This window comes from Tahibacter sp., from assembly GCF_032229445.1.
Taxonomy (GTDB): domain Bacteria; phylum Pseudomonadota; class Gammaproteobacteria; order Xanthomonadales; family Rhodanobacteraceae; genus Tahibacter.
In genome coordinates this window covers 1-51,381 of the sequence record NZ_JAVTWC010000078.1, presented here as the reverse complement: position 1 = coordinate 51,381, position 51,381 = coordinate 1, and the positions used below count along the sequence as shown (strand labels likewise).

Annotated in this window: 47 protein-coding genes; 22 read left to right on the top strand and 25 right to left on the bottom strand. The window is 65.9% G+C overall.

All coding sequences use genetic code 11. The annotated features are described in order from the left end of the window. The 3 genes from RUU78_RS13825 to RUU78_RS13815 all read right to left on the bottom strand — a co-directional run. On the bottom strand, positions 1–250 hold a 250-nt coding region (locus RUU78_RS13825), incomplete at its 3' end, for a hypothetical protein (RefSeq protein WP_313917537.1). Positions 251–277: 27 nt separating this feature from the next. Further along, positions 278–610, bottom strand: a complete 333-nt coding sequence (locus tag RUU78_RS13820) for a hypothetical protein (RefSeq protein ID WP_313917536.1) — start codon at positions 608–610, stop codon at positions 278–280. A gap of 529 nt (positions 611–1,139) precedes the next feature. Continuing rightward, the gene (locus RUU78_RS13815) at positions 1,140–1,421 is read right to left on the bottom strand and encodes a hypothetical protein (protein ID WP_313917534.1); all 282 of its coding nucleotides are present in this window, start codon (positions 1,419–1,421) and stop codon (positions 1,140–1,142) included. 386 nt (positions 1,422–1,807) lie between these two features. Here RUU78_RS13815 and RUU78_RS13810 point away from each other — a divergent pair, with 386 nt between their 5' ends. After that, complete coding sequence (locus RUU78_RS13810) at positions 1,808–2,011, top strand: hypothetical protein (protein ID WP_313917531.1); 204 nt, start codon at positions 1,808–1,810, stop codon at positions 2,009–2,011. Positions 2,012–2,047: 36 nt separating this feature from the next. Here the strand turns inward: RUU78_RS13810 and RUU78_RS13805 are convergent, their stop codons facing one another. From RUU78_RS13805 to crcB, 4 genes are all read right to left on the bottom strand, one after another. Further along, complete coding sequence (locus tag RUU78_RS13805; protein ID WP_313917529.1) at positions 2,048–2,212, bottom strand: hypothetical protein; 165 nt, start codon at positions 2,210–2,212, stop codon at positions 2,048–2,050. Between the two features lie 337 nt (positions 2,213–2,549). Further along, positions 2,550–3,338: an NYN domain-containing protein gene (locus RUU78_RS13800; protein WP_313917528.1), complete on the bottom strand. Its 789-nt coding sequence runs from the start codon at positions 3,336–3,338 to the stop codon at positions 2,550–2,552. 945 nt (positions 3,339–4,283) lie between these two features. Then, positions 4,284–6,524, bottom strand: a complete 2,241-nt coding sequence (gene parC / locus RUU78_RS13795) for a DNA topoisomerase IV subunit A (protein WP_313917526.1) — start codon at positions 6,522–6,524, stop codon at positions 4,284–4,286. Positions 6,525–6,637: 113 nt separating this feature from the next. Further along, entirely contained in the window at positions 6,638–7,024 is a 387-nt protein-coding gene (crcB, locus tag RUU78_RS13790; protein ID WP_313917524.1) for a fluoride efflux transporter CrcB, read from the bottom strand. A gap of 175 nt (positions 7,025–7,199) precedes the next feature. Between crcB and RUU78_RS13785 the strand changes: the two genes are divergently transcribed. Both RUU78_RS13785 and RUU78_RS13780 read left to right on the top strand, forming a co-directional pair. After that, positions 7,200–7,913 carry a UPF0149 family protein gene (locus RUU78_RS13785; protein ID WP_313917522.1) on the top strand — a complete coding sequence of 238 codons (714 nt, stop codon included), beginning with the start codon at positions 7,200–7,202 and terminating at the stop codon, positions 7,911–7,913. Between the two features lie 35 nt (positions 7,914–7,948). Continuing rightward, positions 7,949–9,196, top strand: a complete 1,248-nt coding sequence (locus tag RUU78_RS13780) for a multidrug effflux MFS transporter (protein WP_313917520.1) — start codon at positions 7,949–7,951, stop codon at positions 9,194–9,196. 15 nt (positions 9,197–9,211) lie between these two features. Here RUU78_RS13780 and RUU78_RS13775 read toward each other — a convergent pair whose 3' ends face one another. The 3 genes from RUU78_RS13775 to RUU78_RS13765 form a co-directional block, all read right to left on the bottom strand. Continuing rightward, positions 9,212–9,448, bottom strand: coding sequence for a hypothetical protein (locus tag RUU78_RS13775; protein ID WP_313917518.1), 237 nt, complete (start codon positions 9,446–9,448; stop codon positions 9,212–9,214). 131 nt (positions 9,449–9,579) lie between these two features. Further along, entirely contained in the window at positions 9,580–10,134 is a 555-nt protein-coding gene (locus RUU78_RS13770) for a hypothetical protein (RefSeq protein ID WP_313917517.1), read from the bottom strand. A 158-nt stretch (positions 10,135–10,292) separates the two neighbouring features. Next, positions 10,293–10,796 (bottom strand): hypothetical protein, encoded by a 504-nt coding sequence (locus RUU78_RS13765; protein ID WP_313917515.1) that lies wholly within the window; start codon positions 10,794–10,796, stop codon positions 10,293–10,295. Between the two features lie 414 nt (positions 10,797–11,210). Here RUU78_RS13765 and RUU78_RS13760 point away from each other — a divergent pair, with 414 nt between their 5' ends. Continuing rightward, positions 11,211–11,615 carry a hypothetical protein gene (locus RUU78_RS13760; RefSeq protein ID WP_313917514.1) on the top strand — a complete coding sequence of 135 codons (405 nt, stop codon included), beginning with the start codon at positions 11,211–11,213 and terminating at the stop codon, positions 11,613–11,615. 16 nt (positions 11,616–11,631) lie between these two features. Further along, positions 11,632–12,795, top strand: a complete 1,164-nt coding sequence (locus RUU78_RS13755; RefSeq protein ID WP_313917512.1) for a PHB depolymerase family esterase — start codon at positions 11,632–11,634, stop codon at positions 12,793–12,795. Between the two features lie 154 nt (positions 12,796–12,949). Here the strand turns inward: RUU78_RS13755 and RUU78_RS13750 are convergent, their stop codons facing one another. Beyond that, on the bottom strand, positions 12,950–14,746 hold the full coding sequence (locus RUU78_RS13750; protein ID WP_313917539.1) for a M2 family metallopeptidase: 1,797 nt from the start codon (positions 14,744–14,746) through the stop codon (positions 12,950–12,952). A 181-nt stretch (positions 14,747–14,927) separates the two neighbouring features. Here RUU78_RS13750 and RUU78_RS13745 point away from each other — a divergent pair, with 181 nt between their 5' ends. From RUU78_RS13745 to RUU78_RS13735, 3 genes are all read left to right on the top strand, one after another. After that, the gene (locus RUU78_RS13745; RefSeq protein WP_313917510.1) at positions 14,928–15,134 is read left to right on the top strand and encodes a hypothetical protein; all 207 of its coding nucleotides are present in this window, start codon (positions 14,928–14,930) and stop codon (positions 15,132–15,134) included. 77 nt (positions 15,135–15,211) lie between these two features. Then, positions 15,212–15,796, top strand: coding sequence for a rhomboid family intramembrane serine protease (locus RUU78_RS13740; RefSeq protein ID WP_313917508.1), 585 nt, complete (start codon positions 15,212–15,214; stop codon positions 15,794–15,796). A 404-nt stretch (positions 15,797–16,200) separates the two neighbouring features. After that, positions 16,201–16,695: a response regulator gene (locus tag RUU78_RS13735; protein WP_313917506.1), complete on the top strand. Its 495-nt coding sequence runs from the start codon at positions 16,201–16,203 to the stop codon at positions 16,693–16,695. Positions 16,696–16,892: 197 nt separating this feature from the next. On the opposite strand, the gene RUU78_RS13730 is transcribed toward RUU78_RS13735, so the two are convergent. Then, positions 16,893–19,052: a M3 family metallopeptidase gene (locus RUU78_RS13730; RefSeq protein WP_313917504.1), complete on the bottom strand. Its 2,160-nt coding sequence runs from the start codon at positions 19,050–19,052 to the stop codon at positions 16,893–16,895. A 179-nt stretch (positions 19,053–19,231) separates the two neighbouring features. Here RUU78_RS13730 and RUU78_RS13725 point away from each other — a divergent pair, with 179 nt between their 5' ends. Further along, a complete protein-coding gene (locus tag RUU78_RS13725; RefSeq protein ID WP_313917502.1) occupies positions 19,232–21,748 on the top strand; it encodes a choice-of-anchor B family protein in 2,517 nt (838 codons plus the stop codon). Positions 21,749–21,799: 51 nt separating this feature from the next. On the opposite strand, the gene RUU78_RS13720 is transcribed toward RUU78_RS13725, so the two are convergent. From RUU78_RS13720 to RUU78_RS13700, 5 genes are all read right to left on the bottom strand, one after another. After that, on the bottom strand, positions 21,800–22,879 hold the full coding sequence (locus RUU78_RS13720) for a heparan-alpha-glucosaminide N-acetyltransferase domain-containing protein (protein WP_313917500.1): 1,080 nt from the start codon (positions 22,877–22,879) through the stop codon (positions 21,800–21,802). 165 nt (positions 22,880–23,044) lie between these two features. Then, positions 23,045–24,460 carry a DEAD/DEAH box helicase gene (locus tag RUU78_RS13715; RefSeq protein WP_313917498.1) on the bottom strand — a complete coding sequence of 472 codons (1,416 nt, stop codon included), beginning with the start codon at positions 24,458–24,460 and terminating at the stop codon, positions 23,045–23,047. Positions 24,461–24,751: 291 nt separating this feature from the next. Beyond that, on the bottom strand, positions 24,752–25,549 hold the full coding sequence (locus RUU78_RS13710) for a LytTR family DNA-binding domain-containing protein (protein ID WP_313917496.1): 798 nt from the start codon (positions 25,547–25,549) through the stop codon (positions 24,752–24,754). After that, on the bottom strand, positions 25,546–26,595 hold the full coding sequence (locus RUU78_RS13705; RefSeq protein ID WP_313917494.1) for a histidine kinase: 1,050 nt from the start codon (positions 26,593–26,595) through the stop codon (positions 25,546–25,548). Before RUU78_RS13705 ends, RUU78_RS13710 begins: the two co-directional genes overlap by 4 nt. A 42-nt stretch (positions 26,596–26,637) precedes the next feature. After that, positions 26,638–27,177 carry an ester cyclase gene (locus RUU78_RS13700; protein WP_313917492.1) on the bottom strand — a complete coding sequence of 180 codons (540 nt, stop codon included), beginning with the start codon at positions 27,175–27,177 and terminating at the stop codon, positions 26,638–26,640. A gap of 704 nt (positions 27,178–27,881) precedes the next feature. On the opposite strand from RUU78_RS13700, the gene hisS reads away from it, so the two are divergent. Further along, positions 27,882–29,261 carry a histidine--tRNA ligase gene (gene hisS, locus RUU78_RS13695; protein ID WP_313917489.1) on the top strand — a complete coding sequence of 460 codons (1,380 nt, stop codon included), beginning with the start codon at positions 27,882–27,884 and terminating at the stop codon, positions 29,259–29,261. 133 nt (positions 29,262–29,394) lie between these two features. Then, positions 29,395–31,293, top strand: a complete 1,899-nt coding sequence (locus RUU78_RS13690; protein ID WP_313917488.1) for an aromatic amino acid lyase — start codon at positions 29,395–29,397, stop codon at positions 31,291–31,293. A gap of 86 nt (positions 31,294–31,379) precedes the next feature. Here the strand turns inward: RUU78_RS13690 and RUU78_RS13685 are convergent, their stop codons facing one another. Both RUU78_RS13685 and RUU78_RS13680 read right to left on the bottom strand, forming a co-directional pair. Further along, complete coding sequence (locus tag RUU78_RS13685; protein ID WP_313917486.1) at positions 31,380–33,767, bottom strand: M14 family zinc carboxypeptidase; 2,388 nt, start codon at positions 33,765–33,767, stop codon at positions 31,380–31,382. A 237-nt stretch (positions 33,768–34,004) separates the two neighbouring features. Beyond that, entirely contained in the window at positions 34,005–35,825 is a 1,821-nt protein-coding gene (locus RUU78_RS13680) for a 7TM diverse intracellular signaling domain-containing protein (protein ID WP_313917484.1), read from the bottom strand. A gap of 503 nt (positions 35,826–36,328) precedes the next feature. Here RUU78_RS13680 and RUU78_RS13675 point away from each other — a divergent pair. The 10 genes from RUU78_RS13675 (at position 36,329) to RUU78_RS13630 (ending at position 44,698) form a co-directional block, all read left to right on the top strand. Then, positions 36,329–36,739, top strand: coding sequence for a YerC/YecD family TrpR-related protein (locus tag RUU78_RS13675; protein ID WP_313917482.1), 411 nt, complete (start codon positions 36,329–36,331; stop codon positions 36,737–36,739). Then, a complete protein-coding gene (gene hisG, locus RUU78_RS13670) occupies positions 36,736–37,635 on the top strand; it encodes an ATP phosphoribosyltransferase (protein WP_313917480.1) in 900 nt (299 codons plus the stop codon). The genes RUU78_RS13675 and hisG overlap by 4 nt, the downstream gene beginning before the upstream one ends. Continuing rightward, entirely contained in the window at positions 37,632–38,939 is a 1,308-nt protein-coding gene (gene hisD / locus RUU78_RS13665) for a histidinol dehydrogenase (RefSeq protein ID WP_313917478.1), read from the top strand. The genes hisG and hisD overlap by 4 nt, the downstream gene beginning before the upstream one ends. Continuing rightward, positions 38,936–40,003 (top strand): histidinol-phosphate transaminase, encoded by a 1,068-nt coding sequence (hisC, locus tag RUU78_RS13660; protein ID WP_313917477.1) that lies wholly within the window; start codon positions 38,936–38,938, stop codon positions 40,001–40,003. The genes hisD and hisC overlap by 4 nt, the downstream gene beginning before the upstream one ends. Next, entirely contained in the window at positions 40,003–41,103 is a 1,101-nt protein-coding gene (gene hisB, locus RUU78_RS13655; RefSeq protein ID WP_313917475.1) for a bifunctional histidinol-phosphatase/imidazoleglycerol-phosphate dehydratase HisB, read from the top strand. The genes hisC and hisB overlap by 1 nt, the downstream gene beginning before the upstream one ends. Further along, positions 41,100–41,696 carry an imidazole glycerol phosphate synthase subunit HisH gene (hisH, locus tag RUU78_RS13650; protein ID WP_313917473.1) on the top strand — a complete coding sequence of 199 codons (597 nt, stop codon included), beginning with the start codon at positions 41,100–41,102 and terminating at the stop codon, positions 41,694–41,696. Before hisB ends, hisH begins: the two co-directional genes overlap by 4 nt. Then, positions 41,693–42,421, top strand: a complete 729-nt coding sequence (gene hisA, locus RUU78_RS13645; protein WP_313917471.1) for a 1-(5-phosphoribosyl)-5-[(5-phosphoribosylamino)methylideneamino]imidazole-4-carboxamide isomerase — start codon at positions 41,693–41,695, stop codon at positions 42,419–42,421. Before hisH ends, hisA begins: the two co-directional genes overlap by 4 nt. Beyond that, positions 42,415–43,185: an imidazole glycerol phosphate synthase subunit HisF gene (gene hisF / locus RUU78_RS13640; RefSeq protein ID WP_313917469.1), complete on the top strand. Its 771-nt coding sequence runs from the start codon at positions 42,415–42,417 to the stop codon at positions 43,183–43,185. Before hisA ends, hisF begins: the two co-directional genes overlap by 7 nt. Then, positions 43,182–43,790, top strand: a complete 609-nt coding sequence (gene hisIE / locus RUU78_RS13635; RefSeq protein WP_313917467.1) for a bifunctional phosphoribosyl-AMP cyclohydrolase/phosphoribosyl-ATP diphosphatase HisIE — start codon at positions 43,182–43,184, stop codon at positions 43,788–43,790. The genes hisF and hisIE overlap by 4 nt, the downstream gene beginning before the upstream one ends. A 251-nt stretch (positions 43,791–44,041) precedes the next feature. Next, positions 44,042–44,698, top strand: a complete 657-nt coding sequence (locus RUU78_RS13630) for a diphthine--ammonia ligase (protein WP_313917465.1) — start codon at positions 44,042–44,044, stop codon at positions 44,696–44,698. On the opposite strand, the gene RUU78_RS13625 is transcribed toward RUU78_RS13630, so the two are convergent. The 5 genes from RUU78_RS13625 to RUU78_RS13605 form a co-directional block, all read right to left on the bottom strand. Then, positions 44,668–45,807 carry a C13 family peptidase gene (locus tag RUU78_RS13625; RefSeq protein ID WP_313917463.1) on the bottom strand — a complete coding sequence of 380 codons (1,140 nt, stop codon included), beginning with the start codon at positions 45,805–45,807 and terminating at the stop codon, positions 44,668–44,670. The two genes, RUU78_RS13630 and RUU78_RS13625, sit on opposite strands and share 31 nt — an antisense overlap. Beyond that, positions 45,804–46,493: an acireductone synthase gene (gene mtnC / locus RUU78_RS13620; RefSeq protein ID WP_313917461.1), complete on the bottom strand. Its 690-nt coding sequence runs from the start codon at positions 46,491–46,493 to the stop codon at positions 45,804–45,806. The genes RUU78_RS13625 and mtnC overlap by 4 nt, the downstream gene beginning before the upstream one ends. Positions 46,494–46,657: 164 nt before the next feature. Next, a complete protein-coding gene (locus RUU78_RS13615; protein ID WP_313917459.1) occupies positions 46,658–47,203 on the bottom strand; it encodes an acireductone dioxygenase in 546 nt (181 codons plus the stop codon). Continuing rightward, positions 47,200–47,841 carry a methylthioribulose 1-phosphate dehydratase gene (locus RUU78_RS13610; protein ID WP_313917457.1) on the bottom strand — a complete coding sequence of 214 codons (642 nt, stop codon included), beginning with the start codon at positions 47,839–47,841 and terminating at the stop codon, positions 47,200–47,202. Before RUU78_RS13610 ends, RUU78_RS13615 begins: the two co-directional genes overlap by 4 nt. A 555-nt stretch (positions 47,842–48,396) precedes the next feature. After that, a complete protein-coding gene (locus RUU78_RS13605) occupies positions 48,397–49,875 on the bottom strand; it encodes an amino acid permease (protein WP_313917456.1) in 1,479 nt (492 codons plus the stop codon). A gap of 146 nt (positions 49,876–50,021) precedes the next feature. On the opposite strand from RUU78_RS13605, the gene RUU78_RS13600 reads away from it, so the two are divergent. After that, a complete protein-coding gene (locus RUU78_RS13600) occupies positions 50,022–50,609 on the top strand; it encodes an NUDIX hydrolase (RefSeq protein ID WP_313917454.1) in 588 nt (195 codons plus the stop codon). A gap of 86 nt (positions 50,610–50,695) precedes the next feature. Here the strand turns inward: RUU78_RS13600 and yeiP are convergent, their stop codons facing one another. Then, positions 50,696–51,259, bottom strand: coding sequence for an elongation factor P-like protein YeiP (gene yeiP / locus RUU78_RS13595; protein ID WP_313917452.1), 564 nt, complete (start codon positions 51,257–51,259; stop codon positions 50,696–50,698). Between the last annotated feature and the right edge of the window lie 122 nt (positions 51,260–51,381).

Below are 51,381 nucleotides of genomic sequence, written 5' to 3'. Positions count from 1 at the left end.
AAGTAGCGATCAGAATATCGCTTCTTGGCCTCCGGCCGTGCGGGGCAGCTTCAGTCGCAGCGATGCGGAACACGTGACCCGGCTGCAGTCCCCGGAGGTCAGGCAGATCGGCCAATGGCACGACGGCATCGCGGCGCAGGTAGGCCACACGCGGCGCGGTCGGCGTGCCGTTGATGACGCCGAACACGAGCGCATCGCGCATGTCCGGCTGGGCGCTGGGGCAGGTGCTTTGCGGAATCGTCTTGGCCATGGCGCGAACTCCGTCCTGGCCCTGGTATCACTCGCCGAACGAGCGCGGCATCTGCGAGCGTTCGATGAAGCCGACGAGGATGCCGCCCTTGACGCGCGAGATCGCCGGTTGCGCGTCGATGCCTGGAAGGCGGTTGACCGCCTTGGTCACTTGTCCGGCAATGTCGAGTGCCTGTGCCGGCTCCATGTTTTTCATGATGCGGCCGACGATTTCCCAACGTAACGAGAGGCTCGGACCGCCGGACGGGACGTTGAACTGGGTCGCGGCGCGCGTGATGGCGCCATCGATGGACTTGGCGAGATCGGCAGCGGAAACGACATCGGCGGAAACACGCGTCGTCGCCTTCTTTGCGGTTGCCATGAAAACCTCCGGGCCATGCGGGCCATGGGTTGTCGAACCGAAAGCGGAACTGAACTGCGGTAAGTTGCCGTGTGGAGAAGTGCATCTATGGCAACGTGCGCAGACGCTACGCCTGCCCCGAATGGCTGTCAACACGACGCCGGCGGCTGCCGCTGAGAACCCGGCCGCCGCCCGCCGTGATTGCATGGGCTTCATCGGATTCCTGCTGGATGCGATCTTCGATGCACTGCAGCAGGCCATCGACGGCGCGCTTGTGGGTATGGCCGGATCAGAAACGCCGGTAGAAACGCCGGTAGAAACGCCGGTAGAACCGCCGGTAGAAACGCCAGAGATAGCACGTGGGACACCCGAACGCGTCATGGCGTTGCTGGCCGAACATCCCACCTGCACCCTCGCGGAGGCGACGATGCAGAAGAACGGGGGTGAGGTTTCAGCGGTAGACATCTACCCGGTACCGCGGCACCGTCGTTTCGCGCGCAACCCACTTGAAACGCCGGAGCGGCGCAACGCCGCCCCGGCAGCGAAGGACTTACAGACCCTTGCTGAAATGGGCTTCCAGCATCCCGCGCACATCGCGCGAAAGCAGCAGCGCCACCGCTTCGACCATCCCGAAATGCGAACGTGCATCCGCGTCATCCAGCTGCGGCATGGCCAGCGTGCCGCAGAGTTCCTGGATAGCCGTAATGCGATCCATGATTTCTTCCTGCAACGCCTCACGCTGCGCCGGTGTATCGAGCACATACGCAAACAGCACCGGCTGGCAGGCTGGCAATTCGCGGGGCAGGGGATAGAACGAACTGTGGCGGGTCATGGCGCGCGCCTCCCGGACACGGGAACAACGCCGCCAATGCGGACAAGGCAACAAAGACAAGGCTCAATGCCGCCAACTGCAGACCGATTTTCCATGACAACTCCCTTTGCGTGGAGTCGCCACCCGGAACGGCGAAAAGGGTGGCGAACGGTGTGCGGGTTGGCGGGCCGGCTTACGGACCGGCGAGCCTTGCGGCTCCCCGCACACCGCCGCCAGAAATCAGCAGGCTACGCCGCATGGATTCCGGGCACAAAAAAAGCGCCGGCTTCGCTGCGGCGCTGTGTGCGCCGTAAGAGTTCGGGCCGCCAAGCCCGGTTGCCGAATTGGCGGCAACGGGCGGATTGTTTACTTGGCAGCAGGCGGCGTCAAGGGCGCGGATTTGTACCGTGGTGGGTGAACAGAATGCGTTGTGGAATATGCTCGTCGCGCTCACGACGGGCGTGAGTGGCAGTTGCGAGATCCCGTTAGGTAGCGAAAGGTTCACGCCAAGGCTGGCGACCTTGGCTGACGCGACCACGAGCCAGATTCCGCTCGATGTCACCAAGGAAGCAGCCATCTACGTCAGGGAGCCGAAAGCGGTGTCAGGTTAGCGTGCTGGCGCTATTCAGGAAGTTAACCTGACCCCGCTACTGCGCCGCGATGGTGTTTCGAAACGCCGCCATGTCGCGGGTTTGAAGTTCAAAAGAGATCGACTTCATCTTGGCTTTGATCGTGGCGTTTCCGCGAGCGTGGAAACGCTCCCAAGCCTCGCGGATTCGGCACAAGTTGGTCGCGAGCCGGTACATGGTCATGCGCAGCACCTGCGCCAGCTCAGGGAATGTAATCCCGTCGTCCCCTTCCCTCTGTCTCAGCTGCGCGAAGTTGTTCAGGAATTTTTCTGCGACGTCGGACGCAAGGATGATCTACTCAATGTGCGGGCGCGCGTAGTAAGCGTCGTGGTTCGGAGCGCTTATTGGTGGCGTCGCTCCTCATGGGATCGTTTCACAGGCGAACAAGGCTGCGTGATCATCGAAAGCACGTCGAGCACGTGCGCGGCGGCGGGTTTCGGGCGACGAGTTGGCCTGGTGAGGGTTGGCGGACAGCAGGCACGAAAGCCGGGGTTTCCTCACGTCCGGAACAGCGAGACGCCTATCCTTCAGTGGGCGCACCTTGAGGCGCGGCCTGCGCACTGAGCCGCACATACCACACCCCCTTGTCCTCGCTGAGCGCGAGCAAGTCGTAGGTCTTCACCATGCTCAGAAGGCCTGAGTGACCGTAGGTTTGCGGCGAGAACGAAGGTTCGGTGCGGCGGAGGTAGTTGCCCAACGCGCTGAGGCTGACCTTGCCTTCGGAGGTGTCCGCCGTCAGCAACGCGACGGCTTCGACCACCGATCGCGGGCGCCGCTTGACGGCTGGCTTGGCCTCGGCGGGTTTCGGTGCGGGCGCCTCGTGCTTCGCGACCTTCTCCGCGGGCTCTGGTTCGGCGGCGGGCTGCTCCAGGGGAGCCCACTCAAAAAACTGGTCGCTGGCGTTCCGGAGCGCGTCGGGCGTCTTGCTTTCGCCAACAATGTGGACCGTCGCGCCGCGCTCGCGCAGCTTGCGGCATAGGTAGGCAAAGTCGGAATCGCTGCTGACCAGGCAGAACGTGTCGGCACGATCGTCGAACAGAACCTCCATCGCCTCCAGGGCCAGCGCCAGATCGGAGGTGTTCTTGCCGGCGGCGTAGTGATACTGGAGGCAAGGAGTAAAGGCTTGGCGGACCAGCGCATCCCGCCATTTGGGCACGCCCAAAGTGGTCGCGTTGCCGTAGCCCCGCCGCACCACGACCCGCCCAAACTGAGCGGCAACCCTCAGCGCGTGGTCGAGGATGTCCGGCGGGACGTTGTCGCAGTCCACTAAGACGGCGATGCGGGCATCTGCGGAGGCACCAATAGCCATAGGTGTTCCTTTGAAGGTTTTCGTCGATGGAGCCTACGCCTCCGGCGCGCAAGCGACGGAGACGAAGCAGGCGCTGCGCCGGCAAATTGCGGACAGCACGCAAGAATAAAGCAACGATGGGACTAAGCGCCGTTCTTCATATGCGATCAATCGTTCTCGCCGCCCAGCTGATAAATCCGTTGCTGCGGATTCACCACAGCCACGAGCATCGCCGACACCGCCAGTACCCCTAGAACGAGGTATTCACCCCACTCGAACCAGCTGATGTATCGGGTATCGAAGGTTCGCCGAAAACCGGGTCAGGCTAGCTTGGTTGCTTTACAACAATAACGCCGAAAGCGGCGTCAGCTTAGCTTACGAGCGCTACCCAGGACGTTAGCCCACATTGAACAGTTAGGCACCATCCGCTTCAATTGCGCGCTCAAGTACAACATAGTGTGTAAGGCCAAACCCGACTTCAACAAGTAGACGCATCAATCTGGTTGAAGCGTTCATGGAGAAACCAAGAACGTTTTCCTCAAGCCGTACGGGATACTCTAGCCCGAGCGTACTGTGCGTAACTCCCGGGAAAGCGGATAGCTCACTCAGTACATCTCGATGCATCTCAATAAACGCGATAGCAGGCCTTGCTGATCGTGAAATGAGTACTTGTCTCCATTGCCAATTCTGAACTCAAGCCCGCTGGTTGGGTAAGAAGTTCCGATACACGAGTAGCGCTTCTTCTCGCCTTTCCTCCAAACATAGCTTGGTTCCAACGGACACTTGGCTAAGAACGCTCCAACATCGAAACTTTCTCCGAGCGCAAAGAAACGAAACTCATCCATCTCAGTGTCGCCTGTCATTGGGCCGAGTCAGTGATGCCGAACGCCGCGTGAAACTGCTGCTGGCTGGTAGAAAAAAACAGGATCAGGTTATCTTAGTTTCTTTGTCCAAGAAGCTAGTCCCTCACCCCGTCGTCTCAATCCGCTCCACGCGCTGCAGTCCGCGCGGCAGCAGGCCGCCGCGGCCGGCGCGGTTGCCGCCGTATTCGACGAGGTCGGCCCAGCGCAGGGTGAGTTTGCGCGCGCCGGCGTAGAGGGTGATTTCGCCCTTGCCTTCGGTCACGACGGTGATACCGACGACGCGTTCGCCTTCGTTGAGCTTGGTCTTCGGGATCTCGATGAGTTTGTTGCCTTTGCCGCCGTTTTCGAGTTCGGGCAGTTCGGCGACGGAGAACATCAGCAGGTGGCCCGCGCTCGTCGCGACGACGATGCGGTCGCGTGAGGCGTCCGCGACGTAGGCGGGCGCGAGCACGCGGGCGTTGTCGTCGATGTTGAGGATCTGCTTGCCGGCTTTCTTGTTGCCGAGCAGGTTGGCGAAGCGGGTGACGAAGCCGTAGCCGAAGTCCGATGCGAGCACGAGGCGCGTGTCGGCGTCGCTCATGGCGATGGCTTCGAAGCGCGCGCCTTGCGGCGGCGCGAAGCGGCCGGTCAATGGGTCGCCGTTGCCGCGCGCCGAGGGCAGCGTATGCGCTGGCGTGGAGTAGCTGCGGCCGGTGGAGTCGATGATCGCGACCTGCTGCGTGGTGCGGCCGCGCGCGAAGGCCTGCAGCGCGTCGCCTTCGCGGTAGTTCATGCCGGCCGGGTCGACGTCGTGACCCTTGGCGGCGCGAATCCAGCCCTTCTGCGACAGCACGACCGTGGTCGGTTCGCTGGCCACGAGCGCGGCTTCGTCCAGGGCCTGGGCGACCTGGCGTTCGATGATCGGCGAGCGGCGTTCGTCGCCGTGCTTCTTCACGTCGTCCTTGAGCTCGTCCTTGATCAGGGTCTTCAGGCGCTGCTTGGAATTCAGGATCACGTTGATGCGCGCGCGCTCCTCTTCGAGCTGGTCGCGCTCGCTGTTGATCTTCATTTCCTCGAGCCGCGCGAGCTGACGCAGTTTGGTCTCGAGGATGTAGTCGGTCTGTTCCTCACTGAGCTTGAAGCGCGCGATCAGTACCGGCTTGGGCTCTTCCTCGGTGCGGATGATGCGGATCACCTCGTCGAGATTGAGGTAGGCGATGCGCAGGCCTTCGAGCATATGCAGGCGGCGTTCGACCTTGGCCAGGCGGTGGTTCAGCCGGCGCGTGACCGTGTCGGTGCGGAAGCGCAGCCATTCGTTGAGGATCTGCTTGAGATTCTTGACCTGTGGACGTCCGTCCAGGCCGATGATGTTGAGGTTGACGCGATAGCTTTTTTCCATGTCCGTGGTCGCGAACAGGTGCTGCATCATCTCGTCGGCGTCGATGCGGCTGGAGCGCGGGATCAGCACGAGGCGGATCGGGTTCTCGTGGTTGGATTCGTCGCGCAGGTCTTCGAGCATCGGCAGTTTCTTCGCGCGCATCTGAGCGGCGATCTGCTCGAGGATCCGGGACGGCGACACCTGGTAGGGCAGCGCCGTGATGACGACGTTGCCTTCTTCCTTCACGTAGACGGCGCGTGCACGCACGCTGCCGGTGCCGTTCTCGTACATGGCCTGCAGTTCGGCCTTCGGCGTGATGATCTCCGCGCGCGTCGGGTAGTCCGGGCCGAGCACGTGCTCGCAGAGGTCGCGCACGGTCGCGTCGGGATCGTCGAGCAGGCGGATGCAGGCGCTCGCGATCTCGCGCAGGTTGTGCGGCGGGATGTCGGTGGCCATGCCCACGGCGATGCCCATCGAGCCGTTCAGCAGCACGTGCGGCACGCGCGCCGGCAGCCAGGACGGTTCTTCCAGCGTGCCGTCGAAGTTGGGCGTGAAATCGACCGTGCCCAGGCCGATCTCGCTGAGCAGCAGCGAGGCCATCGGCGTGAGCTTGGATTCGGTATAGCGCATGGCCGCGAACGACTTCGGGTCGTCGGCGGAACCGAAGTTGCCCTGGCCGTCGATCAGCGGATAGCGGTAGGAAAAGGACTGCGCCATCAGCACCAGCGCTTCGTAGCAGGCCGAGTCGCCGTGGGGATGGAACTTGCCGATCACGTCGCCGATGGTGCGGGCGGATTTCTTCGGCTTGGAGGTGGCGTCGAGGCCGAGCTCGCTCATCGCGTAGACGATGCGTCGCTGCACCGGCTTGAGCCCGTCGCCGACGAAGGGCAGGGCGCGGTCCAGCACCACGTACATGGAGTAGTCAAGGTACGCGCGCTCGGCGTATTCCTTGAGCGGTATGCGTTCGAAATTACTTTGCAGGCTCATCGTTCAGACCAGTCCAGGCGCGCGGACCGGTCGTTCTGACCAATCGCTCGGCGCAAAGACCGCCATTGTGCCGGATTCAGGCCCGCGCTTCGAATCAGGCGGGCAACGTCGAGTCAGGCGCGCAACAGGGACCGCACCAGGAACAGGCCGACCAGCGTCGCGATGATGGAACCGGTCACATGGGCGGTGATGAGCGCGCCGGCCCAGCCGTAGTCGCCGCGGTCGAGCAGCACCGCCGCCTCGCCTGAAAATGTGGAAAAAGTGGTCAGGCCGCCGAGAAAGCCCGTGCCGGCGAACAGCCGCAGCGTCGGCGAGAAGTCGGCGTGCGCGTCCACGATGCCGATGAGAACGCCCATGAGCAGCCCTCCCACGAGGTTGGCGGCGAGCGTGCCCAGCGGTAGGTTCGCGAACAGCGGATTGAGCCAGACCCCGAGTGCCCAGCGCAACCAGGCGCCCACGGCGGCGCCGATCCCGATGGCCGCGGCCGATATCCATGACATGTGCGCAACTCCGCGGCCGTGAATGCGCAAATTCTAGCGGGACTGGCAAGCGTGACGATGGTCATGGCCGCCAATCGGCAATTGTTCCGCGCAGGCCGGCCGCGCTTGGTGCATCATGACCAGCCCGGCGCCGCGTGGAATGCGGCGCCCCAGCGCCCGCATTCCAGGATTGACCATGACCCAGCGCGATGCCCTGACCCAGCCTTTGAACGACGAGGAAATCCAGACCCTGTCGCGCTTCCTCGACGAGCGCGCAGTGGAGCGCGACGGCATGAGTTTCGAGATGCTCGACGGTTATCTCACCGCCGTATTGTCCGGTCCGGAAATGGTCGCGCCGTCGGAATGGTTGCCGCAGGTCTGGGCTGGCGAGGAAGCCGTCGGCGACGAGGCGGCGGTGTTCGACGACCAGTCCGAGGCCGAGCGCATCCTCGAACTCGTCATGCGCCACTACAACCGCATCGCCGGCGTGCTCGCCCAGGGCGGCGCCGAATTCGAGCCCTGGATCGGCGAATTCGAGCTCGAGGACGGCGGTGTCGCGGCCTATGGCCAGGAGTGGGCGCTGGGTTATCTGCGCGGCGTGGGCCTGCGCGAGGAAGCCTGGGACGCGCTGCTCGGCGATCCGGAATGGGAAGACGACCTCGAGGCGATCGATCTGCTCGCGCGCGGTCCCGACGACGAGGAAACCGGTTCGGAGGTCGCGACCCAGGAACAGCGCGACGAGCTCATCGACGACATGGTCGGCTTCGCGCTCGATGCGCACGATTTCTGGCTCGAGCAGCGTCTCAAGCCCGCCACGGTGCGGCGCGGCGGTCCGAAGGTCGGCCGCAACGACGACTGTTCCTGCGGCAGCGGCAAGAAATACAAGCAGTGTTGCGGCAAGGGGCAGTGAAGCCCATCGCGTAGGCGCGGGAGAACACGCAGCGCATGAGCGTAGTACCCAAACGCGGACTGACCGTGCTGCTGGCCGGCCTGGCCATGTTCGGTCCGTTCGCGATCGACACCATGTTCCCGGCGTTTCCGGCGATTGCCGCGGAGTTCGGCGCCGACGACTTCGCGATGCAGCAGACCTTGTCGATCTATCTGATCGCCCTGGCCGTGATGTCGCTGGTGCATGGCCCGCTGTCGGACGCGCTCGGACGCCGGCCCGTCGTCATTGGCGGTGTCGCGGTGTTCACGCTGGCCTCGATCGGCTGCGCGCTGACCTGGTCGACCGAAAGCCTGTGGATGTTCCGCGCGGTGCAGGGCATGTGCGCCGGTGCGGGCTGGATCGTGGCGCGCGCGATCATGCGCGACCTCTACGAAGGCCCGGTCGTACAGCGCCTGATGTCGAACGTGTCCATGTTGTTCACGGTCGCGCCGGCGCTCGCGCCGATGATCGGCGGCTGGGTGCTGCTGATGGGCCATTGGCGCTGGATCTTCTGGTTCCTCGCGCTGTGGGGCGCGTTGCTGCTGGTCGCGTCGATCTGGCGCCTGCCCGAATCGCACCCGCCCGAACGGCGCATCCCGCTGCGCGCCGGCGCGCTCGTCGGCGGCTACGCGGAAATGTTCATGGACCGGCAGTTCTGGCCGCTGGCCATTGCCGGGACGATGAACTTCAGCGCGCTGTTTCTCTACATCTCGGCGGCGCCGGCTTTCGTCGTCGGCCTGCTGAAGCTCGGGCCGCAGCAGTTCGGCTGGCTGTTCGTTCCGGCGGTCTGCGGCATGTTCCTGGGTTCGCTGCTGTCCAGCCGGCTGGCCGGACGCTACAGCGTGCCGCGCACGATAGGGCTCGGCTACACCATCATGCTGATCGCGTCGGGTATCAATGTCGTGGTCGCGCTGATCCTGCCGCAGCCGCAGATACCCTGGTCGGTACTGCCGATCGGGCTGCACGCCATCGGCATCTCGCTGTCGTTTCCCAGCCTGGTGGTGCTGCTGCTCGACCGCTTCCCGCGCCATCGCGGCGGCGCGTCGTCCTTGCAGGCGTTCGTCAGCCTCGTCTTCAACGCGGTGCTGGCGGGCCTGATCGTGGTCTTCGTTTCCGGCAGCGCGCTGCATCTGGCGCTGAGTGCGGCCGGGCTGACCGCCATAGGCTTCATCGCCTGGCGCATCTTCCGCACGCGCGTCCATGTGGAAGAGGCGCTGGCGGGTGCCGCGGCGGCGGATGCCAGGGAAGTGTCGTCTATCGAATGAGCGGCGCCGTAGCTCTCAGGCCGCCGGCGCGCTGCCGAGTATCTGCTTGAGCACGTTGAGCACTTCTTCCTTGCCGCCCATCAGCGTGAGGTGGCAGTCACGCGCGATGTCGGTGCCGATGTTGACGTTGTAGCCCTGGCCGAGATCGTTGCCGTCCTCGTCGATGCGCGGATAGGTTTCCACTTTGCCGATGTACATGATGCGGTTGGCGTCGACGAAGCGACCATCGGGCAGTTTGATCCAGCGTTGCATGGCGCGGTCTCGGCGGTGGGCTTGCGCGAACATAGCACGGCCGTCCGCGGCGGCGGCAGACGCAAGAGCAGACGCGAAACGGCTCAGCGCCGCCGCGGGCTTGCGGTCGGCGTCGCATGCCGCGGTATCCATCAGCGCGCGACTTCGCGCGCGACGAGATCCAGTACCTGCGGATCGATGATCAGGCTCAGGTGCGAGGCATCGACCTCGAGGTAGCGACAGGGGCCCGGAGCATCGGCCGACGCCTCCCAGGCGACGACGCCGTCGCTGCGGCTGAAGATCGATGTCACGGGGGCGCGTGCGCCATCACGCAGCATGTCTTTCATGGTCCGCGTCTGCAGCGGCGTGCCGCCGAGCCAGTCGTAGAGGCGTGACAGGTGGCTGGAATCCGGATCTGCCGTGAGCGGCGATCCCAGCGTCACGATGCGCCCCACCTGGCGCGGCAACCGCCCTGCGACCACGCGCGCCATGAGTCCACCCAGCGACCAGCCGACGATGCGCACGCGCTGGCGGGTACGACGGGCCAGCGCGCGTACACGCAAAGACAGGCGCCGCATGACGTCGGCGCGCGGGCCACGGTTGATGCCGAGGTTCCAAGTATGTACGTCGAAGCCGGATGCTGTCAGGTAATCGCGCAGCACGACAGTTGCCGCATCGGAGGTGCCAAACCCCGGGACGACGAGCACCGGCTCTCCGTCCGCTCGCCGATGTGGCCGGCGCCTTTTCAGGACCGCCTTTCCGAGATCGAGGAATACGCGAATTTCCCCCGCGGCCTTCCATAGCGACGGGGGAGTGATCCTGGCAGTGGGCGAGACAGTCCGTGTCATATCGTCATCTTCAGAACTTAGCTGACTCGGCGACCGTCGAGGCGATGCCACGCGTCACGGACTGCCGGTTCGGCACGATCCCACGCGAGGCCGCTGGTGCCGGCGCGTTCCGGCCAGCGCGAAGCCAGTTCCGGCGAGACCTCGTCCCAACTGCGATCCGCGTATTGGGAGCGCGACTCCCAGCCGTAACGGTAGGCCGGCTCGTAGTGGGCGTAGGGCGCGCCCGATGTGACATAAGGACGCGTCGCGTAGGTGCTTTCCCAGTACGTCGCTTCCGCGGTCGGATCGATCGCTTCGGCCACGCCCTTGCCGGCGAGACCGCCGACCACCGCGCCGACGGCGGCACCGACGGCGGTACCGATCGGTCCGGCGACCGTGCCTATGGCCGCGCCGGCCGCGACACCGCCAGCAACCGCACCGACACCGGTGCCGACCGGATGGGCGCCGGTGGCGCCGCTGAGCGGATCAAGGTTCAGGTCGGTCGATACGGGCTGGGTCGAAACGGGCTTGTTGGTTGCCATGGTGCTACTCCTTGGTTGAGGGACATCGGAGTGAGCAGTGGCAACCGGCGTGCCAGCGCAGCGCGCTGCTGGCACATCGTCGGAAAAGCCCAGCAAACAAGCGGTTTTCCGGTGGCCGGTCACGAAGAGGCGAGAGCAGCCAGCCGAGCAGAACGCACGCTGCCGTGTCACGGGATCGCGCAATGCATGAGCGGGCCGTACAGCGATCGCGGCAGCGATCATGAAAGATATTTAATTAATACTTTAATATAAAAAGATAATCGTGTCGTGTCGACATGACTATCACGCCGCCGGATCGCCTTGCCGGCCACGCGCGTGATTCGGGTGAGCCCGATAGCGCATCGGCCCCAATCTGAACCATGCATCATCCATATGGATGGTATGGTCCATCCATACAGATGAGGAAAGCGTTTCATGGATGCCAAGCCGCGCCTCCCCGAAACCGAGAAGATCACGATAAACCTGGGTCTGATCGACCTCGGGCAGATCGACCTGCTCGTACAGGAAGGCTTCTTCAACAACCGCTCCGATTTCATCCGTACGGCGATTCGCGCGCAGTTGCTGGCTCATGCCGACACGGTGCGGCAAACCGCGGTCCGCAAAATGTTCGTCATGGGCGTGCAGGACATCACCGCGGCCGACCTGGTGGCGGCGCAGCACGCGGATACGCGCCTGCGGATCCGTGGCCTGGGTCTGGTGCGCATCGCCGATGACGTCACGCCCGCGCTCGCCGCGGAAACGATCGAGTCCATCGAAGTGCTCGGCGCATTGCACGCGAGCGCTGCCATCAAAGAACGACTCGCCTCGCGTATCAAGTAATTAAAGGAATCAACGAATGACGGTTTTCTCCGAAGCCATGCGCGAAGCATTGCGGCTCACCCGTGCGGGCGCGCTGCGTGACGCGACGCGCGTCATCCGGGACTCACTGCGTGGTCCGCAAGCGCCGACGACGACCCACGAGGGCACGTTCGTGCCCGCATCGCGGGATGCGCACGCCGCGCGCAGCGCTTCAGGCGCCAGCCGGCCGCTGGCACTCGATCCGCCGCCGGTGTCGCGAAGCACCACGCCGGAACCGGGAGCCGCGGAGGCCGTCGCGCCCCGGCCGGTGTCGCCGGGCCGCTTCGTGTCGGGCGCGTATTCCAACGCGGCAGGCACGCGCGCCTACCAGTTATGGGTGCCGGGAATGGATACCGGCGTGGCCGCATCCGCACGACCGCTGATCGTCATGCTGCACGGCTGTACGCAGGACGCCGACGATTTCGCGCGCGGCACCCGCATGAACGAATACGCCGACCGCCATGGCTGCTACGTGCTGTATCCAATCCAGGACGGTGTCGCCAATCCGCAGCGCTGCTGGCGCTGGTTCGAAACCGCGAACCAGGCCCGCGGTCGCGGCGAGCCGTCGATACTGGCCGGGATGACGACGCAGCTTGCCGGCGAATACGGTGTCGATCCGGCGCGGATCTACGTGGCTGGCCTGTCCGCCGGCGCGGCGATGGCGATGGTGCTTGGAGAGACGTACCCCGACGTTTTTGCCGCGCTCGCCATCCATTCCGGACTGCCGCTCGGCGCTGCGCGCGACGTGCCGTCGGCTTTCGCGGCAATGGCGGGCCGATCGAAACCGCACGCACGCACCAACGCGGCTCAGCACAGCACGCGTCCCGTGCCGGGAATCGTGATTCATGGCGACGCCGATCGCATGGTGGCGCCGGGCAACGGCGATGCCGTCGTCCGCCAGCTGCGCGAGCGCTATGAGCACAGCGCCGGCAGCGCGCTCGTGCTCAGGTCCACGACCGAACCGACCCATGCGAGATCCGGCTTCCACACCGCCGACGGGCGGCTCGTCATCGAGCAGTGGAGCGTGCGCAACGGCGGTCACGCCTGGGCGGGCGGCGCCAGCGCAGGCTCCTATACCGACCCGGCCGGCCCCGATGCGAGCGCGCGCATCGTGGAATTCTTCCTGACCCATTCGCTGACGCCTGCGCGCGGTGGGCATTAGCCGCGTACAGGTAGGCTGCGCAAGCCCTCCGGCCCGTTGGGCGTTGAAGCCGATGAGAACCTTTCGGTTCTGAGCCACCGGCTCCAACCCCCTTCAAGGGGAGGGCTCAACGCTTTCGGCTTCGCGTAGCGTCATGGCATTTTGTTAGGCGTTCTTAGTTCCAGCCGCAGTCCTGACCCTTGTTCTGCTGCTTGAGCCAGGCATGCAGCGGCGCGAAGTAGTCGAGGATGGCCGAAGCGTCCATCTCGCCCTTGCCGGTCAGCTCCTTCAAGGTGTCCTGCCAGCGCTGGCTGGAACCCTTCTCGAGCATGGCCCAGAATTTCGCGCCGGCGGCCTTGTTGCCGTAGATCGAGCACTCGTGCAGCGCGCCCTTATAGCCGCCGGCCTTGCACAGCTCGCGCTGGAACTGGAACTGCAGGATGTGGGCGAGGAAATAGCGCATGTACGGCGTGTTGCCGGGCACGTGGTACTTCGCGCCCGGATCGAAATCGGTCTCGCTGCGCGCGACGATCGGCGCGACGCCCTGGTATTTCTTCTTCAGTGCCCACCATGCCGCGTTGTAGCCGTCTGGCTTGATCGAACCGTCGAACACACCCCAGCGCCATTCGTCGATGAGCTTGCCGAACGGCAGGAACGCGATCTTCTCGAGCGCCTGCTTCATCTGCGCGTTGAGCATCGCTTCCTTGCTCGGCTTGTTCGCGCCGGCCAGGCCGATCTGCGCGAGATAGCCCGGCGTCAGGCTGAGCTGGATGGTGTCGCCGATGGCTTCGTGGAAGCCGTCGTGCGCGCCGGTCTGGAACAGCGGGGGCAGCTTGTTATAGGCCAGGTAGTAGTAGATGTGGCCGAGCTCGTGGTAGATCGTGCGGAAGTCTTCCTCGTTCGCGTTGATGCACATCTTGATGCGCACGTCGCCGTCGAGATTCAGGTCCCAGGCGCTGGCATGGCAGACCACGTCGCGATCGGCCGGGCGCGTGAACTGGGATTTCTCGTAGAACGATTTCGGCAGCGCCGGGAAGCCGATCGAGCTGTAGAAGTCCTCGGCGCGCCTGACCATGGCTTCCGGTGTATAGGCCTTTTCCTTCAGCGCCGCGTCGACGTCGAGATTCGACACGCCCGGATACGGCTGCAGCAGCGGATACAGCGCCGACCAGTCCTGTGCCCACATGTTGCCGGTGATGTGCGCCGGAATCGTGCCGTCCTTGGCCAGCTTGCCGGGATACTGCTGCTCGAGCTTGTGGCGTGCATAGCACTGCAGGTCCTTGTACAGCGGCTCGACCTGACCCCAGAGGCGGTCGGTTTCCTTGCGCAGGTCCGCCGCGCTCATGTCATAGCCCGAGCGCCACATCTCCCCGGCATTGGCGTAGCCCATCTCGCCGGCGCCTTCGTTGACGAGTTCGGCGAAGCGCACGTAGTCCTTGCGCATGCCGCGCGCGAGGTTGTGCCAGGCGGTCCAGGCGTCGAGGTCGGCATCCCAGTCGCGATTCTCGGCCAGCACCTTGCTGAGCTGGTCCAGGTTGCGGCAGGTTTCCGGCTTGGTTTCGTCGGTGCAGGACTTGCCCGAACCGTAGGCGGCGTTGAGGCGCGAGGCGATCTGGGTCAGCTCGGTCAGCTTGGCCGGGTCCTTCGGCGCCGGCATCGCCGTCTGCAGCTTGATGAGGTCGATACCGCGTTGGGTCGCCGGGGCTATGCCCTTGACGCCGATGAATTGTTTGGATTTGTCCACATTGACAGAAAGGCGGCCCAGCGCTCGCTCGTTGGCCTTGGCTACCAGCACTTCGGTGTCGCCGTTGATGTAGGTTTCGGCGACCCACTGGGCCGCGGTCGCCTCGACGTAGTTGTCGCGGATTTCCTGATTGACTCCGGCGACGAAACGATCGGCGGACGCGGCGTCGGCGGCCTGCGCCGATACGGTCGAGTGCGCGCCTGCTCCTACACAAAGAGTCAGCGCCAGCGCAAGTGCGGAACGAACTGGTTTCACGGCTACGTCTCCCGAAAACTGCAGCCAACGCGGCCGCTCAAGTGACTGGTCAGGCTAGTGTCCGCTCCGCGCGAAAGCAACCGCGGTGCTTGAAATGCCGGCATACGGATAACATCTGCGTCCTGACCGCATGACTTCCGCAGGACGACCCGCAATGAGCACAGGACAAGGTTCCGCCGGCAACGTGATCGCCGCGGTATGCAGTTTCTTCATTCCCGGTCTGGGGCAGCTGGTGCAGGGGCGTGTACTCATGGCTCTCGTGCATTTCGTGCTCGCCGCCGTGCTGTGGCTGATCTTCCTCGGCTGGATCATTCATCTGTGGTCGATCATCGATGCGGCGCTGTTCAAGCCGCGCGGCTGATGACGCGCCACCGGGGCCGGTTCCGACCGACCCGGTTTCCGTAGCATGAGCGGCCAGTCCGCCGGAGTCGATTCCGCATGATCGTGACGTTCATCCTCATCGGCCTGACCGTGGCCGTGTCGCTGCTTGCGTTCAGCAATCCCCGTCTCAAGCAGCAGCTGGTGCTGTGGCCGCCCGCGGTACGCCGCAACCACGAGTACTGGCGTCTGGTGAGCTACGGCCTGGTGCATGCGGACGGCATGCACTTATTTTTCAACATGTTCACTTTGTACATGTTCGGGCAGTTCATGGAGGTGTACCTGAACTCCCGGATGGGTCCGCTCGGACTGCCGGTGCTGTATCTCGGCGGCTTGGTCGTGTCGATACTGCCGAGCTATCTCAAGCACCAGAACGATCCCAGCTACTACAGCCTCGGCGCGTCCGGCGCCGTGTCGGCGGTCCTGTTCGCATTCGTGCTGCTGCGTCCGGGCGCGACCATCTATCTGCTCGTGATACCGGTGCCGGCGCTGATCTTCGGAATCGCCTACCTGGCCTACACCTGGTACATGGACCGCCAGTCCACCGACAACATCAACCACAGCGCGCACCTGTGGGGCGCGGGTTTCGGTCTGCTGTTCATGGCGCTGCTGGAACCGGGCCTGGTCACCGGTCTGTTGCGCTGATCGCATCAGGCGGCTGCCGATGCCGCGAGTGAAAGATCGGTGTTGGAGGGCGTGCCGGTGCGTGAATCCCGGTGACATCGGGGGCGGATGCGCTGATCTGTGTTCATGTTCGTGTTCGAGGCCGGCAGCGCGTCGATGGACGCCAGGGCTGGACGTTTGCCGTTCCTGGGCGTCTGCCGTCAGTCGGGCGGCCCTTACCCGGAGGCGGTTCGCCGATATCGGCGGGACCGCCACGATCAGCACATCCTGTTCACCGACGGCTTCGATCCCAGGCCTGCGCGTTCGCGCGGCCCGATGCGCGCGGACGCACCGCAGGCGGCATTTCCCCGCATCCGTTTGACCGGCCCGCCGCTAAGCCGGACACTTCCCCGCGGGGAAAGGAGTTTCAGGGAGACGACGTGGGCGTGTTCGCGTTTTTGCAACGGATTTTCGGCAGTAAGCCGGCGGCGTCGGAACGACGCGACAAGCCGCGCATCAATGCACGTGAAGGCACCCGTGTGCTCATCGTGGACGATTCGCCAACCATCGTGGCGTTGCTGCGCAAGGTGCTGCAGCAGAACGGCTACGCGACGCTGGAAGCCGGCGACGCGGAGGAAGGCATCCGGCTGGCCCAGGTCGAGCTGCCCGACCTGATTTTTCTCGACATCGTCCTTCCCGGCATGAACGGCTTCGCCGCACTGCGCCAGTTGCGCCGCGATTCGCGCACCAAGGAAATCCCGATCATCATGATCAGCGGCAATGAACAGGCCACCGAGCAGTTCTATGCCCAGCGCATCGGTGCCGACGATTTCATGAAAAAACCCTTTTCGCGCGCAGAGGTATTCATGCGCATCGAGCGCCTGCTCAATGCCGAGAAGGTGCCGTTCCGGGTTTCGCAGGCCGCGCGCCGCGACGTTTGAGGCAAGAAAGAGGTGAGAGGAGTGAGAAACGAGGGGCAGCCTTTGAGCGTGCGCTTGACTCGTTCCTCACTGCTCCACGCTGCCTCCCGACCTACCTGCAGCCGTTTGACGGCTGAAGCGGCGAGAGGCGTGAGAAACGAGAGGGAGCATCAGGTGCCCGCGTCCCTCTCGTTCCTCACTGCTCCACACGGGTTTTCTTACTGTGCGGTCAGGCCGCGACGTTCCAGCAACGGCTTGACGTCCGGATCACGGCCGCGGAAGTCCTTGAACAGCTGCATGGCGTCCTGGCTGCCGCCGCGCGAGAGCAGGGTCTTGCGGAAGTGGTCGCCGTTCTTGCGCGTCAGGCCGCCGTTTTCGTTGAACCACTCGACGCTGTCCGCATCCAGCACTTCGCTCCAGATGTAGGCGTAGTAGCCGGCCGCATAGCCACCCATGATGTGCGAGAAGTAGGCACTGCGGTAGCGCGGTGGCACCGGCGCGAAATCGACACCGGCCTTCTTCAGCGCGGCGGCCTCGAAATCGAGCACGCCCGATGCTTCCGGTGCCTGTTCCGGCTTGATCTGGTGCCAGGACTGGTCGAGCAGCGCGGCGCCGAGGTACTCCGTGGTCTCGAAGCCCTGGTTGAACTTGTCCGCGGCGATGACCTTGTCGACCAGCGCCTGTGGAATCGGCTCGCCGGTCTTGTAGTGCTTGGCGTAGTTCTTCAGCACTTCCGGCCAGATCGCCCACATTTCATTGACTTGCGAGGGGTACTCGACGAAGTCGCGCGGTACGTTGGTGCCGGAGAAGCGAGGGTATTTCACGTTGGAGAACATGCCGTGCAGCGCATGGCCGAACTCGTGGAACGCGGTGTTGACTTCGTCGAAGGTCAGCAGGGTCGGCTCGCCCTTGGGCGGCTTGGGGATATTCAGGTGATTCGCCACGACCGGATGCGCGCCGAACAGGCCGCTCTGCGAGACGTATTCGTTCATCCACGCACCGCCGCGCTTGTTGTCGCGCGCGTACCAGTCGACCAGGAAGATCGCGAGCGGCTTGCCGTCGGCGTCGGTCACGTCGAACACGCGTACATCGGGGTTGTAGACCGGCAGGTCGGTGCGTTCCTTGAAGCTCAGGCCGTAGAGCTTGTTCGCGGCGAAGAACACGCCGTTCTTGAGCACGTTGTCGAACTCGAAGTACGGGCGCAGCTGGCCTTCGTCGAAGCTGAACTTCTCCGAGCGCACCTTTTCGGCATAGAACGACCAGTCCCACGGCGCAAGCTGGAAGCCGCCCTTTTCCTTGTCGATCATGGCCTGCAGGTCGGCAGCTTCCTTCTTCGCGTTGGCGACGGCGGCCGGGGCGAGCTGGGCGAGGCGGTCGTTGACGGCCTTGACCGTCTTCGCGGTCTCGTCTTCCAGCGTGTAGGCGGCGTGGTTCTCGTAGCCCAGCAGCGCGGCGCGCTTGGCGCGGATCTTGGCCACCTGCGCGACGATGGCGCGGTTGTCGAATTCACCGCCGTGGCTGGCGCGGCCGACCGAGGCCTTCTGCAGCCGTTCGCGCAGGGCGCGGTTCTGCAGCTGGGCCAGGGCCGGCTGGCCGCTGGTGTTCTGCAGCGCGATCACGTACTTGCCCTCGAGCTTGCGCTGCTTGGCGGCTTCCGCTGCGGCGGCGATGGCTTCGTCGGACATGCCCTTGAGTTCGTCCTTGCTGTCGACGATCAAGGCCGAGGCGTTGTTCTCCTTCAGCATGTTCTGGCTGAAATTGGTCTGCAGCGTGGCCAGTTCGGCATTCATCGCCTTGAGCGTCGCCTTGTCGGCGTCATTGAGCTTGGCGCCGGCGCGGACGAAGTCGGTGTAGTAGCGCTCGATCAGGCGCGTGTCTTCGCCGTCGAGGCCCAGCTTGTCGCGCTTGGCGTGGAGCGACTCGATGCGCGCAAACAGCTTGGGGTTCAGCGCGATCGCGTCCTGGTGCGCGGACAGCTTGGGCGCCATCTCGCTCTGGATCTTTTCCAGCTCGTCGTTGGTGTTGGCGCCGCTGAGGCTGAAGAAGACGGTCGTGGCGCGGTTGAGCAGCTGGCCCGACTTTTCCATCGCGACGATGGTGTTGTCGAAGGTTGCCTCGGCGGAGGCATTGGCGATCGCGTCGATCTCGGCGCGGTGCTCAACCATGCCGGCTTCCATGGCCGGGGCGAAGTGCTCGTTCTTGATCTTGTCGAAGGCCGGGTACTGGAAGGCGAGCGTGCTGGGTTTGGCAAAGGGATTGTTGGCCATGTCGGCGGCTTTCGCGGTGGTCGGAGCGGCGGGTTCCGCCTTGTCGGCGGCGTACAGCGGAGCCGCCAGTCCCAGGGCGACGGCCAGGGCAACGGCAAGACGGGTCTTCATGAAAACGCACTCCGGACAGGAAATCGGGCGCCGATCCTAAACCGGATCGGCCCCCGCCGCCCCTGACGGAAGTCCCATGCAGGTTGCCCGTGCTGCGGTTCCGTAATATCCATCCAGACGCATGGCGTGCTGGGCAGGGCCGACTAGAATCGGGCGATTAGGGAACAGGGGAGTGGATCATGGGCGTTGGATCGGCACGGTGTGCCGCGCTGTTGCTTTTCTTGTTGGCGGGCCTGCCGCTCGCCGTGGCGGCGCAGGACGGTGCGCTGAACGCCCGCATGCAGGCTGTGCTCGCGGCGCGGCCGGCGCAGCCCCGGCCGCTGGCGCCGATGCACGCGACCCCCTGCGTCAACGGCCTGGCCGGCGGCACGTACCCGTGTTCCAACGTCGACCTGCTTTCATTCACACCGCTGGCGAGCTTTGCCGCCGGCAGCACGAACAGCCTCTGGGGCTGGACCGATCCCACCACGCAGATCGAATACGCGCTGGTCGGTGCCGACAACGGCCTGGCCCTGTTCGAGCTGTCCGATCCGACCCATCCCAGATACCTCGGCAAGCTGCCGACACACACCGGCAGTTCGATCTGGCGCGACGTGCGCGTCTACGCCGACCACGCCTTTGTCGTCAGCGACAACAACGGCGCGCATGGACTGCAGGTCTTCGACCTGACCCGGCTGCGCGGCGTGACCACGCCGCAGACCTTCACCGACGACGCGTTCCGTGGCGACTTCGGCCGCGGCCACACCATCGCGATCAACGAGGCGACCGGCTTCGCCTATGTCGCCGGCAGCGATACCTGCCCGGCGCCGACCGCGACCGGCGCGCTGCGCGTCTACGACATCCACACGCCGGACAACCCCGTCTTCGTCGGCTGCGTGCCGACCGGCGGCTACACCCATGAAAGCCAGTGCTTCAGCTACACCGGCCCGGACACCGCGCATCAGGGCAAGGAAATCTGCCTCAACGCGAACGGCCCGACCAAGCGGCTGGCCATCGTTGACGTCACCAGCAAGGCCGCGCCGGCCACGTTGTCGTCGCTGACCTATACCGGCGCGGCCTATCCGCACCAGGCCTGGTTCAGCGCCGACCAGCGCTATGCACTGCTCAATGACGAACTCGATGAAAGCCAGTCCGGCCACAATGCGCGCACGCTGGTGTTCGACCTGCTCGACCTCGATGCGCCCGTGCTGGTCGGTCACCATGAGCATGCGCTCGGCGTGATCGACCACAACCTCTACGTGCACGGCCAGTATGTCTACGAGTCCAACTACGAGGCCGGCCTGCGCATCCTGCGCCTGGACAACCTGTCGCAGGCGCAGATGACCGAGGTCGCCTATTTCGACGGATTCCCGGCCAGCAACAACGCCGAGTTCAACGGCAACTGGAACAACTACCGCTTTCCCGGCAGCGGCAACGTGATCATGACCGGCATCGACGAAGGCTTCTTCGTCGTCGAGCCGCGCCTGTGCAGCGCGCCGGCCGCGCCGACCGCGTTGAGTGCGACCGGATCGGGCAGCCAGCAGGTCAGTCTCGGTTGGACCGGATCCGGCGCGAGCGGCGCGATCTGGAATGTCGAGCGCGCGCAGGGCGGCTGCGGCGGTGCGTTCTCCACCGTCGCGAGCAGCCTGGTGACGCCGACCTTCACCGACACCGGCGTGTCCGGCCAGGTGACCTATGGCTACCGCGTCGTGGAAACAACGGCCAACGGACAATGCGCCTCGCTGGCCTCGGCCTGTGTCGAAACCCAGACCACCGGCGCCTGTACCGCGCCGCCGCTGTTCAACGGCGTGGCCAGCATCGGCCATCCGAACACGCCGTCCTGCCGTCTCGACCTGGGCTGGAACGCGGCCACGCCGGCCTGCGGCGGACCGGCGCGCTATTCGGTCTATCGCGGCGACAGCAGCGGCTTCGCGCCGGGCGCCGGCAATCGCATCGCCAGCGGCGTCATTGGCGACGGCTACGCCGACACCGGCGTCGTCGGCGGTGCCAACCGCTACTACGTCGTGCGCGCGGTCGACACGGCCAACGGTGTCGAGGACGGCAACGGCGTGGAGCTGTCCGGCCTGGCCACCGGGCCGCTGCAGGACGGCACTTTCGCCTCGGGTGCCGAACCCGGCGAGCCGCCGTTCGACACCTCGGTCGCTGGCGTCGTCGTCGACGCCGTCGACGCGCCCGAACACGCCGGCTGGCATACCTCGACCACGCGCAAGCGCAGCGGTGCGCAGAGCTTCTGGTCGACCGCGGCCAACAACCTCTGCGTCTCGCTGGTCAGCCAGAACCTGAATCTCACGGCCGGGCAGAGCGCGCAGCTGTCGTTCTGGAGCGCCTGGGACATCGAAGCCGGCTGGGACGGCGGCGTCGTCGAACTGTCCGCCGACAACGGCACGACCTGGACGCGGCTGACGCCGGCCGGCGGCTATCCGTCGACGATCACGAGCGGCGGCACGATCTGCGGCATCACCCAGGGCTCCGGTGCATTCACCGGCACGAATCACCTGACCACCTGGACGCCGTCACAGATCAATCTGTCGGCCTATGCCGGCCAGACCGTGCAGCTGCGCTGGCTCTACCGCACCGACCAGGGTACGGCGGGGCAGGGCTGGTTCGTGGACGACATTGCGCTGACGCATGCGCAGGTGCCGGGTCTGTGCACCGTCAGCGGCGACACGATCTTCGCCAACGGCTTCCAGCCCTGAGCAGCGCGCCGGCATGGCTTCGCTGCGCCGGCGCGCTCGCCTCCTGGCTGGTCAGATCTTCCAATACCAGCGCCACCGGTGCAGTCCCAGCGCGACCAGCCACCATGCCGCGACGATCGCGCATGCCCACGCCAGCGAGGCGGCGCGTGCGCCGGCCAGCGGCGTCAGCCAGTTCGCAAACGCGTGTTCGTAGAGCCAGCGGTCGGCGCCGAGCGCGGCAAGCACGCAGACCATCAACCAGGAACCGGCATAGACCAGGATCGCGTTGAGGCCGGGCGCGCGGCCCGGCAGCCAGAGGCCACGCCGGTCGACGAGTTCATGCGTGCCGGCCAGCAGCAGCAGCGCCACGCCGCCGGTCCATAGCACGTAGCTCGGCGTCCACAGCGCCTTGTTGAACGGCAGGACGAAGCTCGCGGCAAAGCCGAGCAGGGCGAAGGCGAAGCCGCAGCGCAGCAGGGAGGAAACCGCGCCACGACGCAGCCAGCTGCCGGCGCGCAGGCCGAGCACGGTGCTCGCGATGGCGCCCAGCGTGCTGAGCACGCCTTCCGGGTCGAAGGCACGGCCGTTGGCTGCGTCGAACTGGTAGGCATAAGGGCCCAGCAGCGCGCTGTCGATGCGCAGGTTCAGTGAGGCGTCCTGGGCGATGCCGCCCGCGGCCAGCAGCAGGGCATAGCCGAGCACCAGCGCCGCGAACAGCAGCCACTGCGCGCGCGGCCGCAGGTACAGCGCCACCGGTCCGGCGACGGCAATGCACAGCCCGATGCGCTGCAGCACGCCGAGGAGCCGGAAACTTCGCTCGGGAATCAGCAGCGCCGCGGCACCATGCAGCAGCAGGCCCAGCGCGACGATCCGCAGCGCGCGCAGCAGGATCGCGTGGTTGAGCGCCGCGGCCGGCCGACCGTGTTCGATCTGCGGTTCGAGTGCGAGTGCGAGCGAGACGCCGGCAATAAAAAGAAACCAGGGAAAAATGTAGTCCGCGGCATTGCAGCCGTGCCAGGCGGCGTGTTCGAGCCCGGGATAGACTTGGTTCCAGTCGCCGGCATTGTTGACAAGCAGCATGGCCGCGACGGTCAGGCCGCGCAGGATGTCGACCGAGGCGAAGCGCGGCGCGGCAGTCGTGCTGGCAGTCATGCGGGATATCCCGGCGGAAGGACAGCCGAGATTCGCACACGCCGGTCTGGCAGTCAGCGCGCCGGGGCGTACAAACGAAGACGCCGCGCACGCAACCCTCCGGTCACGTGCGCGGCGTCATGCCGCATCAGCTATCGATGGACGCGGTGCAGGCCGCGCCGATGATCAGCGCGGGCTGCGCGAACCGCGGTTGGCGCCGCCAGCGGCACTGCGGCCGCCGGCACCCGCACTGGCGCCACCGCCCGTGCCGCGGCCACCGCCACCGTTGCCCGAACGGCGACTGGGCTGAGCGGCAGTGCCGCCGCCACGACGCTGGTCCTTGCCGGCGTGGTGCTTTCCGCCGCCATTGGGTTGCGCGGCCGCGGCCGGCGCGCGCCGCTGACGGCCTGGCTTGCCGGCGCGCTGCGCGTCGGCACCGGTGCGCAGCGGGATCTTGGGTTCGAAGCCGGCCACGACGGCGACGTCGAGTTCGCGCTTGAGCAGGCGCTGGATCTCGTTGAGCAGGCCCTGTTCGTCGCGGCTGACCAGCGACAGCGCCAGCCCGGTGCAGCCGGCGCGGCCGGTGCGGCCGATGCGGTGCACGTAGTCGGCGGCGACCATCGGCAGGTCGTAGTTGATCACGACGGGCAACTGATCGATGTCCAGCCCGCGCGCGGCGATATCCGTCGCGACCAGCACGTTGATACGGCCGTCCTTGAAATCCTTGAGCGCGCGCTGGCGTGCGTTCTGGCTCTTGTTGCCGTGGATCGCATCGGCCTTGAAGCCGGCCTGGCACAGCTGCTTGGCAAGGCGGTCGGAACCGTGCTTGGTGCGGCCGAAGACCAGGGTCTGGCGGCGGCTGTCCTGGGCCAGCAGTTCGATCAGTACGTCCTTCTTGCGATCGTTGTCGACCGCGTAGACGAGGTGCTCGACGCTCGGCGCGGCGCTGTTCTGCTGCGCAATCTGGACCTGGGCCGGGTTGTTGAGCATGTCGGTCGCGAGCGCGCGGATGTCGTCGGCATAGGTCGCCGAGAACATCAGGTTCTGGCGCTGGCGCGGCAGCTGGCCGAGGATTTTCTTGATCGCCGGCAGGAAGCCCATGTCGAGCATGCGGTCGGCTTCGTCGAGGACGAGGATCTCGATGTCGCGAAGGTTCAGCGTGCGCTGGTCGAGATGATCGATCAGGCGGCCCGGCGTGGCGACGATGATGTCCATGCCGCGGCGCAGCGCCATGACCTGGCCGCCCATGCCGACGCCGCCGAAGATGGTGGTGGAACTGAAGCGGATGTTCTTGCCGTAGGCGCGGATGCTGTCATGCACCTGCACGGCGAGTTCGCGCGTCGGGGTCAGCACCAGCGCGCGGATCTTGCGCGGCTGGTTGGGCTGGTTCGGCTTGAGGGCGCCGTCCGGGTAGAGGCGCTCGAGCATCGGCAGCGCGAACGCGGCGGTCTTGCCGGTGCCGGTCTGCGCGCCGGCGAGCAGGTCGCGGCCGGCCAGTACCAGCGGAATGGCTTCGATCTGAATCGGTGTGGGCGTCGTATAGCCCTGTTCATTCAGCGCGCACAGCAGGGCGGGCGACAGCCCAAGGGTGTCGAAAGACATGGAAAGCTCCTAAGTTGAAGACCCAGAGCGTTCCCGACGGCCATCCAGGGCCATACATCCGCGCTGCAGGTAAAGATTTTTGACGGCGGACGCAGGCGCGCTGCCGTGTCATCGTGGAGGGCCGGTGGAGGGAGAAAATCTGAAGACGTGGCGGGCGCACGGAAGGCGCCTGCAGCGTCACGTCAGGTATCCGGAAGGGAAGCCGGAGGGTCCACACGAGAACGCGCGGACTATACGCGAACCGTATACCGAATGCGAATGCCGGGACGTACCAACGCGCTAGGTGTCCTGTTAACACCGACGAGAAGTTGTCCTTACAGGCGGAGTCAGCTCCCCCAGCAGACGATCCAATGCGTCCCGATACCGCCGGCTCCCGGTAACTGGCGTCCCATCCTTCAGAATCGCCACGAAGTCGCCGTTGAATAGCGGCTGCAGCTCAAGGACGCGCCCGATCGCGACGATCGCCGAGCGCGAAATGCGCGCGAAGCGCTCGGGATCGAGGCGTGCTTCGAGGTTCGCCATGGTCTCGCGCAGCAAATGCATTTTCGAGCAGGTGTGCACTTCGACGTAGTTTCCGGCTGCCTCGAAGCGATCGACGTCGCCGACGTCGACCAGCGTCGTGCGCCCCACCGACTTGATGGCGAGCCGGCATGTCCAGCGTTGCGGTGCCGTGCGACCGAGTTGCGTAAGCGCTGCGTGTAATTTCTCCGAGTACCCGTCACGCGTGTGCAGGTGCAACCTCGCCCGCGCAAGCGCGGTGCGGAAGCGTTCGGCGTCGATCGGCTTCAACATATAGTCGATCGCATGGACGTCGAACGCGCGCACGGCGTAACTGTCGTACGCCGTCACGAACACAACGGCTGGCATGCGCTCTGACCCAACCGCCTCGACGACGTCGAAGCCCCCAAGCTCGGGCATCTGCACGTCGAGGAACACGACATTCGGCGCGAGCTGCCCGATTGCAGCGATCGCACTCGCGCCGTCGCCACACTCGCCGACGATTTCGACATCCGGTTCCTGCGTCAGACGCTGCCGCAAGCCCAGGCGTGCGACCGGTTCGTCGTCGACGATCAGTGCGCGGATCGTCATGAATGCAGCGGCAGGTCAAGCGTGACGACCACGCCACCGCCTTCGGCCGGATCAAGCTGCAGGATGTGCCGGTCGCCGTAGAGCAGTGCCAGCCGGGAGCGCGTATTCGACAAGCCGACGCCGTCCACCACGCCCGGGGTGAGTCCACGGCCATCGTCGCGTACGCTCAGACAAAGCCGCTCGGCGTCGCGCCGTGCGACGACCTCTATGTGTCCGGCCGCCGCACGACCGGCGAGTCCGTGTTTCACCGCGTTCTCGACCAGCGGCTGCAGGATCAGGCTCGGCACGGATGCGTCGAGCGTATCGGGCGCAGCATCGATGCGGTAGGTGAGCCGGTCCGCAAACCGGGCCTGTTCGATCGCGAGGTAAGCTTCGAGGATTTCAATCTCCTCATGCAGCGTCACTTTTTGCATGTCCGACGCATCAAGTGTGCGCCGAAGCAGTGTGCTGAGCTGCACGAGTACGCGTTCGGCCGCATCGACGTCGTTGCGCATCAGTACGGCCACCGTGTTGAGCGCGTTGAACAGGAAATGCGGCTCAAGCTGTGCACGCAGATTTGCGAGCTTCGCTTCGGCGAGCTGTGCCTCGAGCTTGAGCGCCGTCCGCTCGCGTTCGCGCGCTGACCGGCTGGTCGCAAGTGCCTGCGAGGCGCCGACTATCGCCCAGTAAACCGGCCAGTTGAGCAGAAACGTCGTACCGATGAGCTTCTGGTAAGTTGCCAGCCACGTCGGTTCCGCATTCCGGGAACCGACGTACGGCGCGGCGGCTGCAAACAGTGCGAGCTGCGCGAGGGCCAACGCCGCACCTGCAACCGCATGCACGGTGATATGCCTGCCGAGCCGTGCCGGTGCCAGCGGAAAGCGCTGTACGAGTGCGAGCGCTGCAGGGGTCGCCAATGCCCATGCGGATGCCCACGCGAGCCAGACGGAGAGCGTGTGCACCAAGGCGACCGGTTCGTTGCGCATCGTTCCGGCGAGCCATGCCTGCAGCGCGAACACGAGCGCGACAAATGCCCACACGCTCACGATTGTGAGGCCACTGGACATGCGAGGTCGGCGCTCTAAGCTCGGTTCCGGCATGTTGTCACCTTACCGTGCATTGGTACTTGCAGTCGCCGGCGGCGCTGGGAACAGCCCGAGCTGTTTCAGCATCCCCAGTGAGTCGCCAGACGTCCACTCTTCAGCAATCGCGCCGTCTTCGAACCGGAAGATCGTTGTGCCGGTGACCTGCACCGCGCGGCCTGTGGCTGCGATACCGTTGCCACTACCGGTGTTGGTCCCGCGTGCGGTCCAGCGCACCGAAACAAGATCGTTCTCGGCCACGATCAGGTCGACGTCTACTTTGAGATCCGGGAACGCCGTGCGCCAGCCACGTGCCTCGGCCATGCCCTGCGCGTGCGTAAACGTCGCAGCGCCGCCGTGGCCGACGAAATCCGGCGTATACGCTACCTCAAAGATCCCCTGGTTCAGGCCTTCGGTGTAGACCCGCCGGGCTGCCGCCTTGTTTCGGGCGATGTCGCTGCTGGGGTGCAGGCTGCCTTGGGCGGCGAGCGCGGGCGGCGCAAGTGATGCGAGCGGCATGGCAAAGGCAAAGGCGAGGGCCAGGGCGTAGCGGAGGACGTTCTTCATCGCAGCTTCCAAAGTACGGGCGTCGTTGCCCGACGCGCATCTTCAATGCGCCGCTCGGCGGATGCATGGGGTTTGGGGCCAGCGGAGGCAGTGCAGGGACGGAGGCGAAAACGAACAGCCGGAGCAAGCCGTACAGGTAGCTGACCCGCGCTTCTCCCACCCGTTCTACTGCGGCCGCCGATACGCTCGCCCTGATGCGCGCGGCTCCCTAGCGTCGGTTCGACGTCGTGTCGGCTACGCCTTCGCCGCCATTCAGTCCGCGGCGCGCATCAGGACGGCGTCTCGATGGCCTCGCTACGAACGGGTGTGAGAAAGGCGGGCTAAGCGAAAGGTATCCGGAAGGGAAGCCGGAGGGTCCACACGAAAACCCGCGCGCTATACGCGAACCGCATGCCGAATGCGAATGCCGGGATGTAACAACGCGCTAGCCCATGGCTCAGACCGGCGCAGACCTTCTGCTAGGCTATGCGGCCTTCGCGCCCGGCCACTTCGTTAGTACCGCGCGGCCTGATACCGCCTTTGCTTTTCGGAGCCCCCTTGAGTCAAGGGGGCGGCCAAACGCGCAGCGTTTGGCGGGGTTGTGGAGATCTGGTGTACGGCCCAAGGGCGATAGTGGTGTCGGTTGTTGCTGCGCAAAACGAAGATCTGGTGCACGGCCCAAGGGCGACCATGTCAAAACTTGTTGAATTTCCAAAGGAACCTGCATGGCATTGACCGCCGCCCGCACGCCGCCCGGCGTGCTCGAACTGCTGCCGCTGGACCAGATCGCGTTCCAGGACATGCTCGACACGATTCGCCGCAGCTTTGAACGCTTCGGCTTCCTGCCGGTGGAAACGCCGGTCATGGAACTCAGCGAGATCCTGCTGACCAAGGAAGGCGGCGAAACCGAGCGCCAGGTCTATTTCGTCCAGTCCACCGGCAATCTCGGCAAGGAAGGCACGCCGGAGATGGCGCTGCGCTTCGACCTGACCGTGCCGCTCGCGCGCTACGTGGCCGAGCACGAGCACCAGCTCAACTTTCCGTTCCGCCGCTACCAGATGCAGCGCGTCTACCGCGGCGAGCGCCAGCAGCGCGGCCGCTTCCGTGAGTTCTACCAGTGCGACATCGACGTGATCGGCAAGGACTCGCTGTCGATCCGCTATGACGCCGAGCTGCCGGCGGTGATCTACCAGGTGTTCCGCGACCTCAAGATCGGCCCGTTCACGATCCAGCTCAACAATCGCAAGCTGCTGCGTGGATTCTTCGAAAACCTCGGCCAGTCCGACGCGGGCCGCCAGGCGCTGATCCTGCGCGAGATCGACAAGCTCGACAAAGTTGGTGCCGAGAAGGTCGCCGAGAGCTTGCGCAGCGGCGACTTCGGGCTTGGCGAAAGCGACGTCGCTCGAATTCTTGCTTTCGTCCAGACGCGCTCGACCGGGCACGCCGACGCGATTGCGACGCTCGATGCGCTGGGCCAGGGCAGCGCCGCATTCAACGAAGGCATCGCCGAGCTGCGTGAGGTGCTGGAGCTGATCCGCGCGCTCGGCGTGCCCGAGGCGTTCTACGCGTTGAACCTGTCGATCGCGCGCGGTCTGGACTACTACACCGGCACGGTCTACGAAACCCATCTCGTCGAGCATCCGCAGATCGGTTCGATCTGCTCGGGCGGACGCTACGAGAACCTTGCCGGCCACTACACGAAGTCGCACCTTCCCGGTGTCGGCATCTCGATCGGCGCCACGCGCCTTTACTGGCAGCTGCGCGAAGCTGGCCTCATCGGCACGGGCAGCAGCACGGTGCAGGTCATCGTGACGCAGATGGATGAAGCCGAACTGCCGCGCTATCTCGCGATCGCGAACGAGCTGCGCCAGGCCGGCATCAATACCGAAGTCGTGCTCGAGCCCGGAAAAATGGCGAAGCAGTTCAAGTATGCCGAGAAAGCCGGCATCGGCTTTGCGATCGTCGTCGGCAGCGACGAGATCGCGAAGGACACGGTGATCGTCAAGGACCTGCGCCGGCGCGAGCAGTTCGAGGTCGCGCGCAGCGAGCTGGTAAAGACGCTGCGCGTGGAGCTGGAACAGGCGCAGGCGATGGGGCGTGCGTAGGCTGTTCTAGGAAGTTATACAGATTTGGAGAAATTGTTGCAGTAACCGGTTGCTGCCGCCCGCTGCAATGACAAGCCCTCCCCTTGAAGGGGAGGGATCGAGCGGCGTTTCGCCACTTTCGACCGAGAACATCATGTCTACCAAAACCATCACCCTCGACGGCTCCTCGCTGACGCGCGCGCAAGTCGCTGCGATCGCCTACGACGGCCATTCCATCGCGCTCGATGCGAACCAGCTCGTGCGCGTGCAGCAGACCGCTGACTTTCTCGCCGATAAGGTCCGCTGCGGCGAACCGATCTATGGCGTGACGACCGGCTTCGGCAGCAACGCCGACAAGCTGCTCGGCGCGCATCGTGCGCGCGACGAACTGCCCGGCGGCAATCCGGAGCAGCGCGACGGCACGCTGATGGAGGAGCTGCAATACAACCTCATCGTCACGCATGCGGTCTGTGTCGGCGAGCCGTTCGCGGCGCCAGTCGTACGCGCCATGCTCGCGATCCGCGTGAATACGCTGATGCGCGGTCACTCCGGCATACGCGCGGTGACGCTGCAGGCGCTCGCGGAACTGCTCAACCGCGACGTGATCCCGGTGATTCCGCAGAAGGGTTCCGTCGGCGCGAGCGGCGATCTCGCGCCGCTGTCGCACCTGGCCATCGTGCTGCTCGGTGGCGGCGAAGCCTTCGTCGGCGGGCAGCGCATGGCAGGCGCCGAAGCGCTTGCGCGCGTGGGTCTCGAGCCACTGCGCCTGTCGTTCAAGGAAGGCCTCGCGCTCAACAACGGCACGACCCAGATGCTCGCGACTGCGGCACTCGCGCTGCACCGCCTGGAGCAGCTGATCGCGACGGCGGATCTCGCCGCGGCGATGACGCTGGATGCCTTCGCCGGCCGCACCGGCGCGCTCAAGCCCGAAGTGCATGCGCTGCGCCCGCATCCGGGACAGGTGGAATCCGCGGCTGCGTTGCGTGCGCACCTCGCCGGTTCGACCCTGGCTGACATTCCGTATCACCTCGTGCCGCGTTTCCGCACCTGGCTCGCGAGTTCGTGGTCGCATCCGCAGGACCAGGCCGCGCGCTTCGATCTGTCCTGGGACTATGTGCCGGCGGCGCAGCGCCACGGCAAGGAATCCTTCTACGCGCGCTTCCTGCCGTTCAAGGGCGGCAAGAAACACCAGCCGCAGGACGCGTATTGCCTGCGCTGCGCGCCGCAGGTGCACGGCGCCGTGCGCGATGCCTGGAGCCAGGCCTGTCGCGTCATCGACATCGAACTCAACGCGGTCACCGACAATCCGCTGATTTTTCCGCAGATGGAAAATGCGGCCGTGATCGAAGACCAGGTCGTGTCCGCCGGGCATTTCCACGGCATGCCGCTGGCGCTGGCCATGAGCTATCTCAAGGCCGCGATTCCGGTGCTGGCATCCATCTCCGAGCGGCGCCTCAACAAGCTCGTCGATCCGGCCAACAACGACGGCCTGCCGGCGTTCCTGATCGGCAACGAGGATGCGACCGATTCGGGCTTCATGATCGTGCAGTACACCGCGGCGGCGCTCGTCAACGACCTCGCCACGCGTGCGCACCCGGCCTCGGTGTATTCGATCCCGACCAGTGCGAACGCCGAGGATCACGTGTCCATGGGTGCCAATGAGGCGCGCCATGTGCTCGACATGGTCGAGGATCTCTCCGACGTGCTCGCGCTGGAAATCTATACCGCGGCGCAGGCGCTGGAATATCGCCAGGACATGCTCAACGCGGCGCGCCGTCTTGCCGAGCGCGGCGACTGGCACGAACTCGCCGGCAAGATCCAGGGCGCGCCGGTCGAAGGCCATGCCGACTACGCGCAGTTCCAGCAGGAAGTCACCGCACTGATGCAGGCGCTGACCGAGGCCGGCGAATTCCGCGCCGGCCATGCGGTGAACGCCGCATTCGTGCGTGTGCGGGAAGTCGTCGGCTTCATGCAGCGTGATCGTGCGATGGACGCCGAAGTGCAGCGCATGTGCGCGCTGGTGCGCAGTGGTGCGTTGATCGCAGAGCGATAGCGCGCAGCGTCGCGGGTACACGGGATGCGGCGCCGAGCGGCGCGGCATCCCGCGTGTGGCGCGATCCTGCGTCGCGGGGCGCCTGCCTACTCGAAGTCGTCGGCGAACAACGTGTCGCCGTTCGCACGGCACATCGCGCCGCCAGCTTCGATCTTCACGTTGTCGATGGACCAGCCTTCGGCCGTCTGGCTGTTGTCGCTGGTCAGGCGGAAGCGCAGCTTGACCGCGGCCTGGTTCGCCACCGCCGGCAGTTCGATGCGGCTGGTGCGCCAGGTGCTTTCGCCGTCGCAGCGCGCGAGTTCGGTCCAGGTCGGCGTGCCGGCGGCCGCATTCGTGCTGATTTCCACGATGCCGTAGTCATAGCCCGCTTCGGTCACGCATTTCTGCTCGAAGCTCAGCACAGCGTCCTCGTAGCCGGTGAAGTCCAGCAGCGGCGAGGTCAGGCTGATGTTGATGTTGTTGGCGTAGCTGCCGGCGGGGCTGTCGGTCCAGACTTTCGTGGTATTGCCCGCGACCGTCGTGCTCGTGCCCCAGGGCGACTGCGTGGTCCAGCCGGGGTTGGCGCCCTCGACGGTGTCGGCGAACACGCTGCAATTCGCGGCGAGACTGAAATTGCGCACGACATCGCTGCCGCCGGCGAGATTGACGCCGCTGAGGCGTTCGGTCAGATGGCCTGGCGCGCTGACCTCGATGTCGACGCTACCGGCGCGCACGTGCTTGGTGTAGGCGCCCGCGGGGTCGGCCTGCACGGTGGCGCTGCCGATCTTCACGGTAGCGGCCAGCGGTGTGGCGGTAACGGCATCGCGCACGGTGCCATGCACGGTCGCGATCTCGCCGGCCTGTGCGACGTCGACGAAAACCGCATTCGGGGGCCCCGCGTCGCCGTTGCTGTCGACGCCCTGGACGTAGACGAGGTGGCGGCCGCTGGAAAATCCGCTGGTCGGCAGATCCAGCTGCACTGCTTCGCTGCCGCTGTCGAAGCCGCCGTCGGCGGCGCTCATGGCCTGTGCGGTAGCGCCTGCGGCCCACGGCAGGGTGTCGACATAGGCGCGCGCCGAGGCGATGTTCTGCGTGTTGGGCGGCGGCGGCGCGCCGGCCTGCGGCTGCGGCGTGCGATTCAGGCGCGAGTCGTCGACGCTTGCGGCGAGGCGTACGGTATCGCCGGCGACGACGAGGTCCGGCGTCGCGGTGATATCGACGGCTTCGGGACCGAACGGCAGCCGGTACGGTGCGCTGAGGCTGCGCGCGGTGTAGCGCAGCGCATCGACGTTGTGCGGATAGGTGCTGGCCTCGAAGCTCGCGCAACTCTCGAAGAACGCCACGCCGAGTTCGATGGTGTAGGCCGGGACGCCGAGCTGGCCGTATGCGGTGTCGTCGGTGGTGCCGCTCGTGGCGTACAGGCCGACCGACTGCTGCGGGTCATAGCCGTTGAACCAACCGATGCGACGGCCGAGGATTTCCAGCGCTGCCGCGTTCGGCGCCATCGTCGTGGTATCGCCCCAGGGCCACAGCACGAGCTGCGAATAGCTGTGGATGTCGAGGAACACGCCTTGCGTGGTATCCGGCGCCGCAGTCGTGGTGTCGTCCGGACGCAGGTCGGGAAAGATGCTGCGCACATAGTTCACGACGGCCTGGGTTTCCGGTTCGGAGCCGGCACTCGCGCCGCGATAGGTTTCCTGGCAGGCCGAGCTGCTCGCGCCCGGGCCGCCCCAGTGGAACGGGAAGTTGCGATTGAGGTCGGCACCGCGTGAATCGCTGGTCGAGCCGCAATAGGCCGTGTTGGTGTTCTTGCGCCAGGAAAGCCCGGTCTCGGCTTTCTTGCGGCCGTCGGGATTGGACTGCAGCAGCAGGTGGAACTCGTTGTGGTCGAGCAGCCAGGTCGCTTCGGGATCGCTGCCGTAGTTGTTCACCAGCCACTCGGCGAAGCGCGTGTTGAGTTCGGCCGTGGTGTATTCGCGGGCATGGATTGCGGTCATCGAGAACAGCTTGGGCTTGGGTCCCGCTACGGCCGAGTTGGTCAGCTTGAGCACGACGAGGTCATAGCCCGGATTGCCGCCGGCCGCGACTTTTTCCCAGCTGTCGCCGATGTCAATCTTGCTTGCCAGGGTGGGGTGTGCGGCGATCAGTGCGTCCGCAGAAGCCTGCGTCTCCTCGACCGTGCGGTAGCAGGCGAAGCCCGGGATGCTCCTGAGCGATCGGCCCGAAGTCTGCAGCTGCAGCGCTTCGGTCGCGATCTTGTCCACGCTGACGTCGGTGCTCTGCGTGCGCAGCCAGACGAGATCGGCGGGCTCGATCTCGGCCGTGACGGTGCCCTTGGTGCGATCCACGCGCAGGTGTCCGAGCCGGTCGGCCATGCGCTGGATCAGCGCAGCGTCGCGCGTCTGCACGGTCACGACCTGCGGCGTCGGGCTGGCTGACCACGCCGGCAGCGCGGCACACGTGAGCAGCAGTCCAGCAGCGAGTGTGTTGCGCATGACGTTCCCCCGAACGGACAAAGGCGGGATCGTGCCGCCAATCGCGGGCTCGCGCGCGTTGCTGCACCGCAAAAATATGTGACGCAGTTCACTGTGTATCGATTTGCGACGATCTGGAGCGAGCCTTTGCCGCGCCCGCTTGCAGCGATGGGCGCTGCCGGTGTGGGCGTTCCTGATGGGGGTGTGGCCGCTGATGGGCCTGGCCACGGCAGGACGCCGTGACGGCCCGTGCGGGGCTCAGGCCGCTGCAGATCCCTGCACGACGCGATTGCGGCCGCTGCGCTTGGCTTCGTAAAGCGCATCGTCGGCGCGCCGCAGCAGGGTGTCGGGCTCCACGACCACGCCGCTGCCGACCGTGGCCGCGCCGATGCTCACGGTCAGGTGCAGCTGGCGGTCGCCTTCCAGCGCGAACACCTGCGCCGCGATGCGCTGGCGGATCGCTTCTGCCGTGCGGCGCGCGCTGAGTTCTTCGGCGCCGGGCATCAGCACGACGAATTCCTCCCCACCGAAACGTGCGACGACGGCGCTGTCGCCGGCGCAGTGCTGCAGCGTCGCGGCGATGCAGCGCAGGCAGTCGTCGCCGGTCAGGTGACCGTGCTCGTCGTTGACGCGCTTGAAGTGATCCAGATCGGTGATCAGCAGCGAGAACGGCTTGGCATCCGCCGCGCACTGCGCCAGCAATGGCGCGAAGGCCTGTTCGAAATAGCGCCGGTTGAACACGCCCGTGAGGCCGTCGCGCGCGCTGTGCTCGCGCAGCCGCGCATGTGCCTCGCCGAGCTGCTGAAGCGCGCTGGACAGCTCCTGCGTGCGTTCCTCGACGCGCTGCTCCAGCTGTTCGTTGGCTTCGCGCGCGATGCGCTCGTTGTCATCGCGCAGTGCGGCCCAGCGGTAGGCGAGCGCGAAGGACAGGAAGATCATCTCGGCGGCCGAGCCGATCTGCATGCCGTATTCGGTCGCGAAGGTCTTGCTGACCATGCCGAAGGACACCATCGCGTAGACCAGCGTGCCGGCCAGCAGCATGCCCCAGGCAAACAGGAACAGCAGCGCCGGGCGGAAGCCGCGCCGCGCCACCGCGATGGCGACGCCGATCACCGCGCCGACGCCCGGGAACACCATCGCCGTGCCGATCAGCACCGCGGTGCGGTAGTCGAGGAAGGGACTGGCCAGCAGCATCGCGAAGTGAAATGCCATCAGCACCAGCAGCACGCGATTGCCCAGCGGCGAGCGGCGCGGCAGTTCGAGGAAATCACGCGCGAACAGATGCATGGCGAGCATGGCGAACGACATCGACATCGGCACCGCGGCATTCGCGAGCCAGGTCGAGTTGGGCCAGAAATACTCGAAGGCGAATCCGTTGAGGCAGAACAGGACGAGGCCGAAGCCGAGCACATGCAGGCTGTAGAGGAAATGCGAGCGGTCGCGCAGCGACACGAACAAAATCAAATTGTAGAAAAGCAGGGCCAGCAGGATGCCGTAGTAGATGCCCATGCCGAGCTGCGCGTCGCGCGCCAGCTCGATGAACGCGGTCGGCGTGTACAGGGTCAGCGGCACCTGCATGGAACTCTTGGTCTGTACGCGCAGCAGCAGATCGAGCGGCTGGCCCGGTGTGATTTGCAGCCAGAAATTCGGGTGCCGGTAGCTGACCGAACGCTGCGAGAAGGGATGCTGGTCGCCAGACTGGAATTGCGCGATCGCGCCGTCTGCTCGGCGCACGTACAGATCGACCTGATCGAGCAGTGCGTACTCGAGCACGAGCAACCAGCGAGAGTCGGCATGGTTGGCGTTGGCTACGCGGGCATGGAACCAGTAGGCGCCGTCGACGAAGCCGAAGGTGGCGTTGTCGGCGGGTACGGGCTGGAAGCGTCCGGCGTCGGCGTCGGCGAACATGGCTGAGGCGGTGGCCTCGCCGCGCGCGTCGACCGCGAAGGTCGTGACCGCGGCCAGCGGCGCCCGCGTCTGTCCGGCGGTCAGATCAAGGATCGGCGCTGCGCAGGCGACAGCGAGCCAGCCCGGCAGCAGGCTGCACAACAGCAACAGGCGTAGCAGTAGATGCGCCACGAATCGCCCCCTGAAAACGCTGGCCGCGGCAATTACCTTGCAGGATCGTTGCCATTGTTGCCCGTTATCAACAGATTTTTACGTGCGGGGGCAACGCGAAGGATCACCGCTGCGCCTGTGCGCTCGCGGCGCTGCATCCGGGGCGCCGCACGTCGTCGTGCGTCGGCATCGTGCGTGCCCTGCCTATGGTTTAATCTAAATCGTTGATTAATAAATATTTAATTGGAATTCGCTACCGATTCCGACGGATTGCCTGCGAGCGTATCCGGGCGGTTCGGCCGCCTTCGCCGCCGTAGGATCAAGTGCAACTTTTTGTGACATCGCGCCTGCGACGCGGGGCCGAGGCCATCGCGTCGACGGCCTGTAACCGCCACGCAACGTGAACCGAGGTGCGCCGGCGCCGGGCCCAAGCGTGCGGTTGCGCTCGGGCCACCGGGGTTTACAGCGCGGCGGAGACTGCGGTAGATTTGTCGTAGTGTTCTAACGCGTTATTACATTGAATCATGAAGCGACGTTACATCGAACCCGAAAACACGCCCGTTCCCGCCGAGGAAAGCTTGTGCCGGGCGCTGCTGTCGCTCGATACACCCGCCGAGATGCAGGCCTTCCTGCGCGACCTGTGCACGCCGGCCGAGCTGGAAGCGCTGGTCGATCGCTGGCGCGTGGTGCCGTACCTGCTCGCCGGCTATGCGTATCGCGAGATCCACGACCGCACGTCGGTCAGCGTCACCACCATCGGCCGCGTCGCGCGCTTCCTGCAGCAAGGCAATGGCGGTTATCTCGCCGTGGTCGCGCATGAAGCCTTGCCGCCGCTGCCCAAGCCGCCGCGTCGGCGTGGCGGTATGCCGCCGTCGGCCTTGGCCGGAGTGCCGGCGACCACGCCGGCGCCTTCGCGCTCCCGGAGCAAATCATGAAGACGCGTGACCGCCTGCGCATCGCGGTACAGAAATCTGGACGCCTGTCCGAGCAATCGCAGGACCTGCTCGCGCGCTGCGGCCTGAAATTCCGCCAGAGCCGCGACAAGCTGTTCTGCTTCGGGGAAAGCCTCGCGATCGACCTGCTGCTGGTGCGCGATGACGACATTCCCGGTCTGATCGCCGACGGCGTCTGCGACCTCGGCATCGTCGGCCGCAACGTGCTCGCGGAACAGCAGGCGCTCGCGCGCGGCCGCGGCGAGGAATCCCCGTTCCGCGAAATCCTGCCGCTGGGTTTTGGCCGCTGCCGTCTCTCGATCGCGCTGCCGCAGGAGATCGACTATGTCGACAGCACGTCGCTCGAAGGTCTGCGCATCGCGACCACGTATCCCGCGCTGACCGGGCAGTGGCTCGCCCAGACCGGCATAACGGCAAAGGTCGTCGTGCTGTCGGGGTCGGTCGAGATCGCGCCGAAGCTCGGCACTGCCGACGCGATCTGCGATCTCGTCTCCAGCGGCGCCACGCTGCAGGCCAACCAGTTGCGTGAAGTCGCCAGCATCCTCGACAGCGAAGCCGTGCTGGCCGGTGCGCCGCGGCCCCCGGCCGACGAGCGTGGCGAATTGCAGGAACTGCTGCTGCGCCGCATCGACGGCGTGATCCAGGTGCGCGAATCCAAGCTGGTGCTTCTGCAGACCACGCGCGAGGCGCTCGCCGGCGTCACGCGGCTGCTGCCGCCGGGCCAGCAGCCGACGGTCACCAGCATCGAGGGCCGCGTCGACGAAGTCGCGCTGCAGGCCGTCTGCCATGGCGCGATCACCTGGCAGCACCTGGAAGACATGCGCCGTGCCGGCGCGCGTCACATGCTGGTTCTGCCGGTGGAGAAAATGCTCGCATGAAGCGGCTGGTATGGAGTGAACTCGACGCGGACGCGCGTTCCGCGAGCCTGCGCCGCCCGGCGCAGACCGACGTGACCGATCGCGCCGCGACGGTGGCTCGGCTCATCGCGCAGGTGCGCGCCGACGGCGACGCGACCCTGCGCGCGCTGACGCGGCGCTACGACGGCTGCGAGCTGGACGAACTGGCCGTCAGCGACGCCGAATTCGCCGCGGCCGATGCCTGCGTCGCGCCGCCACTGCGTGACGCGATCGCGCAGGCGCGTGAGCGCATCGCGCTGTTTCATCGTGCCGGCGCGCCGGTGGACGTGCGCGTGGAGACTGCGCCGGGCGTGATCTGCGAACGCGTGCTGCGACCGCTGCAGCGCGTGGGCCTGTACGTGCCGGCCGGGACCGCGCCGCTGCCGTCCACCGTACTGATGCTCGCGGTACCTGCGCAGCTGGCCGGCTGCGCCGACGTGGTCCTGTGCACGCCCGCCAACGCGAAAGGCGAGTGCGATCCTGTGGTCTTGTATACCGCCAGGCTCTGCGGCGTGACGCGCGTGTTCAAGCTCGGCGGCGCCCAGGCGATCGCGGCGATGGCCTACGGCACCGCCAGCGTGCCGCGTTGCGACAAGTTGTTTGGTCCGGGCAATGCCTGGGTCACCGAGGCCAAGCGCCAGGTCGCGAACGATCCGGCCGGTGCGGCGATCGACCTGCCGGCCGGGCCTTCCGAAGTGCTGGTCATCGCCGACGCGCAGGCCGATGCGGCCTTCGTCGCCGCGGACCTGCTGTCACAGGCCGAACACGGCAGTGATTCGCAGGCCGTGCTGCTGTCGCCGTCGCGAACGCTGCTCGACGCCGTCGCCGTAGCGCTGGAAGAACAACTGCAGACCTTGCCTCGCGCGGAGTTCGCACGCGCTGCGCTCGCCCACAGCCGCCTGGTCGAAGTCGCAGACCTTGCCGAGGCGCTGGATATCAGCAACGACTACGCGCCCGAGCACCTGATCCTCAACGTCGCCGATGCACGCGCGCTCCTGTCCGGCGTGTTCAATGCCGGCTCGGTGTTCCTCGGCGCGTGGTCGCCCGAGGCGGTCGGTGACTATTGCAGCGGCACCAATCATGTCCTGCCGACCTACGGCTACGCGCGCGCCTGGAGCGGCGTGTCGGTCGCGAGCTTCGTCAAGCTGATCACGGTGCAGGAACTGTCGCCGGACGGATTGCGCGCGATCGGACCGTGCGCGCGCACGCTCGCCGCGGCCGAGCAATTGCACGCGCACGAACGTGCCGTCGCGCTGCGCCTGGCACGCCTGGAGGCCACCGCATGAACGTGCTCGATCTCGCGCGCGCTGACATCCGCGCGCTGACGCCGTATTCCTCCGCGCGCATGGAAGCCAGCGGTGGCCGCGTGCTGCTCAATGCCAACGAATCGCCGTGGTCGCCGGCGGCGCAGGCCGGCGAAGGCCTGAACCGCTATCCCGATCCGCAGCCGGCGGCGCTGCTGCAGCGCCTGGCCGTGCTGTACGGCGTCGCGCCCGAACAACTGCTCGTCGGACGTGGCAGCGACGAGGCGATCGATCTGCTCGTGCGCGCGTTCTGCCGTGCCGGCGAAGACGCGATCCTCGTCTCGCCGCCGACGTTCGGCATGTACGCCGTGGCCGCGGCGATACAAGGTGCGCAGGTGCTGCACGCGCCGCTGGCCGAGGATTTCCGCCTCGACGCGGACGCGCTGCTCGCGGCGCTGACCCCCGCGGTCAAGCTCGTCTTCGTCTGCACGCCGAACAACCCGAGTGGCAATCTTGTGCCGCTGTCCGTACTGGAACACATCGCGACCGCACTGCGCGGTCGCGCGCTGCTCGTCGTCGACGAGGCCTATCTCGAGTTCGCCGGTGGTCCGAGCGCGGCCGCGCTGCTCGCGCGACACGATCATGTCGCCGTGCTGCGTACCTTGTCGAAAGCCTATGCGCTGGCCGGTGCGCGCGTAGGCGCGCTGCTGGCCGCAAGCGACGTGATCGCGCTGCTGCGCCGCATTCTCGCGCCATACCCGTTGCCGGCCGGCAGCATCGCGGCGGCGCTCGCGGCGCTGAGCCCCGACGGCATCGCGCAGGCGCGCGCACGGATCGCGCTGCTGCGCGACCAGCGCGAGTGGCTGCGTTCGCAGCTGGTCAGCATGCCCGGTGTGCTTGGCGTGCTGCCGTCGGCGGCGAATTTCCTCTGCGTGCGCTGGCGCGAGCCGGCCGCGATCTATGCGGCGCTGCTGCGCGCCGGCGTGGTTGTGCGCGATGTCACGCGCTACCGTGGGCTGGCCGATTGCCTGCGCATTTCGGTAGGTACGCCTGAGGAGAATCGTGTGCTGCTCGCCGCGCTGCAGGCGTGCGAGGAGGCGGCGTAATGAAAAAATACCTTTTCGTCGACCGTGACGGCACCCTGATCGTCGAACCGCCGGACCAGCAGATCGATGCCTACGCCAAGCTCGCGCTGCTGCCCGATGTGATCCCGGCACTGCGCCGCTGCGTGGATGCAGGCTACGAACTCGTCATGGTCACCAACCAGGACGGCCTGGGCACCGACAGCTTTCCCGAGGAGCAGTTCTGGGGACCGCACCGGCTCATGCTGCAGATCTTCGAATCCCAAGGCGTGCGCTTCATCGACACGCTGATCGATCGCAGCTTCGCCCATGAAGGCCTGGCGACGCGCAAGCCCGGCACCGGCCTGATGCGCGGCTATCTCGGCGACGATGGCTGGAGCCGGCGCGCGTCGGCGATGGTCGGCGATCGCGCGACCGACATCGCCTTCGCCGACAACATCGGCGTGCGCGGTTTCCTGCTCGGCAGCGGGGAAGGCGAGTGGGATTGGGCCGAGATCGCGCGCGTGCTGTGCGAGGCGCCGCGCCGCGCCGAGGTGCAGCGCGACACACGCGAGACGCGCATCCGGGTCAGCGTCGACCTGGATCGCGGCGCCGATGCCGTGATCGCGACCGGCCTGCCGTTCTTCGACCACATGCTCGAACAGATTGGCAAGCATGCAGGCATCGCGCTGTCGCTGCGCTGTGCCGGCGACACCCATATCGACGAGCACCACACCGTAGAGGACTGCGCGCTGGCGCTGGGCCAGGCGCTGCGCCAGGCGCTCGGCGACAAGCGCGGGATCGGACGCTACGGCGATGCGCTGGAGCCGGACGAGGCGCGCGTCGCGATCACGCTGCCGATGGACGAAACCCTCGCGCGCGCGGCGCTGGACCTGTCGGGACGGCCGTATTTCGTCTTCGACGGCGTCTTCCCGCGCGAGCGTGTCGGCGACCTGCCGACCGAGCTCGTGCCGCATTTCTTCCGCTCGCTATGCGAGACGCTCGGAGCGAATCTGCACCTGGCCGTTCGCGGTGACAACGCGCATCACATGGTCGAGGCGTGTTTCAAGTCGGTCGCGCGCGCACTGCGTACGGCGCTGCGCCGCGACGGCAGCGCGCTGCCCAGCACCAAGGGAATGCTATGAGCCTCGACGTGGTGCTCGTCGACGGTGGCGGCACCAACATCGGTTCGGTGCGCAGCGCCTTGCGGCGCCTCGGCGTCGACGCGCCGCTGACGACCGATGCCGCACGCATGCGCCGCGCGAGCCACGTGATCCTGCCGGGGGTCGGCGCGGCCGGTCCGGCGATGCAGCGGCTGGCGCAGCTGGATCTCATCGACACGCTGCGCAACCTGCGTCAGCCCGTGCTCGGCGTCTGCCTCGGACTGCAACTGCTGTTCGAACGCTCGCGCGAAAGCGCATCCGCGTGTCTGGGCATCATTCCGGCCGCCGTCGAGCGCCTGCCGGCCTTGCCGGGCCTGCGCGTGCCGCACATGGGCTGGAACCGGCTCCAGATCGAAAGGCCACATGCATTGCTGGCCGGACTCGATGCCGATGCCCATGCCTATTTCGTGCACAGCTACGCCGCGCCGGTCGGTGCGTGGACGCTCGCGAGCTGCACTCATGGCATGTCATTCTCCGCAATAGTCCAAAAAGATAATTTCTTCGGCATGCAGTTCCATCCGGAACGCTCTGCCGCCGTCGGTTCCCTGCTGCTGAAGAATTTCCTGACCCTGTGAACTTCCACATCATCCCCGCGATCGACCTGCGCGAAGGCAACGTCGTGCGCCTGCGCCAAGGCGACTATTCGCAGCAGACGAGCTACCGAGTCGACCCGCTGCGCCTGGCCCAGGACTACGCCGCGGCCGGTGCGGCCTGGCTGCACGTCGTCGATCTCGACGGCGCGCGCGCCGGCAATCTCGCCAACTTCCGTCTCATCGAAGCACTGGCCGGCAGCGCCATACAGCTGCAGGCCGGCGGCGGCGTGCGCGGCGAAAACGATCTCGAGCGTCTGTTCGACGCCGGGGTCGCGCGCGTCGTGCTCGGCAGCGTCGCGGTACGCGAACCGGAGCGGGTAGAGGAATGGTTGACGCGCTACGGCGCGCAGCGGCTGTGCATCGCGCTCGACACGCGCGAGGAAAACGGTATCTGGCGCCTGCCTAGCGCGGGCTGGACGCAGAGCGAGGCGCCGACGCTGGAAGAACTCGCGCCGCGCTACGCGGCGGCCGGCGCGGTGCATGTGCTGTGCACCGACATTCATCGCGACGGCATGCTGGCCGGTCCGAACCTCGGTCTCTACGCCCACCTGCGCCGGCTCGCGCCAGGCTTGCAGGTGCAGGCTTCGGGCGGCGTGCGCGACGTGGCCGACGTGCGGGCCGTGCGCGATCTCGGTCTCGCCGGTGTCGTGCTTGGCCGCAGCCTGCTCGAAGGTCGGCTCGACCTGGCCACGGCGCTCGCATGCTGACGCGCCGCCTGATTCCCTGCCTGGACGTGCGCGACGGCCAGGTCGTCAAGGGCGTGCGCTTCCGCGACCATGTCGTCATCGGCGACATACTGGAGCTGGCACTGCGCTATCGCGACGAAGGCGCCGACGAACTCGTGTTCTACGACATCACCGCGAGTCCGCAGCAGCGCGAGGTCGACCGTGGCTGGGTCGAACGTGTTGCCGCGGCGATCGATATTCCGTTCTGCGTGGCCGGCGGCATCGCCAGCGTGGAGTCCGCGCGTGCCGTGCTGCAGGCCGGCGCCGACAAGATCTCAGTGAATTCGCCGGCGCTGTTGCGTCCTGCGCTGATCGGCGAGCTGGCCGACGCGTTCGGCGTGCAATGCGTCGTCGTCGGCATCGACAGCCTGCGCGACGCCGACGGCGAATGGCGCGTGCGCCAGTTCACCGGCGATCCGGACAAGACCCGCGCGCTGGCGCAAGGCACGCTCGACTGGATAGACGAAGCGATCGGACGCGGTGCCGGCGAAATCGTACTCAACTGCATGGGGGCAGACGGCGTGCGCGAAGGTTATGACATCGAGCAGTTGCGCGCGGCGCGCGCGCGCTGCGGCGTGCCACTGGTAGCCTCGGGCGGCGCCGGCAGTGCGGCGCATTTCGCCGCCGTCTTCGATGAGGCTGACGTCGATGGTGCGCTCGCGGCGAGCGTGTTCCATTCCGGCAGCATCGCGATTCCCGACCTGAAGAAATACCTGCGCGAGCATGGTGTGAGGATGCGGCCATGAACCTCGACCCGGCGAGCCTGGACTGGAGCAAGGGCGACGGCCTGCTGCCGGCGATCGTGCAGCATTGGCGTAGCGGGACGGTGCTGATGCAGGGCTGGATGAACCCGGCCGCGCTGCAGCAGACGCTGGACAGCGGCAAGGTCACGTTCTACAGCCGCAGCAAGCAACGTCTGTGGACCAAGGGCGAGCGTTCGCAGCATTGGCTGTTGCTGCGCGGTGTGCTGACTGACTGCGACCGCGACTCGCTGCTGCTGCGCGCCGAACCGCAGGGACCGACCTGCCACCTCGGCAGCGACAGCTGTTTCGGCGCGGAAGCGCTGCAGTCGCCAGGCTTCCTCGACCAACTCGATGCCCTGGTCGCGGCACGCGAACGCGAGCGTCCGGCGGGCAGCTATACGACGCAATTGTTCGACGGCGGCCTGCGCCGAATCGCGCAGAAGGTCGGCGAGGAAGGCGTGGAAACCGCGCTCGCCGCCGTGGCTCAGGACGAGGCGGCGCTGGTCGGCGAAGCGGCCGACCTGCTATTCCATCTGACCGTGTTGCTTCGCGCGCGCGGGCTGCCGCTGGCTGCGGCAATCGAGGAATTGCAGCGCCGGCATCGCTGACCGTATCCGCGCCGCGGCACGGGACCGGGCGCGAATCTGCGCGAGGTATCGTTTCTGACGGCGCGTCGCGCGGGCGCGCGCGAGCGCGACGCGGGCCAGTTCGCGCCGATCCAACGCATTGTCCGCATCGCTGCCGAGACCTGAGCGTAGGCTCGCGTGCGTAGCTGATCGTGCGGCTGCTGCAGGAGCACCTGTACTGTAAGTACTACCGTGTTCAGAAGTACCTTGGCGTTTTCGGCGGAACGAACGTGATGCAACTGCGCTACGCGGTGTCCTGGAGCGGCGGCAAGGATTCGGCCCTGAGCCTGTGGCGGCTGTGGCAGCGCCATGGTCCGCCGGTCGCGCTGGTCACCACGCTGATCGACGACGGTTCGCGCACACGCTCGCACCGGCTGCGTCCCGAGGTCCTGCAGGCGCAGACCGCAGCGATCGGCGTGCCCGTGATGGATGTCGCGACCAGTCTCACCGACTATCGGCGCCACTTCAGCGCGGCGCTGGCGCAATTGCGCGACGTCGACGGCATCACGGCGGTCGCGTTCGGCGACATCGATCTCGAAGCGCACCGCAGCTGGTGCCGCAGCGTCTGCGCCGAGCTGGACCTGGAATGTCTGCACCCGATCTGGGACGAACCGCGCGAGGCCTTGCTGCAGGAGTTCCTCGGCGCCGGTTTCGTCACGCGGCTGGTCGCGGTGCAGGAAGAAAAGCTCGATGCGTCGCTGCTCGGGCGTGTGCTCGATGCGGAGGTCATCGCGGAGTTCCGCCGGGCCGGCATCGATCTCTGTGGCGAGGCCGGCGAATACCATACGCTGGTCGTCGACGGACCCTGCTTCTCACAGCCGCTGCGCCTGCGCGAGGGTGCGCATGAGCGTGTCGACGGCTATTGTTTCGTCGATTTCTCGCTGGATTGAACCGGCTTCACCGCCGTAGCTATCTCGAATGGCTGAGGCGGCCCGAGCGTGACGCTGCGACGCCACTCGGCGAGCTTGGCCTCGATCAGCGGCGTGCTGGCGATCTGCGGTTCCGAGGGCGTCTGCTTTTCGTCCTCCTCCCATTCGTCAATGCGTTGCCGCGCGATCTGGAATGCGCCGCGGAACGAGTCCGTCTGATTCAATCCTTCGACAAAGAAAGCCTTGCCGAAGAACGTGATGTCCGATTCGCTGCCGCAGCCGAACGACGTGCGGTCCGCGCGGGCGGCCGTAATCACCATGCTCGTGGAGTTCTTCAGCCCGTCGACGAAACCACCCGAATAGCAGGCCGAGACGATGCTGACGCGCCAGCGGAACGGGCGTTCGTTGAGCATGCGTGACAGGTCGTCGGCACCGATCCAGTCCAGCGGCAGCACGTCCATGCCGACATAGAGATAGTGGTCTTCGTCGCCGTGGCTGGTCAGGAACAGCAGCAGGATGTCTTCCTCCGGGTCGAAGCGGTTGTTCTCGAGCAGGCCGTCGAGCACGAGTTCGAGATTGCTCCAGGTCGCGAGCGGTCGGGTTTCGACCGTGGCGGGATTGTTTTCCAGCACGACGACCCGGCCGCGCGCGCCGTAGCGTTCAGAAAACAATTTTTCGACATATTCCACTTCGTTGCGGAACACGTTCTCATCGCCGTCCCCGCCGAAGGCTACGACATACAGGTCGGTGCGGCCCGGTGTCTGCGCCCGCAGTCCGGCCAGTGCTTCGCCGACGAGCCGGTGCTGGTCATAGAGCACGCGTTCGGCGCTGTAGTCGGGATCGTCGGGAGCCGGTTCTTCGGCCAGGGCCGGAAACCAGCGCGCGAGAAGGTCGCGCGTGGCGCCGAGGTCGCGCAGCAAGGCTGCGGATTGCGTTGCCGGCGCGGTGGATGCCGGTGCCGCGGTTGCCGGCGCGGACGGCGGCGGCGGAAGCGCGGGCCGGCGCGGTATTTCGCGGGCCGCCAGTGGCGCGGATGCAGGGTTCGGTTCGCCGCGGCCGCCGAGAAAAAGACCGAAGCCGAGGCCGAGCAGCAAGGCCAGCAGCAGGCGAGCGGCCTCGCGACGGTTCATTCTCCGAACGCAATCGCGTCGAAGTCGCTGACGCACGGATGCGCAGGGTGCGCCGGGCAATTCAGCGGCGGGCGGCACAGCCAGGTGGTCTGCAGGCCGGCGCTGCGCGCCGCGTCGAGTTCCTCGACGATGTCGGAAAGAAACAGGATGTCCCGGGCCGCGATGCCGATCGCCGAGCTGATCTGCGCGTAGGACGTGGCGTCGCGCTTGCCACCGATCTCGGTGTCGAAATGGCCGTCGAACAGACCGGAGATATCGCCAGCGTCGCTATAGCGGAAAAACAGCTTCTGCGCCGCGACCGAGCCTGAGGAATACACGTATAGCGGCAAGCCGCCATCCTTCCAGGCGCGCAGGCGATCGGCCACTTCCGGGTAAAGATGGGCACGGTAGGCGCCGCTTGCGTAGCCGTCCTGCCAGATCATGCCCTGCAACGCCTTCAGCGGCGTGGCCTTGCGGTCTTCATCGATCCATTGCCGCAGCGTGGCCACGATGGCGTCGCGGTCGGTCGCATCGATGCCGGCGTCCTGCGCCGTTGCATCCAGCCAGCGTCTGACTTCCGCTTCGTCGCCACGCGCAGCCACGAAGGCCGGCAGGTGCTCACGCGCATACGGGAACAGCACGTCCTTGACGAAGCTGATGGAACTCGTGGTGCCTTCGATATCGGTCAGGATCGCTAGTATCGTCATGGACTTCGGCAGTTGATGGAATGTATGGAGGCGCCTGGTCGGAGGCCCTGGAGTCACGCTCGAAACGCGAAGCGTCTGGCTGGCCGTGCTTGCGCGGATTGACGGCGAGATCGTGGACCGTGCTCGCGCAGAGCTGCCTCACCCGATTGCGCTTGCGGGGCTGCTCAGGCGTCGAGGCGCGGGAACTGCAGCGCGATATCGCTGCCGGTGAAGTTCGCGACCCAGCCATCCTTGTTCGTGAACAGGCGGATCGCGACGAAATGCGGCTGTTCGCTCATGTCGAACCAGTGAGGCGTGCCGTCCGGCACGCCAATCAGGTCGCCCTGGACGCAGAGCACCTCGAAGACTTTTTCATCGATGTGCAGTGTGAACAGGCCACGGCCGGCGACGAAGAAGCGGACCTCGTCTTCCGAGTGCGTGTGTTCGTTGAGGAACTTCTGTCGCAGCTGCAGTTTTTCCGGGTGGTCCGGAGTGAGGCTGATCACGTCGACGGCCTGATAGCCCTCGCTCTGCATCAGCCGATCGATGTCGCGGCGGTAGGCTGCGATCACGTCTTCGGATGCAGCACCTGGCTGGATGTCGGCCGTCGCCTCCCAGCGCTCGAAGCGCACGCCGACCTTGCCGAGTTCCTCAGAAATGCGCGCGTGCTCGCTGGTTTCCAAGGACGGCTCGTTGGGATGTCCCTCGGCGAAAATACGCAGTCGACTCATGCGCGCAACCTCCTCAGATCCAGTTCGACCGCCAGCAGGAACTCGAAGGCTTCGAGATGCCGGCGGGCTTCGGCCATGGTACGACCCCAGGTGTAGATGCCGTGGCCGTCTATCAAGTAGCCGTGCAGCGGCTTGCCGGCGTCGAGCCAGGCGTCGATCCGGTCGACGAGCTCGGGCATGTCCTGGGTATTCGGAAACACCGGCAGGTCGAGTTCGCTCTCGTGCGTGGTATAGCCGGTGATTGCCTTCTGCAGTTCGAAGCCGCTGAAACGGATCAGTCCCTGCGCAGCGTACAGGCGCGAGGCGACGGTCTGGTTGTGCGAGTGCGTATGCAGCACGGCGCCGACGGTCGGATCGCGCCGGTATATCTGGACATGGAGCAGCGTTTCCGCCGAGGGCCGCGCGTCGGTTGCCACGGCGTTGCCGGCCAGATCGACGAGCATGACATCGTCGATGCCGAGGTTGCCCTTGTCGCGTCCGGAAACCGTCACGGCCGCATGGGATTCGTCGTAGCGCCGGGAAAAGTTGCTGCTCGTGGCAGGGGTCCAGCCTCGTGCACCCAGGTCGCGGCCAGCTTCGGCGATTTCGCGCGCGCAGAGCGCAAGACGGTCAGCGTCGGGAAATTTCGGATCGGTCATGGCGGTCGCGGAGTCTGGGGCGGTCACTATAACCGAGCCCGTGTGTCGGCCAGCCGCTAGGGCATCGGCGGTGCCGATGAACGTTGATCAGAAACAAGAAAGGGGTTGAAGCGAGGGGGAGTCGCTGCCCGGATGCGTCCAGACCGAGGAGCTAACCCGTCTGAACGCATCCGAGCCGCATTCCGAGGGGCCCACTGCCAAGTGTATTTCCCGCGGACCTTGATCATACCCGCTGACGTTGCGCCGAGCTAACCCCGCCCTGTGGATAAGCCGTGGATTGCTTGTGAGCGCTAGTCACAATAGTAAGAAAGATCAAGGTCTTGAAGAATTTTTGTAGACCGGGGGCAAACTGTGCATAGCCGGTGAGCAAAATTGCCCCGACTGCGCGAGCCTTCGCTAAGTCATTGAGTGCAAAGGGCATCAACTTTACGCGGCGAACGCGTCGATCCAGCCGTTGTCGCGGAGTGCCAACTCGTTGATTGGCGGGGAATCTAGGCTTTTCGGGGCGTATGGCCGGGGCCGGCATAGTGCCGAGCCCGGCCATACGCGTCCGGTTTACGCCCTCTTCGGCGCGAGGTCGCTATGACTCTTGCCGTATGCGAGGTACACGATCAGGCCGATGACGGTCCAGGCCGCGAACACGGTCAGCGCCTTGGCCGAAAGGTTCACGAACAGCAGCAGGCAGCCGAGCACGGCGAGCGGGCACACGACCCAGACCAGCGGCGTGCGGAACGGGCGTGCGCGTCCGGGCTGCGTGCGACGCAGGATCATCACGCCGATCGCCACCATCACGAACGCAAACAGCGTTCCCGAGTTGGAGACATCGGCGAGTACGCCGACCGGGAACATGGCGGCGAACAGCGACACGAACACGCCTGTGATCATCGTGATGATGTGTGGGGTGTGGAAGGTCGGGTGCACCTTGGAGCAGACTTCCGGCAGCAGGCCGTCGCGAGACATCACGAAGAAGATGCGGGTCTGGCCGTAGATCATCATCAGGATCACGGAAGGCAACGCGAGGCTGGCGGCCATGCCGACGAGATAGGCGACGGTGTTGTGGTCGAGCGAGCGCAGTACGTGGGCCAGGGGCTCGTTGCTGCAGACCAGCGCGGTGGAGTTGAGGCAGGCCGCCGCCATCGCCTGAGTGCCAGGCTCCAGCAGCTTGCCGGCGGCGTCGTACAAGGGCTGCGCACCGGCGGCACCGACCGCACCGTAGCCGACCAGCAGGTAGAACACCGTGCAGACCGCGAGCGAACCGATGAGGCCGATCGGAACGTTGCGGTTCGGGTTCCTGGTTTCCTCGGCAGCCGTGGACACGGCATCGAAACCCACGTAGGCGAAGAAGATCGATGCCGCGGCACCGAGCACGCCGACGCCTCCCATCGGAGTGCCCCAGCCCGTCGGCGTGAACGGCTCGAAGTTCGGTGCCTGTGCGGCGGGAACCGCGATGATGACGAAGGCGATGAGGGCCGCGATCTTGATCGACACGAGTACCGCGTTGACCCAGGCGCTCTTGGACGTGCCAAGCACGAGCAGACCGGTGATCACGAGGGAAATCGTGAAGGCGAGGACGTTGAAGCCGCCGCCGTCGAACGGTCCGGTCTGGAGGATTCTGGGAAGACTCGCGCCAGCTGCTTCGAGCAAACCGTTGACGTAGCCCGACCAGCCCACTGCGACCGCACCGGCAGCGACGGCGTACTCGAGTACGAGCGCCCAGCCGACGATCCATGCCAGTGCCTCGCCGAGCACCGCATAGGTATACGTGTAAGCGGAGCCGGACACCGGCACCATCGAGGCGAGTTCGGCATACGCCAGCGCGGCCAGGCCGCAGACGACGGCGGCGATCACGAACGCAATCATCATGCCTGGGCCGGCTTTCTGCGCGGCTTCGGCGGTCAACACGAAGATACCGGTGCCGATGATTGCGCCAATGCCGAGCATGGTCAGCTGCAGCGCGCCAAGCTGGCGTTTCAGGCTCTTCTTCTCGGCGTTTTCAAGAATCTGGTCAAGCGGTTTGACGCGCCAGAAAATCATTGCATCCCCTCCCACGGTTTGTACGGGACCCGGCGCCATCAGCAGCACATCTGCTTGCGAGGCCTGGCGAACTTTCGCGCCCGAGATGGGACGCGACAAAACCGGGCTAAAATACGCGACCCTCTCTAGGCCAGCAAGCGCCCGCTATGAGCGAAACCGGCAACAGCGCCGCGGTCGAACTATCCGCGTGGCAACGAGACTGGCTCCGCGATGTCGATGCCTATGCCATCCGTCATCCCGGCGAAACCGAAACCGTCGAGCGATTCCGCGATTTCATGCGTCGCCACGCCGATGCCGCTGCGCGCGAGCTGGCGCAGGGGCATCTGACTGGCGCCGCCTGGCTCGTCAGCGGTGATGGAGCGCGTGTGCTTCTGACCCATCACCGCAAATTGCAGCGCTGGCTGCAGCTCGGTGGCCACGCGGACGGCGACACTGACCTGGTCGCCGTCGCGCTGCGTGAAGCGGAAGAGGAATCGGGTCTGCGTGATCTCGCGATCGAGCGCGAGATCTTCGATCTGGACCGGCACTGGATTCCGGATCATCGTGACGTGCCGGGTCACTGGCACTACGACCTGCGCTACGTCGTGCGTTGTTGCAGCGGCGAGCAATTCGCGGTCAGTGAGGAATCGCTCGCACTGGCCTGGCGCGATATTGCCGCCATGGTCGGTTCGGCCGACTATGACGAATCGCTGCAGCGCATGGCGCGCAAATGGCTGGCGCGCGGGTTGCGCTGACGGTCTGCGGCGAGACGGTTGCCGTCTCGCCGGGAAACACGGCTGCGAAACACGGGATCAGTCCACGACGCATCCTCGATGCGATTTCATTCCCTGCCGGAGTATTCCCCGGTCACGGTGTTGACGAGGATGCGCGAACCGTTGACGACGTATTCCGGCACGAGGATTTCGATACCGGTCTCGAGCCGGGCCGGCTTGGGGCGCTTGGTTGCTGTCGCTCCCTTGAGTTCGGGCGCTGTGTCGACGACGGCCAGGGTCACCGTGGGCGGCAGTTGCACGGCGACGGGCTGGTCTTCGATGAGCTGTACGTAGCAGGCTTCCATGCCTTCGGTCACGAAGCCGGCGGAGTCACCGAGGGCGCTCGCATCGAGCATGTACTGGGTGAAGTCTTCCGCATCCATGAACACGAAGGTGTCGCCTTCGCGGTACGAATAGGTCGCTTGCCGGCGGGACAGCTCGACCTCGCGCAACTCGTCCTCGGCGCGCTGGCTCAGGTCGAGCTTCTGGCCGCCCGGCACCGAGTACATGATGAAGCGGTAAGTGACGTTGCCGCCGCGGCCCTGCGGCGAGCTGCGTTCAATGTCGCGGATCTGGTAGACCTTGTTGTCGTGCTCGACGACGTTGCCTTTCTTGATTTCGCTGGCTTTCATGCTCGAATCGACCGGTAGGTGACGTTGAGAAACGCATTGCGTTGTTTTGCTTCTTGAGTCCCCTTCTAGTCAAGGGGGGTGAAGAGTGATCGCTCAGAACCACTGGTTCTGATCACTCTGAA

Coding starts and splice junctions, on each gene's coding strand:
- RUU78_RS13775 (WP_313917518.1), bottom strand. CDS start 9,448: ATGCAACGCTGGATCAAACTGCCCGATGGTCGCTTCGTCGACGCCAAC.
- RUU78_RS13705 (WP_313917494.1), bottom strand. CDS start 26,595: ATGTCCAGTGGCCTCACAATCGTGAGCGTGTGGGCATTTGTCGCGCTC.
- RUU78_RS13780 (WP_313917520.1), top strand. CDS start 7,949: ATGAGCGTAGTACCCAAACGCGGACTGACCGTGCTGCTGGCCGGCCTG.
- RUU78_RS13715 (WP_313917498.1), bottom strand. CDS start 24,460: ATGTCTTTCGACACCCTTGGGCTGTCGCCCGCCCTGCTGTGCGCGCTG.
- RUU78_RS13610 (WP_313917457.1), bottom strand. CDS start 47,841: ATGACCGATCCGAAATTTCCCGACGCTGACCGTCTTGCGCTCTGCGCG.
- RUU78_RS13805 (WP_313917529.1), bottom strand. CDS start 2,212: ATGACCATGTACCGGCTCGCGACCAACTTGTGCCGAATCCGCGAGGCT.
- RUU78_RS13625 (WP_313917463.1), bottom strand. CDS start 45,807: ATGAACCGTCGCGAGGCCGCTCGCCTGCTGCTGGCCTTGCTGCTCGGC.
- RUU78_RS13800 (WP_313917528.1), bottom strand. CDS start 3,338: ATGGCTATTGGTGCCTCCGCAGATGCCCGCATCGCCGTCTTAGTGGAC.
- RUU78_RS13710 (WP_313917496.1), bottom strand. CDS start 25,549: ATGACGATCCGCGCACTGATCGTCGACGACGAACCGGTCGCACGCCTG.
- RUU78_RS13785 (WP_313917522.1), top strand. CDS start 7,200: ATGACCCAGCGCGATGCCCTGACCCAGCCTTTGAACGACGAGGAAATC.
- hisD (WP_313917478.1), top strand. CDS start 37,632: ATGAAGCGGCTGGTATGGAGTGAACTCGACGCGGACGCGCGTTCCGCG.
- hisB (WP_313917475.1), top strand. CDS start 40,003: ATGAAAAAATACCTTTTCGTCGACCGTGACGGCACCCTGATCGTCGAA.
- RUU78_RS13630 (WP_313917465.1), top strand. CDS start 44,042: ATGCAACTGCGCTACGCGGTGTCCTGGAGCGGCGGCAAGGATTCGGCC.
- mtnC (WP_313917461.1), bottom strand. CDS start 46,493: ATGACGATACTAGCGATCCTGACCGATATCGAAGGCACCACGAGTTCC.
- RUU78_RS13815 (WP_313917534.1), bottom strand. CDS start 1,421: ATGACCCGCCACAGTTCGTTCTATCCCCTGCCCCGCGAATTGCCAGCC.
- RUU78_RS13765 (WP_313917515.1), bottom strand. CDS start 10,796: ATGGCAACCAACAAGCCCGTTTCGACCCAGCCCGTATCGACCGACCTG.
- RUU78_RS13760 (WP_313917514.1), top strand. CDS start 11,211: ATGGATGCCAAGCCGCGCCTCCCCGAAACCGAGAAGATCACGATAAAC.
- RUU78_RS13730 (WP_313917504.1), bottom strand. CDS start 19,052: ATGAAGACCCGTCTTGCCGTTGCCCTGGCCGTCGCCCTGGGACTGGCG.
- hisG (WP_313917480.1), top strand. CDS start 36,736: ATGAAGACGCGTGACCGCCTGCGCATCGCGGTACAGAAATCTGGACGC.
- RUU78_RS13755 (WP_313917512.1), top strand. CDS start 11,632: ATGACGGTTTTCTCCGAAGCCATGCGCGAAGCATTGCGGCTCACCCGT.
- RUU78_RS13700 (WP_313917492.1), bottom strand. CDS start 27,177: ATGAAGAACGTCCTCCGCTACGCCCTGGCCCTCGCCTTTGCCTTTGCC.
- RUU78_RS13725 (WP_313917502.1), top strand. CDS start 19,232: ATGGGCGTTGGATCGGCACGGTGTGCCGCGCTGTTGCTTTTCTTGTTG.
- RUU78_RS13745 (WP_313917510.1), top strand. CDS start 14,928: ATGAGCACAGGACAAGGTTCCGCCGGCAACGTGATCGCCGCGGTATGC.
- yeiP (WP_313917452.1), bottom strand. CDS start 51,259: ATGAAAGCCAGCGAAATCAAGAAAGGCAACGTCGTCGAGCACGACAAC.
- RUU78_RS13615 (WP_313917459.1), bottom strand. CDS start 47,203: ATGAGTCGACTGCGTATTTTCGCCGAGGGACATCCCAACGAGCCGTCC.
- parC (WP_313917526.1), bottom strand. CDS start 6,524: ATGAGCCTGCAAAGTAATTTCGAACGCATACCGCTCAAGGAATACGCC.
- RUU78_RS13600 (WP_313917454.1), top strand. CDS start 50,022: ATGAGCGAAACCGGCAACAGCGCCGCGGTCGAACTATCCGCGTGGCAA.
- RUU78_RS13690 (WP_313917488.1), top strand. CDS start 29,395: ATGTCTACCAAAACCATCACCCTCGACGGCTCCTCGCTGACGCGCGCG.
- RUU78_RS13605 (WP_313917456.1), bottom strand. CDS start 49,875: ATGATTTTCTGGCGCGTCAAACCGCTTGACCAGATTCTTGAAAACGCC.
- RUU78_RS13820 (WP_313917536.1), bottom strand. CDS start 610: ATGGCAACCGCAAAGAAGGCGACGACGCGTGTTTCCGCCGATGTCGTT.
- RUU78_RS13740 (WP_313917508.1), top strand. CDS start 15,212: ATGATCGTGACGTTCATCCTCATCGGCCTGACCGTGGCCGTGTCGCTG.
- RUU78_RS13685 (WP_313917486.1), bottom strand. CDS start 33,767: ATGCGCAACACACTCGCTGCTGGACTGCTGCTCACGTGTGCCGCGCTG.
- RUU78_RS13720 (WP_313917500.1), bottom strand. CDS start 22,879: ATGACTGCCAGCACGACTGCCGCGCCGCGCTTCGCCTCGGTCGACATC.
- crcB (WP_313917524.1), bottom strand. CDS start 7,024: ATGTCATGGATATCGGCCGCGGCCATCGGGATCGGCGCCGCCGTGGGC.
- hisS (WP_313917489.1), top strand. CDS start 27,882: ATGGCATTGACCGCCGCCCGCACGCCGCCCGGCGTGCTCGAACTGCTG.
- RUU78_RS13675 (WP_313917482.1), top strand. CDS start 36,329: ATGAAGCGACGTTACATCGAACCCGAAAACACGCCCGTTCCCGCCGAG.
- hisH (WP_313917473.1), top strand. CDS start 41,100: ATGAGCCTCGACGTGGTGCTCGTCGACGGTGGCGGCACCAACATCGGT.
- hisF (WP_313917469.1), top strand. CDS start 42,415: ATGCTGACGCGCCGCCTGATTCCCTGCCTGGACGTGCGCGACGGCCAG.
- hisIE (WP_313917467.1), top strand. CDS start 43,182: ATGAACCTCGACCCGGCGAGCCTGGACTGGAGCAAGGGCGACGGCCTG.
- hisC (WP_313917477.1), top strand. CDS start 38,936: ATGAACGTGCTCGATCTCGCGCGCGCTGACATCCGCGCGCTGACGCCG.